Here is a 57,671-nt window from a genome sequence, read left to right on the forward strand (position 1 = left end):
GGCAGCAGCCAGTCTTCTAAATCACGCAGCAGCGCTTCATCGCTCACTTCAGGCCATTCTTGCTCCGGCAGCCATTTAGCGGCACAGGACAGACGCATTCTTAGCTGTAATGCCTGCGGCGACCAGCTCAGCAAGCCCAGCCCGCGCTCGCGAATACCGTTTAGCATCGCCTGATGAAGCTCTTCTTCGGATGGCTTCGCCAGCGGCTGAACCTTGACCACCAGTTTGCCAATTTGCGTTCGGCGGAACGCTTTTAACGTTCCCTGCCCTTCGTCCCATTCGACGGTATTACTTTGTGTAAGCAGCCCCGGAACGCTTGCAATCAACGCGTCAATATCCAGCGGCAGCGCCTGGAGCATACGCGCATCCGGCGTCTGGCTGCCCTGCAAAAGCAGCGGCGCTAACAGCCATTCATAGCGGGTTAACGCATCGTCCTGGTTCAGCATCGCTCCCATGCCGTTCGCCAACTGGTAGCGCCCTTCCTGTCCGCGTCTGCGGGCGATGCGATCGGCAAACGCCTTTGCGAGCAAGGGGCCAGCTAAATCGATATCCACCTGCCCGCCACGGCTGTTTAAGCGCTTAAGGAGCTGGTTTGCGCGCTGCTGCCAGTTTTCCTGTCGGCGGCTAAATGCATTACGTAAATCGCTATCCTGCCCGCGCGGCGGCTCTTCCAGAATCGCGACCAGACGCGCAGCCGTTGCCTGTTCGTGTGCATTTTTAGCGGAAACCAGCATGGCGGCAAAGCGCGGATCGTTGCCGAGCTGCGCCATTTTTTGCCCTGTCGGCGTCAGGCGATTTTGTTCATCCAGCGCGTTTAGCTGCCGCAGAAGCGTTTGCGCAGCGGCAAGATTCGTCTCTGGCGGCGCATCCAGCCAGGTCAGTTGATTCGGGTCCTGACAGCCCCACTGTAAAAGCTCCAGCCACAGGCCGGAAAGGTCGCTTTGCAGGATTTCCGGTTCGCTTTGCGCGGCTGCGCGTTCCGCCTGCTCAGCGCTGGTAAGATGCAGGCAAATGCCGGGTTCAAGACGCCCGGCACGTCCGGCGCGCTGGGTCATGGAAGCCTGGCTAACGCGCTGCGTGACCAGCCGCGTCAGCCCGGAGCGCACATCAAAACGCGCCACGCGCTCAAGCACGCAGTCAACGACCAGCCGAATGCCTTCAATCGTGAGGCTCGTCTCGGCAATGTTAGTCGCCAGCACCACCTTACGTGTACCGGGAACCGCCGGGAGAATCGCTTTACGCTGCTCGCTGAGCGATAAGGCGCCGTATAACGGACAAAGCTGCACATCCCTTGCGACACGCTCCACAAGCTGTTCCTGCACGCGCTGAATTTCGCCTACGCCCGGCAAAAACAGAAGCAGCGAGCCGGGTTCTTCGCGCAGCAGGTTCGCCACGGCAATGGCAACGGCTTCATCGAAGCGCTGATGGGCGGCAAGCGGTAAGTAGCGACGTTCAACCGGATAAGCGCGCCCTTCGGAGCTGATAACCGGCGCGTCAGGAAGGCTGCGCTGCAGGCGCTGATTATCAAGCGTTGCCGACATGATAAGCAGCTTAAGATCGTCGCGCAGGCCAAGCTGTACATCCAGCAACAGCGCCAGGGCCAGATCGGCCTGCAAGCTGCGTTCATGAAATTCATCGAGGATCACAAGCCCGGTGCCGGTAAGCTCCGGATCCTGCTGGATCATGCGGGTTAAGATCCCCTCCGTTACCACCTTAAGCCGCGTATTCGGTCCGACGCAGGTTTCGGCTCGCATCCGATAGCCAACCGTTTCTCCGGTCTTTTCACCCAGCAATTCTGCCAGCCTTTGGGCAACGTTACGCGCCGCAAGACGACGCGGTTCCAGCAGCAGTATGCGCCCGTTAATTACGCCGGATTTAAGAATTTGCAGCGGAAGCCAGGTGGATTTACCCGCCCCGGTAGGCGCGTTAAGCAGCACCTGCGGCGAGCGTTTAAGCGCGTTAAGAACATCAGGTAACACCGCAGCGACCGGTAATGACGACACAAACAGCTCCAAAGGGTTAACATACGCAGTCGCGCATTGTAGCATCCCGCAAAATCTTAACCGAGAGACAACTATGGCCGACACTCGCCGACTGTTCTTTGCCCTCGATATGCCCGCCGGAGTACAGCGGCAGATTGTCCAATGGCGCGCCGAAAATTTTCCTGCTGACGCAGGGCGGCCCGTTGCGGCGGCGAACCTGCATTTGACGCTCGCTTTTCTTGGCGACGTGAGCATCGAAAAGCAAAAAGCGCTGTGCCAGCTAGCCGGGCGTATCCGGCAGCCTGGTTTTACGTTAACGCTTGATGACGCCGGGCTTTGGGTTCGTTCACGCGTTGTCTGGCTTGGACCGCGCCACGCCTCGCTCGGCCTGATTCAACCTGCCAATATGTTGCGCGCTCAGGCGGCACGAAATGGCTGCTATCAGAGCCCACAGCCGTATCATCCGCATGTGACGCTGTATCGTAACGTGACCCAGTCCGTCGCCATCCCGCAGCCCAACTTTCGCTGGCAGTTTAAAGTTGAAGAATTTGTGCTTTATGAGTCCGTTTTTGCGCAAGGACGCACCCGCTATCAGCCGCTGGAACGCTGGAAACTAAGTAATAAGGAAGAGTAGATGGAATTTACCCCGGCGCTACAACCCGCCACGCTGATTAAACGCTACAAGCGCTTTCTGGCCGATGTCATCACCCCAGCGGGCGAATTATTGACGCTTCATTGTCCAAATACCGGAGCAATGACCGGTTGCGCAACGCCTGGCGATACCGTCTGGTATTCGACTTCGGCAAACTTAAAGCGTAAATATGCCCATACCTGGGAATTGACGCAGACGCAAACCGGCGATTTTATTTGTGTAAATACGCTGCAGGCAAATAACGTCGTTAAGGAAGCGCTAAGGGAAAATCTGCTGCCGGAATTAAGCGGTTACACAAAAATTCTGAGCGAAGTAAAGTACGGCGCAGAACGCAGCCGCATCGATTTTATGCTACAGGCGGATAACAAAGTTAACTGCTATATTGAAGTGAAATCAGTCACGTTATCCGAACAGGGAAGCGGCTTTTTTCCGGATGCCGTAAGCCTTCGTGGGCAGAAGCATCTGCGGGAATTGATGAGCGTGGTTATGCATGGAGAGCGCGCAGTGCTGCTGTTCGCGGTATTACATTCCGCCATCACTCGTGTCTCACCGGCACGCCACATCGACGCAAAATATGCGCAACTTTTGTGCGAGGCGCAGGAATGCGGGGTAGAAATAATCGCCTGGCGGGCAGAACTTTCTGCTAACGGGCTGACTCTAACTTCGCCGTTGCCTGTCTGTTTATAACGTTCCATTTATAAAGAGCAGTTAACGTATTGTATGTTTTGTGTTCGGGCCGCTCGCGTAAATACGCTTTTCTTCACAGGGTTGTCAAGAGAGGAATTTATATAATTGCCATCCTGAAAAGCATCTGCTATTTATAGCGGCCTGATTTTCCCCCAACAGGGGACCGATAGTGCGTGTTAAGGAGAAGCAACATGCAAGAAGGGCAAAAGCGTAAAACATCGTCCCTGAGTATCCTCGCCATCGCTGGGGTGGAGCCATACCAGGAGAAAGCGGGCGAAGAATACATGAACGAAGCCCAGCTGTCGCACTTCAGGCGTATACTTGAAGCCTGGCGTAACCAACTTATGGATGAAGTTGATCGTACCGTCACGCACATGCAGGATGAAGCTGCTAACTTCCCGGACCCGGTAGACCGTGCCGCTCAGGAAGAAGAGTTCAGCCTGGAACTGCGCAACCGCGATCGCGAACGTAAACTGATCAAGAAGATCGAGAAGACGCTCAAGAAAGTAGAAGACGAAGATTTCGGCTACTGCGAATCCTGCGGCGTTGAGATTGGTATTCGTCGTCTTGAAGCTCGTCCGACAGCTGATTTGTGTATCGACTGCAAAACGTTGGCTGAAATTCGCGAAAAACAAATGGCCGGCTAAACGGCCCGCAATTTCACAACATTCCAAAGGCGGGAGTCTCTCCCGCCTTAATTATTTGTAGACTCATGAAAGCTCCTCACTACATCGGGCGTTTTGCCCCCTCGCCTTCCGGCGAGCTCCATTTCGGCTCGCTGATTGCCGCCCTTGGCAGCTATTTGCAGGCACGTGCAAATCAGGGCCGGTGGCTGGTCCGCATTGAAGATATCGACCCTCCTCGCGAAGTGCCGGGCGCCGCCGAAACAATTTTGCGTCAGCTTGACCATTACGGCCTGCACTGGGATGGCGAAGTTCTGTGGCAATCTGAACGACATGAGGCCTACCGGGAAGCGCTGAACTGGCTTCGCCAGCAGGATTTAAGTTATTACTGCACCTGTACCCGCAGTCGCATTCAGCAGATCGGCGGTTTCTACGATGGGCACTGCCGGACGTTAAACCATGGGCCAGAAAATGCGGCGATGCGGCTGGCGCAGCAGCATCCGGTATTAAGTTTTGAAGACCGTCTGCGCGGCAAGCTGGTAGCCGATGAACAACTTGCGCGGGAAGACTTTATTATCCATCGTCGAGATGGCCTGTTTGCTTATAACCTGGCCGTAGTCGTTGATGATAATTACCAGGGCGTGACGGAGATCGTACGCGGCGCCGATTTAATCGAACCTACCGTGCGACAAATTTCGCTGTACCGGCAATTTGGCTGGCGGGTACCGCAATACGTTCATCTGCCTTTAGCGCTAAACGATCGGGGCAATAAATTATCCAAGCAAAACCATGCCCCCGCCCTGCCGCAGGGCGATCCACGTCCGGTTCTGGTTGCCGCTTTAACATTCTTAAACCAGCCGGTTATCGCCCACTGGCAGGACTTCACGCTTGAAGGTCTGCTAAGCGAAGCGGTGGAAAATTGGGCGCTGGCAGACATTCCGCTAAATGCAGCCATGAATACGGCATTCTCAAATGCCCCACACTGAGCTATGATTAGCCGCTGTTTTTTTTGTCCCTATGATTGACACTGCCGAGGTGGACCATTTTTACCCGAGTCGCTAATTTTTGCCGCAAGGTGCTTAACCGCGATGATGTCGTGGCTGAGGAGAATGAAGATCTCCCGCAAATCACGGTCATTCCGCGTGACCAGCACGCTATCTCCCGCAAAGATATCAGTGAAAATGCCCTCAAGGTGCTCTATCGTCTGAATAAAGCAGGCTACGAGGCATACCTTGTTGGCGGCGGCGTCCGTGACCTTCTGCTTGGCAAAAAACCGAAAGATTTTGACGTGACAACCAGCGCCACGCCGGATCAGGTGCGTAAACTCTTCCGCAACTGCCGCCTGGTAGGCCGTCGTTTCCGCCTGGCTCATGTCATGTTTGGGCCGGAAATCATCGAAGTCGCCACCTTCCGCGGTCACCACGAAGAGCAAAAAGCCGATCGTCAGACCTCGCAAACCGGTCAAAACGGCATGCTGCTGCGCGATAACATCTTCGGTTCCATCGAAGAAGACGCCCAGCGCCGCGACTTCACCATCAACAGCCTCTATTACAGCGTGGCGGATTTTTCGGTCCGCGATTACGTCGGCGGCCTGCGCGATTTGCGCAACGGCGTGATTCGTCTGATTGGCGATCCGGAAACGCGCTACCGTGAAGACCCGGTGCGTATGCTGCGGGCGGTCCGCTTTGCAGCCAAGCTGAATATGACTATCAGCCCGGAAACCGGCGACCCCATTCCGCGCCTCGCTACGCTGATTAACGACGTGCCGCCTGCGCGCCTGTTCGAAGAGTCCCTGAAGCTGCTTCAGGCGGGCCACGGCTACGCCACCTACGAACTGCTGCGCGAATATCAGCTATTCCAGCCGCTATTCCCGATTATCACCCGGTACTTTACCGAACAGGGCGACAGCCCGATGGAGCACATGATTGCTCAAGTGCTGAAGAACACCGATAACCGCATTCAGAATGATATGCGCGTTAATCCGGCGTTCCTGTTCTCCGCCATGTTCTGGTATCCACAGCTTGAGATGGCACAGAAACTCACCCAGGAAAGCGGCCTCGCTTATATGGACGCGTTCGCCCTGGCGATGAACGAAGTGCTGGATGAAGCCTGCCGTGCGCTGGCGATTCCGAAACGCATTACTACGCTTGTACGCGATATCTGGAGCCTGCAACTGCGTCTGTCGCGTCGTCAGGGAAAACGCGCCTGGAAGCTGATGGAGCACCCTAAATTCCGTGCCGCGTACGATCTGCTGGCCTTACGCGCCGAAGTGGAAAACAACCAGGAGCTGCTGCGCCTGACCAAATGGTGGGGCGAGTTCCAGGTAGCCGCGCCGCCGGCCCAGAAAGATATGCTCAATGATTTGGGTGATGAACCCGCAGCGCGTCGTCGCCACCGCCGTCCGCGCAAACGTGCGCCGCGCAGCGGAGGAGCTGCATGACGCTGGCGTATATCGCGCTGGGCAGCAATCAGGCGTCACCGCTGGAGCAGGTAGCCTCAGCGCTTAACGCCATAGCGGCCATTCCGCAAAGTCGGGTGGTCGCCACGTCTTCTTTTTATCGCACTCCCCCGCTCGGCCCGCAGGATCAGCCGGATTACCTGAATGCCGCAGTGGCGCTGGAAACAGACCTGTCCCCTGAAGCACTGCTTGACCATACTCAGCGCATTGAGCTTGAGCAAGGCCGCGTGCGCAAAGCAGAGCGTTGGGGGCCGCGCACGCTTGATCTCGACATCATGCTGTTTGGCGACTTAATTCTTTCCACTCCGCGCCTGACCGTGCCTCATTACGATATGAAAAACCGGGCATTTATGCTGGTGCCGCTGGTGGAAATCGCGCCCGAATGCGCCTTCCCGGATGGTCTGCGCGTCGCCGATGCGCTGGAAAAGCTTTCCCGCGCGGGCATTACTTACTGGTAACGCCGAACCCATTCCTTTGTTAAAGTAGCCATCAATTACACTCCCTCACTATTCCAATCCAGGGACTGCCATGAAACCAACCACAATGTCTCAGTTGCGCCAATGGAAACAGGCTCAACGTAAATTCGCCACCATCACCGCGTATGACTTCAGCTTCGCCAAACTGTTTGCCGAAGAAGGTGTCGGTGTGATGCTGGTCGGTGATTCATTAGGGATGACCGTTCAGGGGCATGACTCCACGCTGCCGGTAACCGTAGATGATATCGCTTACCACACGCGTGCGGTTCGCCGCGGCGCACCAAATTGCCTGCTGCTTGCAGACCTTCCGTTCATGGCGTATGCCACCCCCGATCAGGCTTTTGCCAACTCGGCAGAGGTGATGCGCGCCGGGGCGAATATGGTGAAAATCGAAGGCGGCCGCTGGCTGGTTGAAACCGTCAAAATGCTTACCGAGCGCGCCGTACCCGTTTGCGGCCACCTGGGTTTAACGCCGCAGTCCGTGAACATCTTCGGCGGCTACAAAGTTCAGGGGCGCGACGAAGCGGCCGCACAAACATTGTTTGACGATGCCGTAGCGCTCGAAGCCGCTGGTATTCAACTATTAGTGCTGGAGTGCGTGCCGGTTACGCTTGCTAAACGCATTACCGAGGCGCTGAGCATTCCGGTGATTGGCATCGGGGCGGGCAACGTAACTGACGGCCAGATTCTGGTGATGCACGATGCCTTCGGTATTACCGGCGGACATATCCCGAAATTTGCGAAAAACTTCCTGGCCCAGGCAGGCGACATGCGCGCTGCCGTGCGCCAGTACGCTGCTGAAGTTGAGTCCGGTGCCTATCCGGGCGAAGAACACAGTTTCCACTGACAGGAGAAAAGTTGTGTTGATTATCGAAACGTTACCGCAGCTCCGCCTGCAAATTCGCCGCTGGCGCCAGGAAGGTAAACGCATTGCCCTGGTGCCGACCATGGGCAATTTGCACGACGGGCATATGACGCTGGTCGAAGAAGCGAAAGCCGCGGCCGATGTCGTGGTGGTGAGCATTTTTGTCAACCCGATGCAGTTCGACCGCCCGGACGATCTGGCTCGTTATCCGCGCACTTTGCAGGAAGACTGCGAGAAACTGAATCGCCGTAAAGTCGATTTGGTGTTCGCTCCTGCCCCGTCCGATATCTACCCGAAAGGGCTGGATACGCAAACTTTTGTCGATGTACCGGGGATTTCTACCATCCTTGAAGGCGCGAGCCGTCCGGGACATTTCCGCGGCGTATCCACTATCGTCAGCAAGCTGTTTAATCTGGTTCAGCCCGATGTCGCCTGCTTTGGCGAGAAGGACTACCAGCAACTGGCGCTTATTCGCAAAATGGTTGCCGATATGGGCTACGACATTGAGATAATCGGCGTGCCGACGGTGCGTGCAAAAGATGGCCTGGCGCTGAGTTCCCGCAATGGTTATCTGGGCGCCGATCAGCGCAAAATCGCCCCGGGCCTGTCCAAAGTGATGAATTCGCTGGCCGATAAACTGCGCGCGGGTGAACGCGATACGGAAGAAATGCTGGCGCTTGCGGCAGCCGAGCTGAATGAAAAAGGCTTCCGCTCTGACGACCTGCAAATTCGTGATGCGGACACGCTTCTGGAGCTGAGCGCCCAAAGCAAACGCGCGGTGATTCTGATGGCCGCATGGCTTGGCCAGGCGCGTCTGATTGATAACATTCAGGTTGATTTAGCGCAGTAGACAGCCCCTTTAAAACGGGCAATACTGCGCCAATATATTCATGAGATCGATGAAACTCGATCCGGTTTAAACCCAGACACAAAGGTTTAATTTTATGATTCGCACCATGCTGCAAGGCAAGTTACACCGCGTGAAAGTGACCCAGGCGGACTTGCACTACGAAGGCTCCTGCGCCATCGATCAGGACTTCCTGGAGGCGGCAGGCATTCTGGAATATGAAGCCATCGACATTTACAACGTGACCAACGGCAAGCGTTTCTCAACTTACGCTATCGCCGGCGAGCGCGGTTCTAAAATTATCTCCGTCAACGGTGCGGCTGCGCACTGCGCCGACGTGGGCGACATTCTGATTATCGCCTCCTACGTGACGATGCCGGACGAGCAGGCCCGTAGCTGGCAGCCGAAAGTCGCCTATTTTGACGGCGATAATGAGATGAAGCGTCTGGCGAAAGCCGTGCCGGTTCAGGTGGCTTAATCAGCTAAATAAAAAATACCCGCAGATGCGGGTATTTTTTTACCTCAGGACTCCGGCTGGTTCGTTATCAGCCTCGACATCGTTTCCAACGAATCCGTACGTAAGATATAAAGCCGTTTTAGCAAAAACGGATTATCCCCCGGCTTCACCTTTCCTCTGACCGTTGTCACCGCCATATGGAATCCCGCGTCATTCGCCGCCTTTACCGCTTTGTCGTCATAGCCGCCGAATGGATATGACAGGTACAGCACGTGCGGATTAAACTGCGCCAGCGCACGCCTGGAATGTTCAAAATCGAACAGAACGTTGTGGTAGCTGCGGCTTAGCAAGATTGGGCGACGGTAGCCGTCAATGCGGTGCAGGAAGTGGGTATGGGACTGCACGTCAAATACATCCTGGCTGGCCTGCAGCTCCGAAAGGCTCATAAACTGCAATGCTTTCGGATTCCACTGCTGCGGATGGCGCTTAATGCGTGACGAGATAATAAACGAGGTGGCTTTAAAGCCATACTTTTTGAGAATCGGATAAGCGTAGCGATAAACCGATTTCAGGCCGTCATCAAACGTAATAACCACCGAACGCGCAGGCAGATTCATGCGATTGCGCACATAGCCTTCGAGCTGATACATAGACAGCGTGGTGTAACCCCTGTCGCGCAGCCAGGTCATCTGGTTGCTGAAGGCCACCACGGAAGTGGTTGTTGAGGTATGACGGAAACGCGTGTTTTCTTCATCCCGCAGGATGTGATGGTAAGTCAGCACCGGAATGCCGTTATCCTGCTGCGCATCCAGGCTGCTCACATAGCCCAGACGGTTGCCGATGCGGATCTGAAACCAGGTCTGGTTCAGGCGGTCTTTCAGGCGAGCAATAACGGGATAACGCAGGTTTTCTGCAAGCGTGCCAAAAGGCGCGCTGCCGCTGCTCGGGGCGTTATACACCTGCACATCGCGAAAGGTGACAAGGTTCTGATTGCTCAACGGCTTGTTTAAATCGCCCAGGCGGTCTTCGACACGCTGTTTACCCGCCACCGGGCCGAGATGCGCTTTGTCGATAAAACCGGTGCCAAAACCAAAACGAAATTCGTAGTAGTCCGCGGCCGTCGGCACCACGGCAAGGATTTGCCCTTCCTGCACCGTACCAACCGAAATGACTTTATCCCCCACCTGCGCCCAGATATCGGCATCCTCAGTGGTTTGCATATACTGCGCGGGGATTGCATGGCTGCTGAGCAGGCTGGCGCCAGCGTAACCTGCGCAACACAGCGCCAGCAGGCAGAAAATAAAGCGAGTTAACATAAAGGGTTTGTTTTTGCACAACGACGGGAAGGAAGCGCTTATTCTAGCAAAAAGCCGCCTGATACCAATCTTTCAAATCAATAATGATGCAGTAAAACAAAAGGCGGATTTTTCTGCTGCTGATGCCAGAGACTAGTAACGTCTTTTCCACCCTGCTCAACGATAAGCTGGCGGAAAGCATCGCTTGAGAGCGTCTCGCGGTGAGCACGCATAGCAAAAAGCAGCGGTAGCGTAACGCCGGAAATGACTTCGCAATGGGAGTGCTTATGGCTTAACTGCGCGGCTGTGCGGTAGGGAGCCGCGCCCGTTTTATCAGTCAGAAAGATGACGCCGTCTCCGGAATCACATTTGTAGAGCGCATCGCACAGCATGCGGCTGAGCATATTGGTGCTGAGCCCTTGCCAGAAATTGACGGCATAGCACTGCGGCTGGGGGCCAAAGCGTTCTTCAATCACCTCCAGCATATCCTGTGCAAAATAGTCATGACCTGCGATCACCCATCCCAACATATCGCGTCTCCTGTGAGCGAAACGCTAGTGTGACAGAATGGATTTCAGGCGGTGTGACGTCAGTCAATCTCCGTTCGGAAAACGCTTAAGCGGCTTCCCCCGCGGGGGAAGCCTGAACGGTTAGCTACGCAGACCGCGACCACGCTGAATCAGATACCAGCACAGCAGATAAAACGCAGCGATAAAGGCTACCAGCACCACCACGGTGAAAAGTAACGGAACATCGCTAATGCCAAGGAAACCAAAGCGGAAGCCGCTTATCATGTAGACAATGGGGTTCAGATGCGACAGCGCCCGCCAGAATGGGGGCAACAGAGTCAGCGAGTAAAACACGCCGCCCAGATAGGTCAACGGCGTCAGCACGAACGTTGGGATCAGGCTGATATCGTCAAACGTTTTGGCAAATACGGCGTTCAGTAATCCCGCAAGCGAGAATAAAACCGCGGTCAGGACCAGCGTTAATGCCACAAATAACCATGAGTGGACCTGGAACGGCACGAAGAACAGAGAAATCGCCGTCACCAGCACGCCAACGCACAGGCCGCGCGTCACGCCGCCGCCCACATAGCCGGCGATGATCACATGCGTAGGCACCGGGGCCACCAACAGCTCCTCGATGTTGCGCTGGAACTTCGCGCTGAAGAACGACGAGGCTACATTCGCATAAGCGTTAGTGATAACCGCCATCATGATGAGACCCGGCACGATAAATTGCATATAGGTAAAGCCATGCATTTCGCCGATGCGTGAGCCAATCAGGTTGCCGAAGATAATAAAATAGAGCGTCATGGTGATGACGGGCGGCACCAGCGTCTGAATCCAGATACGGGTGAAGCGGTGGATCTCTTTGGTCCAGATACTTTTTAACGCCACCCAGTAAAGATGCATCATGCGTGGTCTCCTTTTTTGTTTACCAGCGTGACGAACAGCTCTTCCAGACGGTTGGCTTTGTTACGCATACTTAATACCTGAATTCCCTGCGCGCTGAGCTGGCTGAAAACGCTGTTGATGCCCTGCTCGCGCAGCACTTCCACTTCAAGCGTTGAGGTATCGACCAGACGATATTGATAACCGTCGAGCTTCGGCAGCGGGCTTTTTGGCGCCAGATCGAGAATAAAGGTTTCAGACTTGAGCTTGGAAAGCAGCGATTTCATTGAGGTGTTTTCCACCAGTTCGCCGCTTTGAATAATGCCGATATTGCGGCAGAGCATTTCGGCTTCTTCCAGGTAGTGGGTGGTCAGAATAATGGTCGTGCCTTTGTCGTTCAGATCTTTTAAGAAGCCCCACATGGAACGACGAAGCTCAATATCGACGCCGGCGGTTGGCTCATCAAGAATCAACAGCTTAGGCTCATGCATCAACGCACGAGCGATCATCAAACGGCGCTTCATGCCGCCTGATAACATGCGCGCACGTTCGTTGCGTTTTTCCCAGAGATCGAGCTGTTTTAAGTACTTTTCGCTGCGAGCTATCGCTTCGCCGCGCTCAACGCCGTAATAGCCAGCCTGATGCACAACGATCTGTTGCACCGTCTCAAACGGGTTGAAGTTAAACTCCTGTGGTACCAGCCCAAGTTGACGTTTTGCATTCACCACGTCTTTTTGCAGGTCGTAACCAAACACGCGCACGCGGCCCGAGGTTTTATTTACCAGCGAGCTGATGATACCGATGGTGGTGGATTTGCCCGCGCCGTTCGGGCCAAGCAAGGCGTAAAAATCCCCCGCCTCAACGCGAAGATCTATGCCGCGCAGCGCCTGTACGCCGCCGGGATAGGTTTTCGTGAGCTTAGATAGTTCTAATGCAATGGTCATTGTTTGGGGTTACCTTTCACGATGCAAATTTGTTAAGCAGTTTTAAAATTTATCGAGTTGCCCTATATTACCTCAACGCACTTATTCGGTTACAGGTTGTTAACCTCCATGAAAGATATAGATACCCTCATCAGCAATAACCAGGTCTGGTCGAAACTGATGGAGGATGAAGACCCGGGCTTTTTTGAACGCCTGGCTTTGGCTCAGAAACCCCGTTTTCTGTGGATTGGCTGCTCAGATAGCCGCGTACCGGCTGAACGTCTGACCGGCCTTGAACCCGGCGAGCTGTTTGTTCACCGTAACGTGGCGAATCTGGTTATCCATACCGACTTAAACTGCCTTTCTGTCGTGCAATACGCGGTGGACGTCCTTGAAGTTGAACACATTATTATTTGTGGGCACTACGGATGCGGCGGCGTACAGGCGGCGGTTGAAAATCCGGATTTAGGACTTATCAACAACTGGCTGCTGCACATTCGCGATATCTGGTTCAAGCATAGCTCGCTGCTGGGAGAACTCCCGCAAGAACAACGCCTTGATACCTTATGTGAACTGAATGTTATGGAGCAGGTGTATAACCTGGGCCACTCAACGATTATGCAATCCGCCTGGAAACGCGGGCAGAAAGTCACTATTCACGGTTGGGCTTATGGTATCCACGATGGCCGCCTGCGCGATCTGGAAGTGACCGCAACCAGCCGCGAGTCGCTTGAGCAGGGTTACCGCAGCGGAATTTCAAACCTGAAGCTCTCTCACAGTAGCCATAAGAATAGATCGCCTTCCCAGTAAGGCAGATAGCAAAAAGGGCCTTAAAGGCCCTTTCGTTTATCTGCGTCGTAGTTGGCTCAACTATTCGTCCAGCAGCACCACTTTGCCGACGTACGGCAAATGGCGATAGCGCTGAGCATAATCAATACCGTAACCCACCACGAATTCGTCAGGGATGGAGAAGCCAACCCACTCAACGTTGACGTCTACTTCACGGCGTTCTGGTTTATCCAACAGCGTACAGATAGCCAGGGATTTTGGTTCGCGCAGGCGGAGGATTTCACGCACTTTGCTTAACGTGTTGCCGGAATCGATGATGTCTTCAACGATCAGCACGTCTTTGCCACGGATATCTTCGTCAAGATCCTTGAGGATTTTTACATCTCGGGTCGTGGACATGCCGCTGCCGTAGCTGGAGGCGGTCATGAAATCGACTTCATGGGGCACCTGTACTTCGCGGCACAGGTCTGCCATGAACATAAACGAGCCGCGCAGTAGCCCCACCAGCACCATATCGCTGCCGCTGTCACGATAATGTTCGCTTATCAGGCGGCCAAGTTCTGCGATACGGGCTTTGATTTCCGCTTCCGGGATCATCACTTCTACAGTATGTTTCATATCTATAACCATATGATTTAAAAACAAATCATTTAATGCTGGTTAACCTTTCGCCAGCACAAAATATTCAGGCCAGCAGTATAACAGCAAATCCCAATCGTATGCGCTTTCAGTAAAAAAGCCATTTATGTGATGTAAGTCACACATGTTAATACCTATAATTAATTGCTATCAAACTTTTAAGAGCGTGATAATTGTGAAAATAAATAACTCTGGATCGCGTGTCCTCGCGATCTTATCAGCCCTGTTTGCGGTGCTTACCGGGCTGTATTTACTTATTGGCGGGATATGGTTAGCGGCAATTGGCGGGTCCTGGTACTACCCAATTGCAGGGGTGGTGATGCTTGTCACCGCATGGTTACTTTGGCAACGCAAGGCATTGGCGCTGTGGATTTATGCCGCATTACTGCTTTGCACTCTGGCCTGGTCCGTCTGGGAGGTCGGTTTCGATTTTTGGGCACTTACACCACGTTTAGACGTTCTGTTCTTCTTTGGCGTGTGGCTGCTGTTGCCCTTTGTCTATCGTCAGTTCATCTTGCCTGCCGCGGGTGCCGCACCGGCCTTAGGCGCCGTTCTGGCCGTCACCGTTGTGGCGCTAATCTGGGCGGTATTTAACGATCCGCAGGAAATTAACGGCACGCTCAGCGCAGATGCAACCGCTTCTGCCGCGCCAGCTTCCACTATTCCTGATGCAGACTGGCCTGCTTATGGACGCAATCAGGAAGGCCAGCGCTACTCTCCTTTGAAGCAGATTAACGATAAAAACGTTGGCCAACTAAAAGAAGCCTGGTCGTTCCAGACTGGCGATGTGAAGCGCCCAACCGATCCGGGCGAAGTCACCAACGAAGTTACCCCGATTAAAATCCGCGACACGCTTTACCTGTGTACCGCACACCAGCAGCTTTTCGCGCTGGATGCCGCAACGGGTAAGCAGAAATGGAAATTTGATCCGCGTCTGGATACCAATCCTTCGTTCCAGCACGTAACCTGCCGTGGTGTTTCTTATCATGAAGCCACAGCGGATAACGCCAGCCCGGACGTTGTTTCAGACTGTCCGCGTCGCATCATCCTTCCGGTGAACGATGGCCGCCTGTTTGCAGTGAATGCTGATAACGGCCAGCTATGCGAAAGCTTTGCCAACAAAGGTATTCTGAACCTGCAAACTAATATGCCGGTAACGACGCCTGGCATGTATGAACCGACTTCACCGCCAGTCATCACTGATAAAGTGATTGTCATTGCGGGTGCGGTAACGGATAACTACTCCACTCGCGAGCCGTCTGGCGTGATTCGTGGATTTGACGTGAACAGCGGCAAACTGCTGTGGGCATTCGATCCGGGCGCTAAAGACCCGAATGCGATTCCGGGCGATGAACATCATTTCACCATCAACTCACCTAACTCCTGGGCGCCGGCAGCTTACGATGCCAAACTGGATCTGGTGTATCTGCCGATGGGCGTGACCACTCCGGATATCTGGGGCGGCAACCGCACGCCGGAGCAGGAGCGTTATGCCAGCAGCATTCTGGCGTTAAACGCAACAACCGGGAAACTGGCGTGGTCTTATCAAACCGTGCACCACGATCTGTGGGACATGGACATGCCATCTCAGCCAACGCTTGCGGATATCACCGATAAGAACGGCAATACCGTTCCGGTAATCTACGCACCGGCGAAAACCGGCAATATCTTTGTGCTGGATCGTCGTGACGGCAAGCTGGTTGTTCCAGCTCCGGAAAAACCGGTTCCACAGGGCGCGGCGAAAGGCGACTACGTTACGCCTACCCAACCGTTCTCCGATCTGAGCTTCCGTCCGAAGAAAGATTTGAGCGGTGCGGATATGTGGGGCGCGACGATCTACGATCAGATGGTCTGCCGCATTATCTTCCATAAGCTGCGTTATGAAGGCATTTTCACCCCGCCATCTGAGCAAGGCACGCTGGTATTCCCGGGCAACCTGGGGATGTTCGAATGGGGCGGCATTTCTGTCGATCCTAATCGCCAGGTTGCGATTGCTAACCCGATGGCGCTGCCGTTTGTCTCTAAACTGATGCCGCGTGGCCCAGGCAACCCGATGGAGCCGCCTGAAGCGGGACAAGGTACCGGTTCTGAGGTAGGTATTCAGCCGCAGTACGGCGTGCCGTATGGCGTAACGCTTAACCCGTTCCTCTCTCCGTTCGGCTTACCCTGTAAGCAACCGGCGTGGGGCTACATCTCTGCGGTGGATCTGAAAACCAACGAAGTGGTGTGGAAAAAACGTATCGGGACCGTGCGCGACAGCTCACCGCTTCCGCTGCCGTTCAAAATGGGGATGCCAATGCTGGGCGGCCCAATCTCTACAGCGGGCAACATCCTGTTCATTGGCGCGACCGCAGACAATTACCTGCGCGCGTATAACATGAGCAACGGTGAAAAACTGTGGGAAGCGCGTCTGCCAGCCGGTGGCCAGGCAACGCCGATGACTTATGAAGTAAACGGTAAACAGTACGTTGTGATTTCCGCGGGCGGCCACGGCTCCTTCGGTACAACCATGGGCGATTACATTGTCGCTTACGCTTTACCGGACGACGCTAAGTAAACCTTCATTGCCCTCTCCTGCGAGAGGGGAATGAATCGAAAATGCCCTCGCCTTATGGTGCGGGCATTTTTTTACGCCACGGTAAATCCAAGCATCATGCCGGTATCTTCGTGCTCAAGCAGATGACAGTGCGCCATATAGGCATGCTCTTTGGAAGCTGCGTTATTGAAACGCACCAACACCTCGCTGCGCCCGCCTTCAACATGTACGGTATCTTTCCAGCCCTGACGGTGTGCCGCGACCGGCTGGCCGTTTTCGCTCAGAATGCGGAACTGCGTGCCGTGAATGTGAAACGGATGCAGCATCATGTCGCCTTCGCCTGAGATCGTCCATTTCTCATATTTTCCCTTAACGGCTGCAAAAGCGGGCGCATTCATATCGAAAGCCTTGCCGTTTATCTTGTTGGCGTTGTGGAAGTCGAATCCGTGACCTCCCTGACCATGCCCCATCGCGCCGTGATTCATTCCGCCCATGTTGCCATGCCCGGCCATGCTCATGCCCGCCATGGCCTGCTCGCCGTATTTGTCCGCCAGCGCCTGCATGCCCATCATATCGAGCATCGGGTCCATCATTAGCTGCAACCAGCGCTCGGTCAGCCCTTCCAGAGGAGGTAATGGAGGCATTTCAACCAGCTTATCCGGTAGCGTTCCGGAAGCGGCGATACGCAGCGGCTGAATGCGTGTGACCGGCACCGGTTTATCAAACGGGGCGACGGTCATACCCATTTGTTTGACGGGCAGCGTGACGATATCAAAGGGTTTACCGTCCCGGGTATCCACCAGCACTTCAAAACGCTCGCCCATTAGCATCGGCAGTTCGGTAACTTTCACCGGCTCGGCCAGCAGGCCGCCGTCGCTGGCAATCACATACAAAGGACGATTGTCGCTGGCGGCGATGTTTAAGGTTCGGGCGTTACAGCCGTTCAGTAAACGCAGACGCAGCCAGCCGCGTGGATTAGCATGCTGCGGGTAGCGCGCGCCGTTGCACAACAGCGTGTCACCAAACCAGCCCACCGCGGCGCTCATTACATCCAGCTTGTAATCAATCTGGCCATCGGCGGAAAAACGTTTGTCCTGAATAATCAGCGGAACATCGTCGATGCCCCACTGCTTTGGCAACATTAGCTGACGGCTTTCGGTATCTTCAATCAACACCAGACCCGCAAGCCCCATCGCGACCTGATGTCCGGTTTTACCGTGCTGATGAGGATGGAACCAGCAGGTCGCCGCGCGTTGCTGCGGGGTGAAAGTTACGCTGCGCTTCTCCCCTGCAGCGATCACGCCCTGCGGGCCGCCGTCAACCTCGCCCGGGACTTCCAGGCCATGCCAGTGCACCGTAGTTTCTTCAGCCAGGCTATTATAAATATCTACGGTAACAGCTTCGCCCTGGGTCAGTTGCAAGGCTGGGCCAAGCAGATTGCCGTTGTATCCCCAGGTGGCGGTAGATTTTGCGCCAAAGGCGGTCTTGCCGGACTGGACGGTTAAGCGAATGCTATTTTTAGCATCCGGGGCGAGTAAATCAGGGACAGGTAAAACGGGGCGATCCGCCGCCAGTGCCGCACGGCTCCAGAGCGGCAATGCGCTAAACGCGCCAACAGCGGCGGAATATTTCAGGAAATCACGACGATGCATATTCAATTCCTTTAAGTCAGCAGGCGTGCCTGTGAGCATAAACCTTTCCCTAACGGGAAGGTCAAGTTTGCGGCAGATAATAAATCTCGTCGTGGTCCAATTAACTGTGATAACGTTTCGCATCTGATAAAAAGTGGTAGACGTGATGAAGATGGGAGTTAGGGCGTTAATGTTGGGTGTTTTGCTGGCCTTTTCCTCCAGCAGTCAAGCGCTTAGCGAATCCGAAGCAGAAGATATGGCCGATCTGACTGCGGTGTTTGTGTTTTTGAAAAATGATTGCGGCTACCAAAACCTCCCTAACGGACAGATTCGTCGCGCGCTGGTCTTTTTTGCTCAGCAAAACCAGTGGGATTTAAGCAACTACGATAGCTTCAACATGAAGGCATTGGGTGAGGACAGCTACCGCGATCTGAGCGGCATCGCCATCCCGACGGCAAATAAGTGTAAATCGTTGGCCCGTGACTCTTTAAGCCTGCTCGCCTACGTTAAGTAACCCGCCTTCCCCAAACCTCTGTTGAAACAATAGCCGTGCACAGACGGCTATTGTTGGCTATTATGTTGCGCCTATTTTTCAAGGGTGTTAACGAAGAGGTATAAGCCTATGACCGATAAAAAAGTGTGGCGCGAAACGCTGCATGAAAATTTTGGCCAGTACTTTACCATCGACAATGTGCTGTATCACGAGAAGACGGAACACCAGGATCTGGTTATCTTCGAAAACGCCGCTTTCGGGCGCGTGATGGCGTTAGATGGCGTAGTGCAAACCACCGAACGCGATGAATTTATTTATCATGAAATGATGACCCACGTTCCTCTGCTGGCGCATGGCCAGGCGAAACACGTGCTGATTATCGGCGGTGGCGATGGCGCGATGCTGCGTGAAGTCACACGTCACAAAAGCGTCGAAAGCATCACCATGGTGGAAATCGATGCGGGCGTCGTGTCGTTTTGTCGTCAGTACCTGCCGAACCACAATGCCGGCAGCTACGACGATCCGCGTTTTAATCTGGTGATTGACGACGGCGTCAACTTTGTTAACCAGACAGCGCAAACGTTTGACGTGATTATTTCCGACTGTACCGACCCAATCGGGCCGGGCGAAAGTCTGTTTACCTCCGCGTTTTACGAAGGCTGCAAACGCTGCCTGAATCCCGGCGGGATTTTTGTGGCGCAAAACGGCGTTTGCTTCCTGCAGCAGGATGAAGCCATCGACAGCCACCGCAAGCTGAGCCACTACTTTGCCGATGTGAGCTTTTACCAGGCGGCGATACCTACCTATTTCGGCGGCATCATGACCTTTGCGTGGGCGACGGATAATCCCGCGCTGCGCCACCTCAGTCCTGAGACCATCCAGGCTCGTTTCCACAAAGCCGGTATTAGCTGCCGCTATTACAACCCGGCAATCCACACGGCGGCGTTCGCTTTGCCGCAGTATTTGCAAGATGCGCTGGCCAGCCAGTCATCCTAAGGAGGTGATAAAAATTGAAAAAGCTGAAACTACACGGCTTTAACAACCTGACGAAAAGCCTGAGTTTTTGTATCTACGATATTTGCTATGCCAAAACCGCCGACGAGCGTGATGGTTATATTGCGTATATTGATGAGCTGTATAACGCGAACCGTCTGACGGAGATCCTCAGCGAGACCTGCTCCATTATTGGCGCGAATATTTTGAATATCGCCCGCCAGGACTACGAACCGCAGGGTGCGAGCGTGACTATTCTGGTCAGCGAAGAGCCTGTCGATCCGCAAAGCATCGACACTTCTGAACATCCAGGCCCGCTGCCGGACGCTATTGTCGCCCACCTTGATAAAAGCCATATTTGCGTACACACCTATCCGGAAAGCCACCCGGAGGGCGGACTGTGTACTTTCAGGGCCGACATAGAAGTATCAACCTGCGGCGTTATCTCACCGCTAAAAGCGCTGAATTACCTCATCCACCAACTGGAATCCGATATTGTCACCGTTGATTATCGCGTGCGCGGCTTTACCCGCGACGTGCACGGTATGAAACACTTTATCGACCATGAAATTAATTCGATTCAGAACTTTATGTCTGACGATATGAAAGCGCTGTATGACATGGTGGACGTCAACGTTTATCAGGAGAACATCTTCCATACCAAGATGTTACTTAAAGAGTTCGATCTTAAGCATTACATGTTCCACACCCGCCCGGAAGATTTGAGCGAAGAGGAACGCAGAACGATTACGGATTTGCTCTGGAAAGAGATGCGCGAGATTTATTACGGACGCAATATCCCACACATCTGATGCGATTGTGGCGGGTAGCGCTTTGCGCGCCCGCCCTACAAATAACCGCTAGCGGTGGTTCACAAACTCCCGGTAAGCATTTACCACCTGCAGAAAATCTTCCACGCCGCAAAATGACAGGCTTTCTTCGTCGTAGTAGCTCATTCCTTCTTCTATCTCATCACCGGAAATTTCCAGTTGATTGGCGCGGATAATCACCTCTTCACCGTCGAGCCAGAGAGTATATTCGTGCCCGGTGCGTTGCCACTGACGCTCGCTGCCCTTTACCGAGTGCGCCGCCTGCTCAACTTCATCGAGCAAGGCCAGATTATCTTTTACTTCTTCGTTAAACCAATGGCCCACGACTTCGTGCCCCATCGACATACGCACCAATACCCGTCCGGTGACATCGCGCAAAAATTCATATTCCATGGTGTTTTCCTCAGCACTGCGAGGGAAAACCAGCCCCCCTTCGCGTATAAAGTAATTATCGCAGCAAAGTGGGTTAAAAACAGCGTGGCGGAACACCTCAGGCAAATAAAAAGGGAGACCGAAGCCTCCCTTATCGCAGACTGCAGATAAATTACACTGCGGTCTGGAAAATAACGCCGTCGGCTTTTTCGGTGTACTGAGAAAGCTGATCAAAGTTCAGATAACGGTAGGTATCTACCGCGGTCTTATCAACCTGCGTCATAAAGGTCTGGTATTCGTCCGGCGTTGGCAGTTTGCCCAACAGCGAAGCTACGGCGGCAAGTTCCGCAGAAGCCAGGAAGACGTTAGCTCCGGTCCCCAGGCGGTTCGGGAAGTTACGGGTGGACGTTGAAACTACCGTCGCGCCGTCAGCTACACGCGCCTGGTTACCCATACACAGTGAACAGCCCGGAATTTCAATACGCGCTCCGCTCTTACCAAAGACGCTGTAATAGCCTTCTTCGGTGAGCTGTGCGGCATCCATTCGCGTTGGCGGCGCAACCCACAGGCGAGTCGGCAACTGGCCCTGGTGGCTATCCAGCAGCTTACCGGCGGCACGGAAGTGACCAATGTTGGTCATGCAGGAGCCGATAAACACTTCATCGATTTTCTCGCCCTGAACATCAGACAGCAGACGCGCATCGTCCGGATCGTTTGGCGCGCAAAGAATTGGCTCTTTGATATCGTTCAGATCGATGTCAATCACGGCCGCATATTCTGCGTCAGCATCAGCTTCCAGCAGTTGCGGATCGGCCAGCCATTTCTCCATGCCCTGGATACGGCGCTCAAGTGTACGACGATCGCCATAGCCTTCAGCAATCATCCACTTCAGCAGCACGATGTTGGAGTTCAGGTACTCTTCGATCGGCTCGCGATCCAGCTTGATGGTACAGCCTGCCGCAGAGCGTTCTGCGGACGCATCGGTCAGCTCAAACGCCTGCTCAACTTTCAGCGTCGGCAGACCTTCGATTTCCAGGATGCGGCCAGAGAAGATGTTTTTCTTCCCTTTCTTCTCAACGGTCAGCAAGCCTTGTTTGATGGCATACAGAGGAATGGCATGAACCAAATCGCGCAGAGTGATGCCCGGCTGCATTTTACCCTTGAAGCGCACCAGCACTGATTCAGGCATATCCAGCGGCATTACACCGGTTGCCGCCGCAAAAGCGACCAGACCGGAACCCGCCGGGAAGGAAATGCCGATGGGGAAACGAGTATGGGAGTCACCACCCGTACCTACGGTGTCCGGCAGCAGCATACGGTTCAGCCAGGAGTGAATAACGCCGTCGCCCGGACGCAGCGATACGCCGCCACGGTTCATGATGAAGTCCGGCAGCGTGTGGTGAGTGGTGACATCCACAGGCTTAGGATAAGCCGCCGTATGGCAGAAGGACTGCATCACCAGATCCGCGGAGAAGCCCAGGCATGCCAGGTCTTTCAGTTCATCGCGAGTCATTGGACCGGTAGTATCCTGAGAACCGACGGAAGTCATTTTGGGTTCGCAGTACTGGTTCGGGCGAATACCCTCAACGCCACAGGCACGGCCAACCATTTTCTGTGCCAGCGAGAAGCCACGGGTGCTTTCAGCCACATCTTTCGCCTGAACGAAGACTTCGCTGTGCGGCAGATTCAGGGCTTCACGCGCTTTGGTCGTCAGGCCACGACCGATGATCAGCGGAATACGGCCGCCGGCACGAACTTCGTCCAGCAGCACGTCAGTTTTCAGCTCGAAGCTTGCAATCAGCTCGTTAGTTTCGTGTTTACGCACTTCGCCTTTATACGGATAAATGTCGATAACATCGCCCATATTCAGGTTGTTCACGTCCACTTCGATTGGCAGCGCACCAGCATCTTCCATAGTGTTAAAGAAGATTGGCGCAATTTTACCGCCGAGCACCACACCGCCGCCGCGCTTATTCGGCACGTTAGGAATGTCGTCACCCATGAACCACAGCACGGAGTTAGTCGCGGATTTACGGGACGAACCGGTACCTACGACGTCACCGACGTAAGCCAGTGGGAAACCTTTTTTGTTCAGGGCTTCGATTTGTTTGATTGGGCCAACGCTTCCAGGCAGGTCCGGCTCAATGCCTTCGCGGGCGTTTTTCAGCATCGCCAGGGCGTGCAGAGGGATATCCGGGCGCGACCAGGCGTCCGGTGCTGGCGACAGGTCATCGGTGTTGGTTTCGCCGGTCACTTTAAAGACGGTAACGGTGATTTTTTCGGCCAATTTCGGACGAGACAGGAACCACTCGGCGTCGGCCCAGGATTTCAGAACCTTTTGCGCATGGATGTTGCCCGCTTTCGCTTTCTCTTCCACATCATAGAAGTTATCGAACATCAGCAGCGTATGGGACAGCGCTTTAGCAGCGATAGCGGCCAGCGTTTCGTTATCCAGCGCGTCAATCAGCGGATGAATATTATAGCCGCCCTGCATGGTGCCAAGCAGCTCAACCGCTTTTTCAGGGGAGATTAATGGGGAGATAGCGTCGCCTTTGGCGAGCGCTGCAAGAAAACCGGCTTTAACGTAGGCGGCTTCATCAACGCCTGGCGGAACACGATTGGTAATCAGATCTAACAGGAATTCTTCTTCGCCAGCAGGCGGATTCTTCAGCAGCTCAACCAGTGCGGCCATTTGGGTTGCATCTAATGGTTTTGCAACAATCCCCTCGGCGGCACGTTCAGCTACGTGCTTACGGTATTCTTCTAGCACGACGGTTCTCCTCGCTCTCATTGTCATATGGCGCCACCAGGCTAATCTCTTCACGCTCCTGTGAGACAGCAGTTTGTAGGGTAAATGCCCGATACCGCGTCGGGCAGCATAGCAGGATTTCCGGGGGGTGTTAATCCGTTTACAAAAAAGCAACATTATATTTTTGCTGAATCGTTAAAGGCGAAAGATTACTTTTCGATATGTCCTTTGAGAGCAAAAAAACCGCCTTTCGGCGGCGATTTGTTTTGCGCAAGCTTGTCCGACCTACAAAAAAACAAAAAACGGCCCCGCAGGGCCGTTTCGTCAAACTCGGAAAGTTACTTTTTCTTCGCTTTCGCGTTTGGCAGGTCGGTGATGCTGCCTTCGAAGATTTCTGCCGCCAGCCCCACAGATTCATGCAGAGTCGGGTGCGCGTGGATGGTGAGCGCGATATCTTCAGCGTCACAACCCATTTCGATAGCCAGACCGATTTCGCCCAGCAGCTCGCCGCCGTTGGTGCCGACAATCGCGCCGCCGATAACACGGTGAGTTTCTTTGTCGAAAATCAGTTTGGTCATACCGTCCGCGCAGTCGGAAGCGATAGCACGGCCAGAAGCAGCCCACGGGAAGGTGGCGGTTTCATAGCTGATGCCTTTTTCTTTCGCTTCTTTCTCGGTCAGACCAACCCATGCAACTTCTGGTTCGGTATAAGCGATGGATGGGATAACTTTCGGATCGAAGTAGTGCTTCATGCCGGCGATAACTTCCGCGGCAACGTGGCCTTCGTGGACACCTTTGTGAGCCAGCATCGGCTGACCAACGATGTCGCCGATAGCGTAGATGTGCGGCACATTGGTGCGCATCTGCTTATCGGTACGGATAAAGCCACGGTCATCAACTTCAACGCCCGCCGCGCCCGCATCCAGCAGTTTACCGTTAGGTACGCGGCCGATAGCCACCAGCACCGCGTCATAACGCTGTGGTTCTGCCGGCGCTTTTTTACCTTCCATCGTGACGTAGATGCCGTCTTCTTTGGCTTCAACAGCGGTCACTTTGGTTTCCAGCATCAGGTTGAACTGTTTGCTGATGCGCTTGGTGAAGACTTTCACCACGTCTTTGTCAGCGGCCGGGATAACCTGGTCGAACATTTCAACCACGTCAATCTCTGAACCCAGCGCATGGTACACGGTGCCCATTTCCAGACCGATAATACCGCCGCCCATAACCAGCATACGTTTTGGTACGGATTTCAGCTCCAGCGCGTCGGTGGAATCCCATACGCGTGGGTCTTCGTGCGGAATGAACGGCAACTGAATCGGACGGGAACCCGCCGCGATAATAGCGTTATCAAAGTTGATGGTAGTCGGGCCATTTTCGCCTTCAACAACCAGGGTGTTAGCGCCGGTAAATTTACCCAGACCGTTAACAACTTTGACTTTACGACCTTTCGCCATACCGGACAGGCCACCAGTCAACTGGTTGATAACCTTTTCTTTCCAGGTACGGATTTTGTCGATGTCGGTTTTCGGTTCGCCGAAAACGATGCCGTGCTCAGCCAAAGCTTTTGCTTCTTCGATAACTTTAGCAACGTGCAGCAGGGCTTTAGAAGGGATACAGCCAACGTTCAGGCAGACACCACCGAGGGTGCTGTAACGCTCAACAATTACGGTCTCCAGACCTAAATCAGCGCAACGGAAGGCAGCAGAGTAACCTGCCGGGCCTGCCCCAAGTACCACGACCTGAGTTTTGATTTCAGTACTCATCATGACCTCTTAATTTATTTCCGGCGGGTCTGACGTCATTTTTATGTCTTAACGCCCATCATCCACCGGGACGTTCTATCCGCCCGCAGTTTACAAAATTGTTAACAAATTTGAAACAACAAACGGCAAACGATTTATGTTATGCAGCCGCTAATCTCAAACAGCATCATGAGATTATCAGAAAAAAGCCGGCCGACCGGCCGGCTTTTTCGATTACATCACCAGACGGCGAATATCAGCCAGCATGTTGTTGATGATGGTGATGAAGCGAGCACCGTCAGCACCGTCAATCACGCGGTGGTCGAAGGAGAGCGACATTGGCATCATCAGGCGCGGCGTGAACTCTTTACCGTTCCAGACAGGTTCCATCGCAGACTTGGAAACGCCCAGGATAGCCACTTCAGGCGCGTTAACGATTGGCGCGAAGTGAGTCGTCCCGATACCGCCCAGGCTTGAGATGGTGAAGCAACCGCCCTGCATTTCGCCTGCGGTCAGCTTGCCGTCACGCGCTTTTTTGGAGATAGCCATCAGCTCGCGGGACAGTTCAGTGATGCTCTTCTTGTTCACATCCTTGAACACCGGAACGACCAGGCCGTTTGGCGTATCTACCGCAACACCGATATTGATGTATTTTTTCAGCGTCAGCTTCTGGCCGTCTTCGGACAGGGAGCTGTTGAAACGCGGCATCTGCTCGAGCGCTGCCGCAACGGCTTTCATGATGAACACCACTGGGGTGAACTTCACGTCCAGCTTGCGTTTAGCGGCTTCTTCGTTCTGCTGTTTGCGGAACGCTTCCAGATCGGTGATATCGGTTTTGTCGAAGTGCGTAACGTGCGGGATCATCACCCAGTTACGGCTCAGGTTGGCACCAGAGATTTTCTGAATGCGGCCCAGTTCAACTTCTTCGATTTCGCCGAACTTGCTGAAATCAACTTTCGGCCATGGCAGCATGCCCGGCAGACCGCCGCCCGCACTTGCAGTTGGAGCAGTTTCAGCACGCTTAACAGCGTCTTTCACATAAGCCTGAACGTCTTCGCGCAGGATACGGCCTTTACGGCCTGTTCCTTTTACTTTCGCCAGGTTCACACCGAACTCGCGCGCCAGGCGGCGAATCAGCGGAGTTGCATGGACGTATGCGTCGTTTTCAGCGAACTCAGTTTTGCCGGAAGCCGCAGCTGGCGCGCTTGCTGGTTTTTCAGCTTTCGCCGCAGGAGCCGGGGCCGCTGCTTCTTGCTTAGCTGCCGCCGGAGCAGGCGCTGCGCCTTCAACTTCGAAGACCATAATCAGAGAGCCGGTAGAGACTTTATCGCCGGTGCTGATTTTGATTTCTTTCACGGTGCCTGCGAACGGCGCCGGAACTTCCATAGAAGCTTTGTCGCCCTCAACGGTGATCAGCGACTGCTCAGCGGCAACTTTATCGCCGACTTTCACCATCACTTCCGTGACTTCTACTTCGTCACCGCCGATATCCGGCACGTTCACTTCTTTAGAGCCGGATGCAGCCGGTGCAGCAGCGGCTGGAGCGGCTTCAGCTTTAGTTTCAGAAGCAGCCGGCGCAGCACCCGCAACTTCGAAGACCATAATCAGAGAGCCGGTAGACACTTTGTCGCCGGTGCTGATTTTGATTTCTTTTACAACACCTGCGAACGGCGCAGGGACTTCCATAGAAGCTTTGTCACCTTCAACGGTGATCAGAGACTGCTCTGCTTCGACTTTGTCGCCCACTTTAACCATGATCTCGGTAACTTCAACTTCGTCACCGCCGATGTCCGGCACGTTCACTTCTTTCGCGCTCGCGGCGGCTGGAGCCGCGGCAGGTGCTGCTTCTTTCTTCTCTTCTGCCTGAGCAGGCGCAGCGGCGGCTGCACCTTCGGCGGAATCGAAAATCATAATCAGTTTGCCGGTCTCAGTTTTGTCGCCAACGGAGACTTTGATCTCTTTAACAACGCCAGCCTGAGGAGACGGAACTTCCATAGAGGCCTTGTCGCCTTCTACGGTGATCAGCGACTGTTCAGCTTCAACTTTGTCGCCCACTTTGACCAGGATCTCGGTGATTTCAACTTCATCAGCCCCGATGTCCGGTACATTGATTTCGATAGCCATTATTCTTTTACCTCTTACGCCAGACGCGGGTTGACTTTATCTGCATCGATATTGAATTTAGCGATGGCTTCAGCCACCACTTTCTTATCGATTTCACCACGTTTAGCCAGTTCGCCCAGCGCGGCCACTACCACATAGGAAGAGTCAACTTCGAAATGGTGACGCAGGTTTTCGCGGCTGTCTGAACGACCGAAGCCATCAGTACCCAGTACGCGGTAGTCGCTTGCCGGGATGAAGTTACGGATCTGCTCAGCGAACAGTTTCATATAATCAGTAGATGCCACAGCAGGTGCATCGCTCAGAACCTGAGCAACGTAAGGCACACGCGGTTCTTCAGTTGGGTGCAGCATGTTCCAGCGCTCACAGTCCTGGCCGTCACGAGCCAGCTCGGTGAAGGAAGTTACGCTGAATACGTCAGAGCCCACGCCATAGTCTTTCGCCAGGATCTGAGCCGCTTCACGCACGTGACGCAGGATAGAACCGGAGCCCATCAACTGAACTTTACCTTTGCTGCCTTCTACGGTTTCCAGCTTGTAGATACCTTTACGGATACCTTCTTCCGCACCCTGCGGCATCGCAGGCATGTGGTAGTTTTCGTTCAGCGTGGTGATGTAGTAGTAAATGTTCTCTTGCGCTTCACCGTACATACGCACCAGACCATCATGCATGATGACAGCCACTTCGTAAGCGTAAGCCGGGTCGTAAGAGATACAGTTAGGGATAGTCAGAGACTGAATATGGCTGTGGCCATCTTCGTGCTGCAAACCTTCGCCGTTCAGCGTAGTACGGCCGGAAGTCCCGCCTACCAGGAAGCCGCGTGCCTGCTGGTCACCTGCAGCCCAGCACAGATCGCCGATACGCTGGAAACCGAACATGGAATAGTAGATGTAGAACGGGATCATCGGCAGATTGTTGGTGCTATAAGAGGTAGCAGCCGCCAGCCATGATGAACCTGCGCCCAGTTCGTTGATGCCTTCCTGCAGGATCTGACCTTTCTCGTCTTCTTTGTAGTAAGCAACCTGCTCACGGTCCTGCGGGGTGTACTGCTGGCCGTTCGGGCTGTAAATACCAATCTGACGGAACAGACCTTCCATACCGAAGGTACGCGCTTCATCAGCGATGATTGGAACCAGACGGTCTTTAATAGACGGGTTCTTCAGCATCACGTTCAGAGCACGAACGAAAGCGATAGTAGTGGAGATTTCTTTGTTCTGCTCTTCGAGCAACTGGCTGAAATCTTCAAGCTTAGGCAGCTCAAGTTTCTCAGTAAACTTAGGCAGACGAGAAGGCAGGTAGCCGTTCAGCTTCTGACGCTGACCGTGCAGGTAGTTATACTCTTCGCTGCCTTCTTCGAACTTAACGTACGGCAGTTTTTCGAGGTCTGCATCAGCAACAGGCACGTTGAAACGGTCACGGACATAGCGCACGCCGTCCATGTTCATTTTCTTAACCTGGTGGGCGATGTTTTTACCTTCGGCGGTGTCACCCATGCCATAGCCTTTAACGGTATGAGCGAGGATTACGGTTGCTTTGCCTTTGGTTTCCTGCGCTTTTTTCAGTGCAGCGTAAACTTTCTTCGGATCGTGACCACCGCGGTTCAGGGCCCAAATCTGATCGTCAGACCAGTCGGCAACCAGGGCAGCAGTTTCCGGGTATTTACCGAAGAAGTGCTCACGCACGTATGCGCCGTTTTTGGATTTGAAGGTCTGATAGTCGCCGTCAACGGTTTCGTTCATCAACTGAATCAGTTTACCGCTGGTGTCTTTACGCAGCAGTTCATCCCAACGGGAACCCCACATCACTTTGATAACGTTCCAGCCAGCACCCGCGAAGATGCCTTCCAGTTCGTTAACGATTTTGCCGTTACCGGTTACCGGGCCATCCAGACGCTGCAGGTTGCAGTTGATGATGAAGCACAGGTTATCGAGTTTTTCACGGGTAGCGATGGTGATTGCGCCTTTAGATTCTGGCTCATCCATCTCGCCGTCGCCCAGGAACGCGTAAACGCGCTGAGCGGAGGTGTCTTTCAGACCACGGTGTTCCAGGTATTTCTGGAATTTAGCCTGATAAATCGCACCGATCGGACCCAGACCCATAGATACGGTTGGGAACTGCCAGAATTCAGGCATCAATTTCGGGTGCGGATAAGAAGAAAGTCCGTTGCCGTGAACTTCCTGACGGAAGTTATTCATCTGCTCTTCGGTCAGACGGCCTTCCAGGAAAGCACGCGCGTACACGCCAGGAGAGATGTGGCCCTGGAAGTAAACCAGATCGCCGCCATCTTTTTCAGTGCGAGCACGGAAGAAGTGGTTGAAGCACACATCATAAACGGTTGCAGAAGACTGGAAAGACGCCATGTGGCCGCCCAGCTCGAGGTCTTTTTTAGACGCACGCAGCACGGTCATGATGGCATTCCAGCGGATAGCAGAACGAATGCGGCGCTCCAGCTCCAGATTGCCCGGGTATTCCGGCTCATCTTCAACGGCAATAGTGTTTACGTAGTTGCCTGCACCTGTGCCAGCCGCCACTTTAACGCCGCCTTTGCGGGCTTCGGACAAGAGCTGGTCGATGAGATACTGAGCACGCTCAACACCTTCTTCACGGATGACCGATTCGATCGCCTGTTGCCAGTCGCGAGTTTCGATCGGATCCACGTCATTTGGGAAACGTTCTGACATGGGTGGTATTCCTTATCTGTGTCTAATACGTTGATTATCTGGAACCTGTCCCATTGTGCTTTCCTTGAAAAAACACAATAAGACAGGTTCTGCGTTTAGTTGCCGCGCTCTAAATTTGGCGCTTGCGAGCCCGAAATCTGGCTCTATTCCTTTCGTTGCTGTAAGCGCCGCAGAGAACGTTCACGACGGCTCTGTTCGCGACTGCGATCCAGCAATATTTCCTCAATAAATGCCAGGTGACGATGCGACGCTTCACGCGCCTGCTCCGGCTGGCGAGCCATAATCGCCGCAAAAATGCTGGCGCGATGGCTGCTCACTTGCGCCAGCATTTCGCGACGCGCGTAGAGCAATTCAAAATTCTGACGAACGTTTTGTTCGAGCATTGGTGACATGCAGCGCAACAAGTGTAGTAGCACAACGTTATGTGCGGCTTCAGTCACTGCAATTTGATACTGCATAACGGCATCGGATTCGGCATCCAGATCGCCGGACTCCTGTGCCCGCTCGATGGCAACATGGCAATCGCCAATGCGTTTGAGATCTTCGTCAGTACCGCGCAAGGCGGCGTAATAGGCGGCGATCCCTTCCAGTGCATGGCGGGTTTCAAGCAGGTCAAACTGGGATTCAGGATGGTCAGACAGCAGTTCTACAAGCGGGTCGCTCAAGCTCTGCCAGAGGCTGTTTTGGACAAAAGTGCCACCGCCCTGTCGACGAAGCAGTAATCCTTTCGCTTCGAGACGCTGTATGGCCTCGCGCAGGGAAGGACGAGAAACGTCAAACTGACGCGCCAGTTCGCGTTCGGGTGGGAGTTTTTCGCCGGGACGCAAAGTTCCCTCAAGGATAAGAAACTCCAACTGCTGCTCAATCACATCGGATAATTTAGGTTGGCGAATTTTGCTGTAGGCCATTCTTCCCTTTCTCTGCCATTAGCCCGGAGTCAATTGGTATGACCAATTTCACATTCGTGACGCTAAAGTAACAAAGTATTCACCTTCTGTCCATATTGGTTTTGATTGAAATCAGTAAAGCGGGCACTTTTTAACAACACTACAGAAACAACGTTTCAAACATGTAACTTTGCACAAATCTTATGTTTACCCTAAAAGTGGTAGTTTTAACTTTTATGAAACGGCCATGCTTGCCATTTCTTGCAATCTGAACCGATTCATCACTTTAAAATATGAATATAAATTCATGAAAGTCGCTTAACGTCGGAAAATAACTTTGCGGCAATAAGCAGGCCTTTATTTACGGTTGGTTTCTTTTTATCCAACTCGTCACGGCAATAAAAGAAAGCAGGTGCAAACACTGGCGCTTATCACTATTCTTGGCGCTGCGGTAGTCCACAACGCAAAATACTGGAATTAATAACCGTAAAAGAAAGACTACACCTTACGGAATCACAAAATTACACACGCCGTTACGAGCGTATAAAAACAACCACAACCACGAGGTTTACGATGGATGGTCAACAGCAAGGCGGCGACACGCTAAAGCGCGGCCTTAAAAACCGCCATATTCAGCTTATCGCGCTGGGTGGAGCTATCGGGACGGGCCTGTTTCTTGGCAGTGCCTCCGTTATCCAGTCCGCGGGCCCGGGAATTATTCTCGGTTATGCTATCGCAGGATTTATCGCGTTCTTAATTATGCGCCAGTTAGGCGAAATGGTCGTTGAAGAGCCCGTTGCCGGTTCATTCAGCCATTTTGCGTATAAATACTGGGGCGGGTTTGCCGGGTTTGCTTCTGGCTGGAATTACTGGGTTCTGTATGTTCTGGTTGCGATGGCTGAGCTGACCGCCGTCGGAAAATACGTTCAGTTCTGGTGGCCGGAGATCCCGACATGGGTTTCCGCAGCCGCTTTCTTTGTGCTTATCAACGCCATTAACCTTACCAACGTCAAAGTGTTCGGCGAAATGGAGTTCTGGTTTGCGATAATTAAAGTTGTCGCCGTTGTGGCAATGATCCTGTTCGGCGGCTGGCTGCTGTTTAGCGATACCGCAGGTCCGCAGGCGACGGTGCGCAACCTATGGGAGCAAGGCGGATTCCTGCCTCACGGCATGACGGGGCTGGTCATGATGATGGCAATCATCATGTTCTCGTTCGGCGGCCTTGAGCTGGTTGGTATTACCGCTGCAGAAGCAGATAACCCAGAGGTCAGCATACCTAAAGCCACCAATCAGGTTATCTACCGCATCCTGATTTTTTATGTGGGCTCCCTGGCGGTGCTGCTCTCGCTGATGCCATGGACTCGCGTTACCGCAGACACCAGCCCGTTCGTGCTTATCTTCCATGAACTGGGTGATTCACTGGTCGCAAACGCCCTGAATATCGTTATTCTGACGGCTGCGCTGTCGGTTTATAACAGTTGCGTATACTGCAACAGCCGCATGCTGTTCGGCCTTGCGCAGCAGGGCAATGCGCCAAAAGCCTTGCTGAAAGTGGACAGACGCGGCGTGCCGGTCACCACAATCCTGGTTTCCGCTATCGCCACCGCGCTGTGCGTATTACTTAACTATATGATGCCGGGTGAAGCTTTTGGCTTGCTGATGGCGCTGGTCGTTTCTGCACTGGTCATCAACTGGGCGATGATTAGCCTGGCGCACATTAAATTCCGTCGTAAGAAAGATCAGCAAGGCGTGAAGACTCGCTTCCCGGCCCTGTTCTATCCGCTGGGTAACTGGATCTGCCTGATCTTTATGGCAGGGATTCTGGTTATCATGGCCATTACGCCGGGTATGGCGATCTCCGTGTGGTTAATTCCAGTTTGGGTGCTGATTCTTGGTCTCGGCTACTGGATTAAAACTCAGCGAAGCGCTAAAGCCATTCATTTGTAGGGCGGATAAACGAAGCGCCATCCGCCGCGAAATATTGAGCCACTTTGGTGGATGATGCTTATCCACCCTGCAAAATGCATATGCACTCTTTATCATTTATTTAAAAGCGCCCCGCTCAGCCGGGGCGCTTTGTTATCTGCCTCACACTTTTCTACCTGTGACACGATTGTCCATCCCTTCAACGATTTCCTGCTGCGCATTTTCGACTCATCAGACCAATAATCTTGTCCATATCAAGTTCTGGAGTGTTGTCGATGGAAAACAATAAATTATCTGTTAAAGAGAAAATCGGCTACGGGATGGGGGACGCAGGTTGCAATATGATCGGCGGCGCCATCATGCTGTTTTTAAATTATTTTTATACCGATGTATTTGGCCTTGCTCCCGCACTGGTGGGCGTACTTCTCCTTTCTGTGCGCGTAATTGACGCCGTAACCGATCCGATAATGGGTGCGATTGCCGACCGTACCACTACCCGCTGGGGGAGATTTCGTCCCTATTTGTTGTGGGTCTGCGTCCCGTATGTCCTGTTTAGCGTGTTGATGTTTACCACGCCCGACTGGAGCTACAATAGCAAGGTTGTCTATGCCTTCGTGACTTATTTCCTGATGTCGCTGACCTATACGGCCATCAATATTCCTTATTGCTCACTTGGCGGCGTGATTACCGCCGACCCACATGAACGTGTCGCCTGCCAGTCCTACCGCTTCTTTATGGTTGGCATCGCGACGCTTATTCTCTCCTCAACGTTGTTACCTATGGCCGACTGGTTTGGCGGAGCAGATAAAGCCAAAGGCTATCAAATGTCGATGGGCGTAATGGCTATTATCGCGTTGTTCATGTTCCTGTTCTGCTTTAGCACGGTAAAAGAACGTATTAAGCCCGCCGTGCCATCAAAACATGCTCTGAAATCCGATCTGAGAGATATCTGGAAAAACGATCAATGGGTGCGTATTTTGCTGCTCACCTTCTGTAACGTTTGCCCAGGGTTTATTCGTATGGCGGCCACAATGTATTACGTCACCTGGGTAATGGAAAAATCCGCATCCTTCGCCAGTATGTTCATCAGCCTCGGGGTGGTGGGTATGATGATCGGTAGCGCGTTGGCCAAACCTCTCACCGACAAATACTGCAAACTTAAGGTATTTTTCTGGACCAACATTGCTCTCACCCTTTTCTCCTGCGGCTTCTATTTCCTCAATCCCCACGCCACCACGCTGATTTTGGTGGCCTACTTTGCGCTTAATATTCTGCATCAGCTTCCTTCCCCGCTTCACTGGTCACTAATGGCCGATGTCGATGACTACGGCGAATGGAAAACGGGCAAACGCATCACCGGCATCAGCTTCTCCGGCAATTTATTCTTCCTGAAGTGCGGCCTGGCAGTGGCCGGAGCGATGGTGGGCTTCCTGCTGTCATGGTACGGTTACGACGCCAGCGCCCAGCAGCAAAGCGCCACTGCCACGCAGGGAATTGTGTTGTTGTTTACCGTCATTCCTGGCATCGGCTACCTGATCACTGCAGGCGTGGTGCGCTTGCTGAAGGTCGATCGCAAAATGATGATACAAATCCAGGCCGATCTGGATAAACGCCGCACCAGTTACCAGGAACTACACGTTTCACAAGATCTGCAAGCCACCGACGCATTAAGGAAAGTGTAATGAATGACTGGCCGAACCCCTTTATCGAGCAGCGCGCCGACCCGTTTATCCTGCTGCATGAAGATGTTTATTACTTTATCGCCTCCGTACCGGAATATGACAGGCTGGAGCTGCGTTGCGCTGTAACGCTCGAAGCGCTGCCGCAAGCTGCGCCAGTAATCGTCTGGCGCAAACCTGAACATGGTCCAATGAGCAAACTCATCTGGGCGCCCGAGCTGCATCATATAAACGGGAAATGGTATATCTACTTCGCGGCAGCCCATACGCAGGCGCTCGATAAGCTCAATATGTTTCAGCATTGCATGTTTGCGCTGGAGTGTGCCGATGCGGATCCCCTGAACGGCAAGTGGGTCGAAAAAGGCCAGATTAAAACGCAGTTCGAATCTTTCTGCCTTGATGCCACGACCTTCTCGCATCAGGGCAAGCAATGGTATTTGTGGGCGCAAAAAGATCCGAACATTCCGGGCAACTCAAATATCTATCTCGCTGAAATGGATACGCCCTGGTCAATCAAAGGTGAGCCGCTCAGGTTAAGCAAACCGGAATTTGAGTGGGAATGCCGCGGTTTTATGGTGAATGAAGGGCCAGCGGTGATAACGCACGGCGAAAAGCTGTTTGTCAGCTATTCAGCAAGCGCCACGGATGAGAACTACTGCATAGGACTGCTGTGGATTAACCTCGCAGCCGATCCAACAAAAGCAGAAAACTGGCACAAATCGCCGCAGCCGGTTTTTACCACCAGCTATGAAAACAAGCAATACGGGCCAGGCCACAACAGTTTTACGCGGACAAAAGATGGTGAGGATGTGCTGGTTTATCACGCACGGAATTACACGGAAATTGAAGGCGATCCGCTTTACGATCCTAATCGCCATACTCGCCTGAAAACAATTGGCTGGGATAACGACGGAATGCCAGTATTTGGCACCCCGCCCGCCGACCATCCTTAACGGCGCACGGCGCCTGGTCTCAGACCAGAGTGCCGTAAATCGTCAGCAACGCCACCACAACAATAATCACCAGCGAAGTTTTCTTCGCCATGGAAACGGCCGCTTTGGGCGTTTTAACTTTATCGAGATGCGGTTCGCGCGCCAGTGAATACTGGGCCAGCCGAGTCAAAACCTGATACTGAGAAGTATGGCGATCTGCAAGCGTTGCAAACCAGGCGGGTAACGCTCTCTCGCCATGCCCCAGCAGGGCATAAGCCACGCCGACCAAACGAACCGGCACCCAGTCGAGCACGTGTAAAATAGCATCGATACCCGAGAGCAAACGCTGATGCGGGGTATGATGGCGAGCAAGCCAGGTCTGCCACGCGCGCAGGAATGCATAACCCGCAAGCGTCACCGGCCCCCACAATCCCCCGACAATGAACCAGAAAATCGGCGCCAGGTAGAAGCGGAAGTTAATCCACAACAGCGCATTTTGTAGCTCTTTAAGATATTCGCGCTCGTCGCAGTCAGGCGGCACGCCGTGGATAAGCGTCAGTTCGCCAGCCATCGCATCGCGCGCGTGAAGATCGTCGTGACTGGCGGCTTGTAAATAAGCGTGATAATGCAGACGAACCTGCCCTGCGCCGATACACAACACGCCAAGCGCAATCCAGAACACCAACAGCGGGATGTTAAAGAAAAGCCCCTGCAAAGCACGTACGCAAAGGAAAACGACCAGCATGCAGAGCGCCGTCATTAAAATCGTACGCAGCATAGAAAAATGTTTCACCCGCTGGAAGATAACCTCCAGGCGGTGATCTAACTGCCAGTGCTCGCCTACCTTAAACAGGCGTTCCCAGAGAGTGACCAGTAAGAGTGTAAAAAGCGTCATGTCATCTCCTTATTCGACATGGATTCCACCGACAGACGAAAACGGCCCCAGTCAAAAGAAGGTCCAGGATCGGTTTTACGCACAGGCGCGATATCGCAATGGCCCGTCATATTATCGGCAATTGAAGGATATTGCTTAATTAACAAGCAGGTAAGCGAGGATAGCTGCTGATATTGCTCGTCAGTGTAGGGCAAGGTATCGGTACCTTCCAGCTCGATGCCGATGGAAAAATCGTTGCAACGCTCTCTTCCCTGATAAACCGAGACGCCCGCATGCCAGGCACGTTTATCAAAAGGAACGTACTGGACAATTTCACCGTCGCGGCGGATCAAACAATGCGCGGAAACTCGCAACCGGGCGATGTCAGCAAAATAGGGATGCGCGTCAGGATCAAGCTTGCCGGTAAATAATGCGTCAATCCAGGGACCGCCAAATTCTCCCGGCGGCAGACTGATATTATGCACCACCAATAAAGAAGGGTTTTCGTCTTCCGGTCGGCAATCGAAATGTGGGGAAGGAACATGCTTCACGCCCACCAGCCAGCCGTCTAAAAGCCGCATGCGTGGTTCTCCTCAATAGTGGTACTCGACGTCGCATCAGAGTAGCATGTTTCGACCTTAACTTAGCCATTTCGGAGTTTTATCATGCCGCCCCGCCGTTATAACCCAGACCGCCGACGTGACGAGCTTCTCGAACGCATCAGCCTTGATATTCCGCAAGCCGTCTCCCTCGCCCTGCGTGAAGACCTCGGTGGTGAAGTCGACCCTGAAAAAGACATTACCGCTCAATTACTACCAGAAAACCATACTTCCCACGCGGTGGTTATTACCCGTGAAGATGGCGTTTTTTGCGGTAAACGCTGGGTTGAAGAGGTCTTTATTCAGCTAGGTGGAGATGTTCAGGTGAAATGGCATGTGGAAGATGGCCAGGCGGTAACCGCAAACCAGCCGCTCTTCGAGCTTGATGGCCCATCGCGCGTGCTGCTAACCGGTGAGCGTACCGCGTTAAATTTCGTGCAGACTCTTTCTGGCGTAGCAAGTGAAGTCCGTACCTATGTCGACCTGCTGGCGGGAACTCATACGCAACTTTTGGATACGCGTAAAACTCTGCCTGGCCTGCGTACGGCGCTGAAATACGCCGTTCTTTGCGGCGGCGGCAGCAACCACCGCTTAGGGTTATCAGATGCGTTTCTGATAAAAGAGAATCACATCATTTCCGCCGGCTCGATTCGCCAGGCGGTAGAAAAAGCTTTCTGGTTACATCCGGATGTGCCGGTAGAAGTAGAAGTTGAATCTCTGGATGAGCTGGAACAGGCGCTGAAAGCCGGTGCGGATATCATCATGCTCGATAACTTCGACGTAGAACAAATGCGCCGGGCCGTTTCGCTAACGGCAGGCAAAGCGCGTCTGGAAGTCTCCGGAAACGTTACGAAAGAAACTATCCGTGCGTTTGCCGAAACCGGCGTTGATTTTATTTCCGTAGGCGCCCTGACTAAGCATGTACGCGCCCTCGATCTCTCCATGCGTTTCCGCTAAATCCTTTTCTTCGGATGGGTCACATGGCCCATCTGTTCGCTATTTTTACGAACCACCTCGCACTCTTGCTGTCCGCTTTTGCAAATATATTAAAAACTCTGGAAAGCATCTTCCTGCCTCTCTTTTTGCTTATCGCAAGCCTTCATTCAGCCTGACAAAGTAACGCCACTTTACTAAGGAGTGGCCTATGAACAAGCATAAGCAAAAAGGATTTACCCTCATCGAACTCATGGTGGTGATTGGCATTATCGCCATTCTGAGCGCAATCGGCATTCCGGCCTACCAAAACTATCTGCGCAAAGCGGCGCTCACCGATATGCTGCAATCTTTTGTGCCCTATCGCACGGCAATTGAACTTTGCGCCATAGACAAGGGCGGGGTAACCGCATGCGACGCAGGAAGCAACAGTATTCCCTCGGCGAAAACGACGCGCTACATCAGCAGCATGAAAGTGGAAAAAGGGGTTGTAACCCTGGCCGGGCAGGAAACACTGAATGGATTAACCGTGACATTAACGCCTGCATGGAAAGACTCGGAAGGGGTTGAAGGCTGGAAACGCAACTGCAATGTCGCAGACGGCGGCTCCCTCAAACAGGCATGCGAAGAAGTCTTCCGCTTTGAGAACGAAGCCTCTGGCGAGACTGCGGGAGAATAACCATGTCCAGCCACCAGCAGCTTCTCGCTTTGTGTAACCAGTATCATGCTGTGCTGCTTGCGGAAGATGAACAGCGTTTACGCATTGCCGTAGCACCCAATCCGCCGGCACAACTATTTGAATCACTACGCTTCATCTGCGACAAACATGTCGAAGTTGAATTCTGGTCCGCTGAGCGCCTGGAAAAGGCCAGGCATCTCCCACCATCTACAGGGACTGAGGAAGTGCACGAAGGCGGCGCTTCAGTCGTGACGCTGCTGAACGAAACGCTGCAAAAAGCAATTCAGTTGCGGGCTTCAGATATCCATTTCGAACCTACGAAGGAAAGTTACAGGATCAGGTTACGTATCGATGGTGTATTGCAATTGCAACCTCTGCTTCCTGCAAGCCTTGCAGCCCCGCTAACAGCGCGTCTAAAAGTATTGGGCAACCTTGATATTGCAGAGCGTCGGCTACCTCAGGACGGGCAAATGGACGTAGATGCAGGGAGCGGGAAAGCCTCATTCAGAATATCTACCCTTCCCGTCCGGTACGGGGAGAAAGTAGTCCTGCGCTTGCTCCAGCAAACTGAACATCCGCTGGAACTGAGCGCTCTGGGGATGTCGGCTAAAGACAGCGCTCTTTTTCAGGCAGCATTGGTTCATCCGCAGGGCATGATCCTGGTTACCGGGCCAACGGGCAGTGGCAAAACGCTTACCTTATACAGCGCGTTAAATGCGCTGAATAAAACGGGGACCAACGTATGCAGCGTGGAAGACCCGGTTGAAATCCCGCTAATGGGCCTGAATCAAACTCAGGTGAATATCAAAGCGGGACTGACATTTCAGAACATCCTGCGCGCACTGTTGCGACAGGATCCCGATGTTGTCATGGTTGGCGAAATCAGAGATAGCGAAACTGCGGAAATTGCCATAAAAGCGGCGCAAACCGGGCATCTGGTGCTCTCTACTCTTCATACCAACTCCACAGTTGAGACAGTTATTCGACTTGAGCAAATGGGTATTGCCCGCTGGCTGCTCGCCTCTGCAATCCAGGTGGTGATAGCCCAGCGCCTGGTTCGCAAACTTTGCTCTCACTGCAAGGCGCTGAAGGCCGGGGAAATCACCTTGCCGCCTCAGCTCTGGTCGAACCCGCTACCGGACTGGCAGCCTGTCGGCTGCGAACGCTGCTACGGTGGCTTTTATGGCCGTACCGCGTTGTTTGAAATTCTCCCGGTTGAAAACACTTTGCGCACGGCTATCGCCAGGGGAGCCCACGCTGCTGATATTGAAGCCCTTGCCCGTGAACAAGGCCTGGTCACACTTTTTGAAAGCGGTTGTCAGGCGGTGTCACAGGGTCTGACTACGCTTGAAGAGGTTTATCGCGTGTTGGGTGTTCCGCATGGCTAACTTTACAGTCTGGGCCTGGAAAGCCATCGACCAACGAGGACAAGTCAGGCAGGGAGCAACGCTGGCCGACAATCGCGCAGCGATAGAGGAACAGCTTTTTGAACAACAGTTGCAGTTGCTTAGCGTGCGCAAGAGCGTCGGTACGCGGCGAGGATGCTGGCATATTCAGCAAAAAATACAGGTGTTCCGCCAACTGGCAACTTTGCTTCAGGCGGGGATCTCGCTTGCAGACGGATTGGCTCTTATGGCAAATCAGCACCCTTACCGGGAGTGGCGCGCACTGCTCCAGCATATTGAACAGCAGGTATCGCAAGGCATACCGTTCTCCGATGCGCTTCGTCAGTGGCCCCGCATCTTCCCGCCGCTATTTATTGCGCTGATTCATATAGGCGAGCTAACGGGAAAGCTTGATGAATGCAGTCGGCGGCTGGCAGACCAGCAGGAGCAGCTCTATCATCTTCATAAAAAGGTGATAAAAGCGCTGCGTTATCCCCTTTTTATCCTGTTTGTTGCTTTCGCCGTCACCGCTGGAATGCTGGGATTTGTGCTGCCCGAATTCGCCGCTATCTATCGATCCTTCAATGCATCCTTGCCGGCAATTACCCTGGCGGTTATGACCGTCTCCAGTTGGGTGACGTCACAAGGCGTTGCCTGGTTGCTGGGGGCTATTATAACGGCAGGCTGCTGGCTCGTTTTACGCCAGCGCAAGCCGTCCTGGAAGGAATACGAACAGAAGTTTTTGCTCAGAATTCCTCTGGCCGCTTCATTATGGCGAGGGCAAATCCTTAGCCAGATATATACCACCTTATCCCTGTCGCAGCAGGCGGGTATTCCATTGCTACAAGGGTTAGTTGCGGTCGAACAAACAATGAGGCCGCTGCTCTGGAAAAAGATACTTACTCAAATTGGCAGTCGAGTAGCTGAGGGCGTCCCCTTCTGGCAAACCATCGACAATACTGGATGCTTTACGCCCCTGTGCTCTCAGTTAATCCGTATTGGCGAAGAATCTGGGGCGCTGGATCTGATGCTGGAAAAGCTTGCCATCTGGCACCACGACCATACGCAAGAACTGGCGGATAATCTGGCCGCAGCGCTTGAGCCCATCATGATGATAGTGATTGGGGTGATTATCGGTACGCTGGTCATTGCCATGTATTTACCGATTTTTCAGTTGGGGGATGCGATGAGCGGAGGATAATGGCGCAGCAGGTGCTGCGCCACAAATAACTTACAGGCTGTTAAAGACGCGGTTTTCCTGCTCCGCTACGCGGATAAAGGTGGTGCGCTTGGTCAGCTCTTTCAAACGAGACGCGCCAACGTAAGTACAGGCAGAACGCAGACCGCCGAGAATATCTCGCGCAGTATTCTCAACCGGGCCGCGCAGCGGCAGCTTAACGGTTTTACCTTCCGCTGCACGGTACTGCGCAACGCCGCCGACGTGGCGAGTCATTGCTGATTCTGAGCTCATGCCGTAGAACAGCATGAATTTCTCGCCATTCTCTTCAACCACGGTACCGCCGCTTTCTTCGTGACCTGCCAGCATACCGCCTAACATGACAAAATCTGCGCCGCCGCCAAAAGCTTTAGCAACATCGCCCGGTACGGTACAACCGCCATCGCTGACAATCTGGCCGCCAAGACCGTGAGCGGCATCGGCACATTCAATCACAGCAGAAAGCTGCGGATAGCCAACGCCGGTTTTCACGCGAGTGGTGCATACGGAGCCAGGACCGATACCTACTTTAACGATATCAGCACCGGATAAAATCAGTTCTTCGCACATCTCGCCCGTCACAACGTTGCCGGCACAGATAGTTTTGCCAGGCCAGGTTTCTCGCGCTTTGCTGACAAACTGAGTGAAGTGTTCGGAATAGCCGTTTGCAACGTCGATACAAATGAAGTTCAGGCCAGGATGCAAAGCCAGAATCTGCTTTGTTTTAGTAAAATCGGCTTCAGAAGTACCGGTAGACACCATCACGTGGCGCAGCACATTTTCAGGAGCAGATTTAACGAATTCGCTCCACTGTTCAACTGAGTAGTGCTTATGAACCGCAGTGAGGATATCAAAAGAGGCCAGCGCCTGCGCCATACCGAAGGTACCGACTGTATCCATGTTCGCCGCGATGATCGGCACGCCAGACCATGCAATACCGGAATGTTTGAAAGTGAACTGGCGCTCAAGTTCTACATCGGAGCGGCTTTTCAGAGTGGAACGTTTCGGGCGGATAAGAACGTCTTTAAAACCTAACTTCAAATCTTCTTCAATACGCATGTTGCGGATTCCTGGTAAATGGCGATGGACGCGGGGACGTTATCGGCGGTACAACTGCCAACTCCAGTGACGCTATCATACGCACTAATAATGGCTCCGCAAGACTGCGAAACCACTCTTTTTTACGCTACAATCGTTTAAATTTATCTGAGAAACGTTGAAATCGGACCAGGGGATTTCTGTTTTCCTTTTTTGCCGTTTTCCTCCTTTGTAATCTCAGGGCAATCAACAAGGTATATTTGTTTTCAAACAATAAGTTAGGGTCTTGAGTTTATGGTTTATACGGTGGCATTGACGGGTGGAATTGGCAGTGGTAAAAGCACCGTCGCCAATAGTTTTTCCCGATTAGGCGTTACTGTCGTCGACGCCGATGTCATCGCCCGTCAGGTTGTTGAACCAGGACAACCTGCTCTCGACGCTATTTCTGCACATTTTGGCGAAGCGATCCTTCTTCCGGATGGTTCTCTCAATCGCCGGATACTACGCGAAAAGATCTTTTTCTCCGCTGCGGAAAAACAGTGGCTGAATAGCCTGTTGCACCCGCTTATTCATCAACGAACCCAGACTGAAATCAGCAATGCTCTTTCACCTTATGTGCTATGGGTGGTTCCGCTATTGGTTGAAAATCAACTGCATCGGAAAGCGAATCGCGTGCTGGTTGTTGATGTCTCGCCAGAAATACAGATCGCACGTACCATTGAGCGAGATAAGGTCAGCCGACAGCATGCGGAGCAGATCCTTGCTGCACAGGCAACCCGCGAAGAACGGTTGGCCGTTGCTGATGATGTAATTAATAACGACGGTTCGCCCGATGGGGTAGCCGTACATGTTGACCGCCTGCACCGCCAGTATCTGGAACTGGCAAGTCAGGCCGCACAACAGGACAAAGAATAATGAGCACTCAGATCCTTTTTGAGCACCCACTGAATGAAAAGATGCGCACCTGGCTGCGTATTGAGTTTCTAATCCAGCAACTGCAATCTTCTTTACCGATAAATGAGAGCGCTGACGCCCTGCATTTTTTCCGCAATATGGGCGACCTGCTGGATGTCTTTGAACGTGGAGAAATCCGCACGGATATTCTTAAAGAGCTTGAGCGCCAACAACGTAAACTGCTGACCTGGTCTGAAGTACCCGGTGTTGATATGCAACGCATTGATTCCCTGCGTAGCCAGCTTAAAGAGCGTGGCAGCGTATTGATGTCCGCACCACGTCTTGGCCAGACGTTGCGTGAAGATCGTTTAATTGCGCTTGTTCGCCAGCGTTTAAGTATCCCCGGCGGCTGCTGTAGTTTTGATCTGCCCACGCTGCATATCTGGCTGCATCTGCCACAGGCGCAACGTGATGAGCAGGTCAGCTTCTGGCTGGCAAGCCTGCAACCGTTGAAACAGTCTCTGGATCTACTGCTTGATATCATTCGTAATTCAGCCCCGTTCCGCAAACAAACCAGTCTGAATGGTTTTTACCAGGATAACGGGGATGATGCCGATTTACTGCGTCTGCAGTTAGACCTGGCCTGGCAGCTTTATCCGCAAATCTCCGGGCATAAAAGTCGGTTTGCGATCCGCTTCCTGCCGCTGGATAGCGAGCGCGGAATTATCCCTGAACGCCTCGATTTCGAACTGGCGTGTTGTTAAGGAGAAAAGATGTCTGAATCTACTGTCGTTAACTGCCCCGGCTGCGGTAAAGCCGTTATCTGGAATGAAACCAGCCCATACCGCCCGTTTTGCAGCAAGCGCTGCCAGCTTATTGATTTAGGCGAATGGGCTGCAGAAGAGAAACGTATTCCAAGCAGCAGCGATCTTTCTGATAGCGATGGCTGGAGTGAAGAACAGCAGCCTTAAGGCTGCTGTAGTTTTTTGATGACTGGCTCGTTGGCCGGCGGGAAGTCATCGGCTTTGAGGTCATGCTGAGCAATCCACTGCCCCGGCTGCCCTTCTTTGCCCCAGGGTTCACCTTTCCATCCTTCCACCAGGAAAAACCATAGCGTAATGTGTCTGTCAGGAAACTGATACGCCAGAGTTTCGAACCCTGAGTAACGCGTCGCGGTAATTCCCGTCTCTTCCTGTAATTCACGTACCAGCGCCTGCTCGGGCGTCTCGCCTGATTCGATTTTCCCGCCGGGAAATTCCAGCTTGTTCGCCATATGCGCATCAGCCGCTCGCCGGGTAATGAATATCTCGCCTTGTGGGTTGCGGATGATCCCGACGGCAATTTGCAGTTGTTTCATTTTTATTCAGATGCTCCGTAAAGAAAAGGCGCAGCAAGCTGCGCCTTTATCAATCACACCGTGCTTAGCTCAGACGGCCGTGGCACTGTTTGAATTTTTTACCAGAACCGCACGGACACGGATCGTTACGGCCTACTTTACGCTCGCCGGTTTCTGCCGCCAAAGCATTTGCCGCCTGAGTTTCGTCATCCACGTGGCTCAGTTGCTGCATTTGAGCCAGACGCTCGGCCTCTTCGCGACGCTGCTGCTCCATTGCTTCAACTTCTTCCGGCATACGCACCTGAACTTTGCTCAGGGTGCTGATTACTTCATATTTCAGTGATTCGAGCATGGCCGCAAACATAGCGAAGGATTCGCGTTTGTACTCCTGCTTCGGATCCTTTTGTGCGTAGCCGCGCAGGTGGATGCCCTGACGCAGGTAGTCCATCGCGGCCAGATGTTCTTTCCACAGGGAGTCGAGAGTTTGCAGCATGACGCCTTTCTCGAAGTGACGCATCATTTCAACGCCAACAACCTCTTCTTTGCGTTGATAAACTTCGATAGCGTTTTGCAAAATACGTTCACGTAATGTCTCTTCATGCAGCTCAGGCTCTTTGTCCAGCCACTCTTTGATTGGCATATCGAGGTCAAAGTCGTTTTTCAGACGATCGACAAGGCCCTGAACATCCCACATTTCTTCCAGCGACTGTGGCGGAATATGTGCGTCGATGGTGGTTTTGAACACATCTTCGCGAATGCTGTTGATGGTTTCGCTTACGTCGCTCACGTCCAGCAGCTCATTACGCTGGCTGTAGATTGCACGACGCTGATCGTTGGCAACGTCGTCATATTCCAGCAGTTGCTTACGAATATCGAAGTTGCGGCTTTCAACTTTACGCTGTGCGTTGGCAATCGCTTTGGTTACCCAAGGGTGCTCAATCGCCTCACCTGGTTTCATACCCAGTTTGCGCATCATGTTAGAAACGCGGTCTGAAGCGAAAATACGCATCAGGGCATCTTCCATAGACAGATAAAAGCGCGAAGAACCGGCATCGCCCTGGCGACCAGAACGGCCACGTAGCTGGTTATCGATACGACGCGATTCGTGACGCTCGGTGCCAATAATGTGTAAACCACCGGACGCCAGCACGGCTTCGTGACGAATCTGCCAGTCAGCTTTGATTTGTGCAATCTGTTCAGGCGTTGGGTCGACAAGCTCGGCCACTTCCGCCTGCCAGCTACCGCCCAGCACGATATCCGTACCACGACCTGCCATGTTGGTCGCGATGGTTACCGCAGCAGGATAACCCGCCTGCGCAACGATACCCGCTTCGTTAGCGTGGAATTTGGCGTTCAGAACGTTGTGCTTAATGCCCGCTTTGGTCAGTTCAGCAGAAACAACTTCGGATTTCTCGATAGAAATGGTCCCTACGAGCACCGGCTGGCCGTTCGCAGTACGCTCTTTAATATCTTCGATAATGGCGCCGATTTTGTCCATTTCGGTCATATAGACCAGATCCGGCATATCTTTACGGATCATTGGACGGTTGGTTGGCACCACGATGGTATCGAGTTTGTAGATGGAGCTGAATTCGAAGGCTTCGGTATCAGCAGTGCCGGTCATACCGGCCAGTTTTTCGTACAGGCGGAAATAGTTCTGGAAGGTAATGGAAGCCAGCGTCTGGTTCTCGTTCTGAATATCCACGCCTTCTTTTGCTTCTACAGCCTGGTGCAGGCCATCGGACCAGCGACGCCCCTGCATGGTACGGCCAGTGTGTTCATCAACGATGATGACTTCGCCATCTTTAACGATGTAGTCAACGTCACGAGTAAACAACACGTGCGCGCGCAGAGCTGCGGTAACGTGGTGCATCAGCATAATGTTAGTTGGGGAGTAAAGGGACTCGCCCTCATCCATCATCCCCGCATCCATCAGCAGTTCTTCGACCTTAACCAGGCCACGTTCGGTCAGGTTAACCTGACGGGATTTTTCATCCACGGAGAAGTGACCTTCACCCTGGAAAGTGTCGGAGTCTTCTTTTTCCTGACGGATCAGGTGTGGAATGATGGTGTTTACTTTTTTGTACAGCTCGGAGCTGTCTTCGGCCGGGCCGGAGATGATTAGCGGAGTACGAGCTTCATCAATCAGGATGGAATCCACCTCATCCACCAGCGCATAGTGCAGCTTACGCTGGACGCGTTCTTCAGGGCTGAACGCCATGTTGTCACGCAAGTAATCGAAGCCGTATTCGTTGTTGGTGCCGTAGGTGATATCGGCAGCATAAGCTTCACGCTTGGCTGGAGCTGGCATACCAGGCAGGTTGATACCTACGCTCAGACCAAGAAACTCAAACAGCGGACGATTATTTTCCGCATCACGCTGGGCCAGATAGTCGTTCACGGTGACTACGTGAACGCCTTTGCCACTCAGCGCATTAAGGTAAGCAGGCAGAGTTGCCGTCAGCGTTTTACCTTCACCAGTACGCATTTCTGCGATACAGCGATCGTTAAGCACCATACCGCCAAGCAACTGCACGTCAAAGTGACGCATACCGAATACACGCTTACTTGCTTCACGCACAACGGCGAAAGCTTCAGGTATTAGATTTTCCAGCACTTCGCCTTTTTCCAGACGGGCGCGGAATTCGTTAGTTTTGGCTTTCAGCTCTTCGTCAGAGAGCTTTTCCATTTGTGGTTCCATGCTGTTGATCATGGACACCACTTTACGCATGCGGCGTAAAGTACGATCGTTACGACTGCCAAAGACTTTAGTTAACAATTTGATTAGCATAATTAATTCTCAAACGCCTGCATCAGAGCAGATCTACAGATAAAGTTATAATTAAAGAGATTTTATTTAGCTGAGACGTTGGGGACCGGCGCGAATACCCTGCACCTGGCTTATCCATAATGCAGGAGTGAATATCGTAGCGGCGGGACGCTGCCAGACAGAAATATGGCGAACAATAACGGGAGGTTTGCTTTCCTGGGTCAACAACGCGTTGAGCGTATCTAGTAAAGCGAGATGCTGCGCCTGAAGCGGTATACTTTCTTGTGCTACCGGCAGCGCTTGCGGTGCCATAGCGAAAGAGAGGTGGCGGATTACGGTACGAATGGCGTGCTGATGCCAGTAATCCACATTAAATGACGGACGGCGGGTGCTTTCCTGCAATAATACCAGGCTATCGAAGCTAACCTGGTTAAGATAGTCCTGACTGCTGGCAGAGGTTTCCGCAGGTGCGGTATGGTCGGTGTTCCCGCTGAACGCAGGCATGCCAAAACTCGCCGCGACCATCCCCAATAAGAGATGCGGCCAGAAATAACGTCTGCCAAATTGTCGCCAACGATTTAGAATACCAATCACTTTTTCCGCCGGAGCTTATAGTATGCGTGATAGTCGCCCGCAATCTTTAGAGAATCTGTTCGACGATGCCGGTGCTCAGAGCGTGCTGCAAAACGTGCAACAACGCGCGGCTGCCTTATTGCGGCTTAACCGGGCAGTGAGAAGTATAATACCGGCTCAACTGCATCCCTGGTGCCGGGTCGCGAACTTCCGACAAGGGATCCTCGTACTTGAAACAGCGAATGCCAGTTGGCTTATGCGCTTACGCTATGAACAAGCCACGCTGCTGAGTGCATTGCGCGCACAAATACTACCATCATTGACGTCAATCGACATCAGGATTAATCCTTCGCTTGCCGCAATTGGCAGGGATTCCGTACAAGAAAACAGCATTCAGACGCGCAGCGGGCAATTTGAGGTCAATCGGGAGTTAAGCGAGCAAAGTGCAGAAGCATTACGAGAGGTGGCTAAACGTAGCCCGGAAAAACTTAGAGCGGCAATAGAACGACTGGCTTCGTTGGCCGGAGAGAGTACCAACAAAAACCAGTCGTAATCGAGAACTCAGGCGTTAAGCCAGCACCATAGTTGGTGCTTTGAATGCCAGAGGAAGTTCAGCTTCGTCTTCAAAGGTTGCCCATTCCCAGGCTTCCTGCTTCGCTAAAACTGCCTGCAACAGTTTATTGTTCAACGCGTGACCCGATTTATAGGCGGTAAACGCGCCGATAATATTGTGGCCGCACATGAACAAGTCACCGATAGCATCCAGCATTTTGTGACGAACGAATTCATCTTCAAAACGCAGGCCGTCTTCGTTCAGTACGCGATAATCGTCAACAACGATGGCACAATCGAAGCTGCCGCCCAAGCACAGGCCGCGGGACTGCAGATATTCGATATCACGCATAAAACCGAAAGTACGAGCGCGGCTGATCTGGCGCATAAACGCGTCCGCAGAGAAATTCATGCTGTAACGCTGGGTGCTTGCATCAATCGCCGGATGGTTAAAGTCGATGGTAAAGTCCAACGAAAAACCATTGTACGGCTTGAATTCAGCCCATTTATCGCCATCTTCAACACGAACCGTCTCTTTGACGCGCACAAATTTCTTCGCACAGTTCAGTTCGTCGATCCCGGCATCAAGCAGCAGGTAGACGAATGGCGCTGCGCTACCGTCCATGATCGGGATTTCTGGCGCATCAACTTCAACAATAATGTTGTCGATGCCCAGCCCTGCCAGGGCAGCGTTAAGGTGCTCAACGGTAGATATCCGCACATCGTGCTCGTTCACCAGGCAAGTACAGAGCATGGTATCACGCACAGATTTGGCATCTGCCGGAAAATCTACCGGAGGATTCAAGTCGGTGCGACGATAGATGACCCCGGTATTTGCCGGCGCAGGGCGCAACGTCAGTGTGACCTTTTTGCCGGTGTGTAAACCGACGCCAGTCGCCTGAACGATACGTTTAAGTGTCCTTTGTTTGATCATCGTATAATCTCGCCAAATTACCTATCCAACCGAAGTGTATATCACAATCGGCAGGCCAGTTTAGCACAAAGAGCGGAGATGCCCAACTTCCGGGTTATTCTTAATCAGCTTGCTTACGCAAAAACGCTGGAATATCCAGATAATCAGGTTCTTTCGCAGTTTGCGGCGTGTTGTCGTTAACAACTTTAGCTGCAGGCTTTTGCTCCTGGGACAGAGGCGCCATACCGTGCTGCTGGTAGCGATCCATAACAGGTTGCTGAGTCTGCTGTTTGTTAGTCACCAGGGTAATTTCAGGACGCTTGTCCATGCCAATACCGGTAGCAACAACGGTAACACGCAGTTCGTCATTCATCTCTGGATCCAGAGAGGTGCCGATAACCACGGTCGCGTTATCAGAAGCGAACGCACGGATGGTGTTACCCACGGTTTCAAATTCATCCAGACGCAGGTCGAAGCCAGCAGTGATGTTAACCAGCACGCCGCGTGCGCCAGACAGATCGATATCTTCCAGCAGCGGGCTGGAAATCGCCATTTCGGCCGCTTCTTCAGCACGGTCTTCGCCGCTTGCTACGCCGGAGCCCATCATGGCATAGCCCATTTCGGACATCACGGTACGCACGTCAGCAAAGTCGACGTTCATCAGACCCGGACGAGTAATCAGTTCAGCGATACCCTGAACAGCACCTTTCAGTACGTCGTTCGCCGCGCCAAACGCGTCGAGCAGGGAGATGCCGCGGCCAAGCACTTTCAGCAGCTTGTCGTTTGGAATAGTAATCAGGGAGTCAACGTGTTTTGACAGCTCGGAGATACCCTGCTCCGCAAATGCCATACGCTTTTTGCCTTCGAAATTGAAAGGCTTAGTCACCACGGCCACGGTCAGGATACCGAGGTCTTTGGCGACTTCTGCAACAACAGGTGCGGCACCCGTACCGGTACCACCGCCCATACCTGCGGCGATAAACACCATGTCTGCACCTTCAAGTGCGGCGCGCAGCGCATCGCGGTCTTCTTCCGCGGCGGTACGGCCTACTTCTGGATTTGCTCCAGCGCCCAGACCTTTGGTAATACCATTACCAATCTGGATCGTCTGGCCTACTGCAGTTTTACGTAACGCCTGAGCGTCGGTGTTCACTGCGAAGAATTCAACACCCTCGATGCGTTCGCGCACCATGTGTTCAACGGCATTGCCGCCGCCACCACCGACGCCGATGACTTTAATCACCGCGTCGTTGGTCAGTTCCATAGGTTCAAACATAGTTTCTCTCCGTTTTGTGCCTGTCGCCTGAGACCGCTAATTTTGTCCGGTCTCTTATAAAAATTAAAACTCTTTTCTCAGCCAGCTATTGATTCGCTTAAACCATGAGCCGACAGAGGTCCGTTTTTCCACTTCTGCTTCACCATTGAGATGAGACTCCTTCCCATAGTGCAGCAAGCCCACAGCAGTCGAATAGTACGACTCCTGGGCATAATCAGTCAGGCCAGTAATATTTAACGGCTGTCCGATACGCACCTGCGTATGAAACACGCGCTGAGCACAGGCCGCGAGGCCCTCAATTTGTGCTGCGCCGCCGGTTAACACAATCCCCGCAGCCAGGTGGTGCTTCACACCCTGCAGGCGGAGCTGCTCTTGTAACTGTAAAATCTCTTCATTGACCAGGTTGAGCAGCTCTGTGTAACGCGGCTCAATAACTTCAGCAAGCGTCTGGCGTTGCAGGCTACGAGGCGGACGCCCGCCCACGCTTGGCACTTCAACGTTTTCGTCTTTGCCGACAATCGAACCCAGCGCACAACCATGACGTACTTTAATGGCTTCTGCATCACTCGGCGGCGTGCCGAAGGCATAGGCGATATCGCTGGTCACTACGTTCCCTGCATAAGGGATCACTTTGGTATGGCGCAACGCGCCGCCGGTGTAAACCGCGATATCCATTGTACCACCACCGATATCGACCACGCAGACGCCCAGTTCACGTTCATCTTCGGTCAGAACGGCGTAGCTCGCAGCCAGCCCTGCAAAAATAAGTTGGTCAACTTTCAGACCACAACGTTCAACGGCTTTGACAATGTTTTTGGCCATATCGTTGTGGCAGGTAATCAAATGCACCTTGGCTTGCATACGCACGCCAGATAACCCTACCGGATTTTTGATCCCTTCCTGATAATCGATGGCATATTCTTGCGGGATAACGTGCAGAACGCGATGTTCGTCACGCACACGCACCGATTTTGCGGTATGGACGACGTTTTCCACGTCTTCCTGCGTCACCTCTTCTTCCGAGATGGGCACCATACCAATTTCGTTCTGGCAGCTAATATGCTTGCCGGACAGCGCCAGGTAGACCGAAGAAATCTGACAATCCGCCATAAGCTCGGCCTGGTCAATTGCCCGTTGAACGCATTTCACTACCGACTCAAGGTCGTTAACGCCACCTTTGTCCATCCCACGGGATGGGCAGCTACCCACACCGATAATATTGACCATACCGTCGGGCAGAACTTCCCCTACTAAAGCGGCGACCTTCGCGGTCCCGATCTCCAGTCCTACTACCAGTTTTCTGTCCGTCGCCTTGATCATTGTTGTTCTGCCTGTGCCTGATTCTGTTGCTGATTAGGATTAGGTTCCTGTACGGGAGCGGGCTGCCAGCCTACTGCCGCGCCAGAGTCATACCGCAAGTCGACATAGCTGACCACTTTGTTGTCGGCTTGCTCCTGCTGTTGCAGAACCGGGTACAGTTCCACAAAGCGACTCAGGCGTTTCATCGTATCGCCCCGGCCCAGGTTGAGCTTAATACCGTTATTCAGCGTCAACTGCCAGGAACGACGAGCGGTCATTGCCGCTTCTTTCAACGTGAATTTATCCTTTGCCAGCACTTCGCCCATCGCGCGATAACCCTGCAGCACTTCACCCTCACTCCCTTCCGGGCCCGATAACATCGGTAAAGTCTGCTTTCCTGTACGTTCTGCCGGAACGCTGAAGGAATTTCCTTCGGCGTCGATCATATGCTGATCATTCCAGCGCGCTATGGGCACATATTCAACCAGATGAATCTTCAATTCGTCCGGCCACTGCTTTCTTACGCTCGCCTGCTTGATCCAGGGCAAACGTTCAATCTGCTGCTGGATGATATTCACATCCTGCGTCATAAAGGTGCCCGGAGGCCCAAGCGCCAGGATGGACTGACGAATATCATCATTGCGCGTGTAATGCCGATCGCCGGTTACCACCAGCCTGGAAAGCGGCAGACGCTGAGCATCTTCCATCCAGCCGACCACAATCCAGCCGCCGATAAACACCGTAAACAGCACCGCGCTCAGGAAGATAATGCCTGCCAGGCGCCCGCCGTTACTACGACGAGTGCTGGTCGGTTCTTCCTGGCGATTACGCGCATTCAGGGCTGCTTGCGACATATCAGTCCGCCAACTCCAGAATACGTACGACCAGTTGGGAGAAAGTCATTCCCGCCTGACGCGCCGCCATAGGTACCAGGCTATGGCTGGTCATACCCGGCGACGTGTTCACTTCCAGCAGATAAAACTGCCCGTCGCAATCTTGCATGACATCCACACGACCCCAGCCGCTACAGCCCAAAATCTGCCAGGCTTGCAGCACTAACGCCTGCAATTCCTGCTCACGCTGTTCGATTAAACCGCTTGGGCAGAAATATTGAGTCTCATCAGAGAGATACTTCGCCTCATAATCATAGAAGGTTCCAGCTGGTTGGATACGAATAGACGGTAATATTTCCTCCCCGAGGATTGCTACCGTATATTCAGGCCCGCTGAGCCATTTTTCGATCAGCACTTCCTCATCGTGTTCGAATGCCAGCTCCAGCGCTGCCGGCAGTGCTGCAACGTCATCGACCTTCGACATTCCCACGCTTGAACCTTCGCGGCTCGGCTTAACGATAACCGGCAGGCCGAGCTGGGCGATGCGTTCTACCGTTGTCGCAGCGATGCCTGCGTCTACGTCACGGCGCGTTAACGCAACCCAGGGAGCGACCGGCAAATCCGCACCTTGCCAAAGCAGCTTGGTACGCAATTTATCCATCGTGATAGCCGAAGCCATTACACCGCTGCCGGTATAGGGAAGCGCAAGGAAATCTAACATCCCTTGCAGCGTACCATCTTCACCGCCGCGGCCGTGCAGCGCGATGAAAACTTTATCAAAACCCTTAAGCTTGAGTTCCGTCACGGAGGTTTCTTGCGGATCAACGCCATAAGCGTCGATACCCGCTTCTTTCAGACCCGCCAGCACGGCGCTTCCGGATTGCAGCGACACCTCGCGTTCAGCGGAGGTGCCACCCAGCAGGACAGCTATTTTCTCAGCCATGATGGTCTTCCTCTTTAGCCGGGGGCTGCAATTTAAGGTCGGCCAGGCTTCTCGCGATTTTGCCGATGTTTCCGGCGCCCTGAACAAGAATCAAGTCATTTCCCGTTAAAACCGGTGCAAGCATATCCGCAACCTGGCTTGCTTCCGGCACCAGAATAGGATCGACCTTGCCACGACCGCGAATGGTACGGCACAGCGAACGGCTATCCGCTCCCGGAATAGGCGTTTCACCGGCAGCATAAACATCCAGCATCAGCAGCGAATCTACCTGCGACAATACGTTAGCAAAGTCGTCGTACAGATCGCGGGTGCGCGTAAAGCGGTGCGGCTGGAAAATCATCACCAGATTTTTATCCGGCCAACCTGCACGAGCGGCTTTAATTGTCGCGTCTACTTCCGTCGGGTGATGGCCGTAATCATCCACCAGCATCGCGCTACCTGCTTTGCCATTTACCGGCGCCAGTGGATACTCGCCCAGGAAATCAAAGCGGCGGCCGGTTCCCTGGAAACTCTCCAGCGCGCGCAGGATAGCTTCATCTTCAATGCCTTCTTCTGTGGCGACAGCAACCGCTGCCGCAGCATTCAATGCGTTATGACGGCCAGGCGCATTCAACGTAACGCGCAGCTCCGGTTTATCCAGACGCGCGATGGTGAAATGCCCCTGTGGGCCTTCCTGCTGATAGTTTTCAATGCGCACATCCGCATCGTCGCTAAAACCGTAAGTGGTGGTTTGACGACCCACGCGCGGCAGCAGCTCGCGAATCACAGGATCGTCCACGCACATCACTGCTCGACCATAAAACGGCAAGTTGTGCAGGAAATTAATAAACGTCTGCTTTAAATTTTCGAAATCGCCCTGGTAGGTGTCCATATGGTCGGCTTCGATATTGGTCACGACTGAGACCATAGGTTGCAGATGGAGGAATGACGCGTCGCTCTCATCGGCTTCCGCAATTAAATAGCGGCTGTTGCCCAGGCGCGCATGGGTTCCCGCAGCCTTTACCAGCCCGCCGTTAACGAACGTAGGATCCAGACCCGCTTCCGCATAAATGCTGGATACCATCGCTGTCGTCGTTGTCTTGCCGTGCGTTCCCGCGATGGCAATGCCATGACGAAAACGCATCAATTCAGCCAGCATTTCAGCGCGGCGAATAACCGGAATGCGCGCTTCGTGTGCTGCGACAATCTCGGGGTTATCTGCGGAAATGGCAGTGGAAACCACCACCACGCTTGCGTCACGCACGTTTTCCGGACGGTGATTAAAATAAATAGTGGCACCCAGCGCCGACAACTGTTGCGTGACCCGGTTCGGCGCAAGGTCAGAACCGCTAATCTGGTAACCTTCGTTGGCTAAAACTTCGGCAATACCGCCCATACCGGCACCGCCGATGCCAACAAAGTGAATGTGCCGGACGCGACGCATCTCGGGCACGATAGAACGCAGTTTCGCCAGTTGTTGTGTATTCATTCTCTAACCTGCGGCGCTTTGCGCCATTACATCAAAAAATTCACGGGTGAATTCGCCACCCAAACCTTTAAAAAATTACGCCAGCGCCGCAGCGCTTACTTCTTTGGCTACCCGCTCGGTTGCATCAGGAATGGACGCAGCGCGCGCACGTTCGGCCATAGCCTGCAACGTTGCTCTGTCCCATCCGGCGAGCGTTTCGGTAACGGCAGCCACGGTAAACTGCGGCTGCTCCAGTATTTTGGCGGCTCCGGCCTTTTCCAGCGGCAGCGCATTCCAGTACTGCTGCCGATCTTTATGCTGGAAGGGAACGAACAGAGCAGGCAATCCCGCGGCGGCAATTTCACTCACGGTTAACGCACCAGAGCGGCATACCACGACATCCGCCCAGGCATATGCCGCAGCCATATCATCAATAAATTCAGTGACTTTATGCTGAGGTTGAGCGGCCTCCGCATAAGCCTGCTGAACGACCGCCTGGCCGCCTTTACCGCATTGATGCCAGATAGTTACGGCGGCGCCGAGACGCCCCGCTACCTGCGGCATGGTCTGATTCAGCACGCGAGCGCCCTGGGAACCACCGACCACCAGCACGCGAACCGGACCTTCACGGCCGGAAAAACGCTCCTGGGGCAAGGGGAGCGCTAACACATCCGTACGCACCGGATTGCCGACAACGTCCGCATGCGGAAATGCGCCGGGAAACGCCTGCATGACCTTTTTGGCAATTTTGGCGAGCCATTTATTAGTCAGACCCGCAATACCGTTTTGCTCGTGCAAAACAACGGGAATGCCAAGCGACCACGCGGCCAGGCCGCCCGGCCCGGAAACGTATCCGCCCATCCCCAGCACAACGTCCGGGCGATACGCTTTCATGATGGCCCTCGCCTGCCGCCAGGCGTTAAAGATACGCACCGGCGCCAGCAAAAGTGCTTTTAGCCCTTTGCCGCGCAGGCCAGAAATACGAATAAAGTCGATTTCAATGCCGTGCTTCGGAACAAGATCCGCTTCCATACGATCGGCGGTGCCGAGCCAGCGGACCTGCCAGCCTTCGGCCATTAGATGATGAGCTACCGCAAGTCCCGGGAAAACGTGTCCCCCGGTGCCGCCCGCCATCACCATTAACCGCCGGGATTGATTGCTCATCGCACACCCCGTGTAAACGCCTGGGCTTTTGCCAGACGCGTTTCATAATCAATACGCAGTAACATCATGATTGCCGTAGACATAATCAACAAACTGGAACCGCCGTAGCTGATAAGCGGCAGCGTCAGGCCCTTCGTCGGCAACATACCTGCCGCCGCGCCCACGTTAACCAACGCCTGGAAACTGAACCAGATGCCGATTGAACAAGCGAGGAAGCCCGCAAAACGTTGATCCATTTCAAGAGCGCGTTTGCCGATGGACATGGCGCGAAAAGCGACGAAGAATACCATCAATAAAGCCAGTACCACACCGATATATCCCAGTTCTTCGCCAATAATGGAGAAGATAAAGTCAGTGTGCGCTTCCGGCAGATACTCCAGTTTTTGCACCGAGTTTCCCAAGCCCTGGCCCCACAATTCGCCGCGACCGAACGCCATCAGCGACTGCGTTAGCTGATAGCCGCTACCGAAAGGATCTTCCCACGGATTCCAGAAAGACGTTACACGGCGGATACGATATGGCTCAGCAAGAATCAGCAGCACGACCGCCGAAATCCCCATGCCGATAATGGCGATGAACTGCCAGAGCTTCGCGCCTGCGAGGAACAGCATCGCAAGCGTTGTGACAAACAATACAACGACAGTACCGAGGTCAGGCTGAGCCAGCAGCAGTATCGCCATCACCAGAATCACGCCCATCGGTTTAAGGAAGCCGCGCAGGTTATTACGCACTTCATCAACCTTGCGCACAAGATAGTTGGCGAGATAGCAGAACAGCGACAGCTTGGTGAATTCGGCAGGCTGAATACGCAGCGGGCCGAAGGCAATCCAGCGCGATGCGCCGTTAACCGAACTACCCACCACCAGCACAATCAGCAGCATCGCAATAGAAAGCAGCAGCATTGCTGTGCTGTGCCGCTGCCAGAACTCCATAGGCAGACGGAGCGTTATCAACGACAGGACGAATGCCAGAACGATATACAGGCCATCACGTTTGGCAAACAGGAACGGATCGTTTGCCAGGCGCTGCCCAACCGGCATTGACGCCGAAGTCACCATGATAAAACCAATCGCGGCCAGACCAAACGTTAACCACAGCAAGGTGCGATCGTAGAGCACCATGCTGTTTGAGTCAGCTTCACGGGAGCCCATCACCCAGCCTTTTAGCGCGGATGACACCCATGCCAGGATACCGAATCCTGGAATACGGGGCATACGCAGACGAGGGAGTGATAAACGCATCAGCCCAGCTCCTTCGCAAGTCGGATAAAGAGATCGCCACGCTG

The 57,671-nt window shown here is 53.4% G+C and carries 53 protein-coding genes (2 of these 53 cut by a window edge); 25 read left to right on the top strand and 28 right to left on the bottom strand.

Features of this window, described 5'->3' with window-relative positions; all coding sequences use genetic code 11:
- On the bottom strand, positions 1-2,003 hold the 5' portion of the coding sequence (hrpB, locus tag MUA00_RS03735; protein WP_271121894.1) for an ATP-dependent helicase HrpB. It extends 430 nt beyond the left edge of the window; the window shows 2,003 of its 2,433 coding nt (coding positions 1-2,003); its start codon is at positions 2,001-2,003; its stop codon lies off the left edge, out of view.
- A 73-nt stretch (positions 2,004-2,076) separates the two neighbouring features.
- On the opposite strand from hrpB, the gene thpR reads away from it, so the two are divergent.
- From thpR to panD, 9 genes are all read left to right on the top strand, one after another.
- Positions 2,077-2,616: an RNA 2',3'-cyclic phosphodiesterase gene (thpR, locus tag MUA00_RS03740; RefSeq protein ID WP_271121893.1), complete on the top strand. Its 540-nt coding sequence runs from the start codon at positions 2,077-2,079 to the stop codon at positions 2,614-2,616.
- On the top strand, positions 2,617-3,321 hold the full coding sequence (sfsA, locus tag MUA00_RS03745) for a DNA/RNA nuclease SfsA (protein ID WP_271121892.1): 705 nt from the start codon (positions 2,617-2,619) through the stop codon (positions 3,319-3,321).
- Between the two features lie 191 nt (positions 3,322-3,512).
- Positions 3,513-3,968, top strand: a complete 456-nt coding sequence (dksA, locus tag MUA00_RS03750) for an RNA polymerase-binding protein DksA (protein WP_121266913.1) — start codon at positions 3,513-3,515, stop codon at positions 3,966-3,968.
- 65 nt (positions 3,969-4,033) lie between these two features.
- Positions 4,034-4,930, top strand: a complete 897-nt coding sequence (gene gluQRS, locus MUA00_RS03755) for a tRNA glutamyl-Q(34) synthetase GluQRS (RefSeq protein ID WP_271121891.1) — start codon at positions 4,034-4,036, stop codon at positions 4,928-4,930.
- Positions 4,931-4,986: 56 nt separating this feature from the next.
- Complete coding sequence (pcnB, locus tag MUA00_RS03760) at positions 4,987-6,384, top strand: polynucleotide adenylyltransferase PcnB (protein WP_271121942.1); 1,398 nt, start codon at positions 4,987-4,989, stop codon at positions 6,382-6,384.
- Positions 6,381-6,860, top strand: coding sequence for a 2-amino-4-hydroxy-6-hydroxymethyldihydropteridine diphosphokinase (folK, locus tag MUA00_RS03765; RefSeq protein WP_271121890.1), 480 nt, complete (start codon positions 6,381-6,383; stop codon positions 6,858-6,860). The genes pcnB and folK overlap by 4 nt, the downstream gene beginning before the upstream one ends.
- Positions 6,861-6,930: 70 nt before the next feature.
- Positions 6,931-7,725 carry a 3-methyl-2-oxobutanoate hydroxymethyltransferase gene (gene panB, locus MUA00_RS03770; protein WP_271121889.1) on the top strand — a complete coding sequence of 265 codons (795 nt, stop codon included), beginning with the start codon at positions 6,931-6,933 and terminating at the stop codon, positions 7,723-7,725.
- Between the two features lie 13 nt (positions 7,726-7,738).
- On the top strand, positions 7,739-8,593 hold the full coding sequence (gene panC / locus MUA00_RS03775) for a pantoate--beta-alanine ligase (protein ID WP_271121888.1): 855 nt from the start codon (positions 7,739-7,741) through the stop codon (positions 8,591-8,593).
- Positions 8,594-8,687: 94 nt separating this feature from the next.
- Positions 8,688-9,068, top strand: a complete 381-nt coding sequence (gene panD / locus MUA00_RS03780) for an aspartate 1-decarboxylase (RefSeq protein ID WP_004387652.1) — start codon at positions 8,688-8,690, stop codon at positions 9,066-9,068.
- 44 nt (positions 9,069-9,112) lie between these two features.
- Here panD and MUA00_RS03785 read toward each other — a convergent pair whose 3' ends face one another.
- The 4 genes from MUA00_RS03785 to MUA00_RS03800 form a co-directional block, all read right to left on the bottom strand.
- The gene (locus MUA00_RS03785; RefSeq protein WP_271121887.1) at positions 9,113-10,363 is read right to left on the bottom strand and encodes a polysaccharide deacetylase family protein; all 1,251 of its coding nucleotides are present in this window, start codon (positions 10,361-10,363) and stop codon (positions 9,113-9,115) included.
- Between the two features lie 77 nt (positions 10,364-10,440).
- Positions 10,441-10,872 (bottom strand): PTS sugar transporter subunit IIA, encoded by a 432-nt coding sequence (locus tag MUA00_RS03790; protein ID WP_271121886.1) that lies wholly within the window; start codon positions 10,870-10,872, stop codon positions 10,441-10,443.
- Positions 10,873-10,992: 120 nt separating this feature from the next.
- Entirely contained in the window at positions 10,993-11,763 is a 771-nt protein-coding gene (locus MUA00_RS03795; RefSeq protein ID WP_271121885.1) for an ABC transporter permease, read from the bottom strand.
- Positions 11,760-12,683, bottom strand: coding sequence for an ABC transporter ATP-binding protein (locus tag MUA00_RS03800; RefSeq protein ID WP_271121884.1), 924 nt, complete (start codon positions 12,681-12,683; stop codon positions 11,760-11,762). The genes MUA00_RS03795 and MUA00_RS03800 overlap by 4 nt, the downstream gene beginning before the upstream one ends.
- 108 nt (positions 12,684-12,791) lie before the next feature.
- Here MUA00_RS03800 and can point away from each other — a divergent pair, with 108 nt between their 5' ends.
- On the top strand, positions 12,792-13,472 hold the full coding sequence (gene can, locus MUA00_RS03805) for a carbonate dehydratase (RefSeq protein ID WP_271121883.1): 681 nt from the start codon (positions 12,792-12,794) through the stop codon (positions 13,470-13,472).
- Positions 13,473-13,532: 60 nt separating this feature from the next.
- On the opposite strand, the gene hpt is transcribed toward can, so the two are convergent.
- Positions 13,533-14,069 (bottom strand): hypoxanthine phosphoribosyltransferase, encoded by a 537-nt coding sequence (gene hpt, locus MUA00_RS03810; protein ID WP_271121882.1) that lies wholly within the window; start codon positions 14,067-14,069, stop codon positions 13,533-13,535.
- Positions 14,070-14,214: 145 nt separating this feature from the next.
- Between hpt and MUA00_RS03815 the strand changes: the two genes are divergently transcribed.
- A complete protein-coding gene (locus MUA00_RS03815) occupies positions 14,215-16,647 on the top strand; it encodes a glucose/quinate/shikimate family membrane-bound PQQ-dependent dehydrogenase (protein WP_271121881.1) in 2,433 nt (810 codons plus the stop codon).
- Positions 16,648-16,718: 71 nt separating this feature from the next.
- Here the strand turns inward: MUA00_RS03815 and cueO are convergent, their stop codons facing one another.
- A complete protein-coding gene (cueO, locus tag MUA00_RS03820) occupies positions 16,719-18,278 on the bottom strand; it encodes a multicopper oxidase CueO (RefSeq protein WP_271121880.1) in 1,560 nt (519 codons plus the stop codon).
- Between the two features lie 145 nt (positions 18,279-18,423).
- On the opposite strand from cueO, the gene MUA00_RS03825 reads away from it, so the two are divergent.
- From MUA00_RS03825 to speD, 3 genes are all read left to right on the top strand, one after another.
- Positions 18,424-18,771 carry a YacC family pilotin-like protein gene (locus MUA00_RS03825; RefSeq protein WP_271121879.1) on the top strand — a complete coding sequence of 116 codons (348 nt, stop codon included), beginning with the start codon at positions 18,424-18,426 and terminating at the stop codon, positions 18,769-18,771.
- Positions 18,772-18,879: 108 nt separating this feature from the next.
- Positions 18,880-19,746, top strand: a complete 867-nt coding sequence (speE, locus tag MUA00_RS03830) for a polyamine aminopropyltransferase (protein WP_271121878.1) — start codon at positions 18,880-18,882, stop codon at positions 19,744-19,746.
- A gap of 14 nt (positions 19,747-19,760) precedes the next feature.
- A complete protein-coding gene (gene speD, locus MUA00_RS03835; RefSeq protein WP_271121877.1) occupies positions 19,761-20,555 on the top strand; it encodes an adenosylmethionine decarboxylase in 795 nt (264 codons plus the stop codon).
- Between the two features lie 48 nt (positions 20,556-20,603).
- On the opposite strand, the gene yacL is transcribed toward speD, so the two are convergent.
- The 6 genes from yacL to pdhR all read right to left on the bottom strand — a co-directional run bounded on the left by yacL (position 20,604) and on the right by pdhR (position 31,146).
- A complete protein-coding gene (gene yacL, locus MUA00_RS03840; protein ID WP_271121876.1) occupies positions 20,604-20,966 on the bottom strand; it encodes a protein YacL in 363 nt (120 codons plus the stop codon).
- Positions 20,967-21,117: 151 nt separating this feature from the next.
- Positions 21,118-23,715 (bottom strand): bifunctional aconitate hydratase 2/2-methylisocitrate dehydratase, encoded by a 2,598-nt coding sequence (acnB, locus tag MUA00_RS03845; protein WP_271121875.1) that lies wholly within the window; start codon positions 23,713-23,715, stop codon positions 21,118-21,120.
- Positions 23,716-24,032: 317 nt separating this feature from the next.
- On the bottom strand, positions 24,033-25,457 hold the full coding sequence (gene lpdA / locus MUA00_RS03850) for a dihydrolipoyl dehydrogenase (protein ID WP_271121874.1): 1,425 nt from the start codon (positions 25,455-25,457) through the stop codon (positions 24,033-24,035).
- A 213-nt stretch (positions 25,458-25,670) separates the two neighbouring features.
- Positions 25,671-27,560, bottom strand: a complete 1,890-nt coding sequence (gene aceF, locus MUA00_RS03855; RefSeq protein WP_271121873.1) for a pyruvate dehydrogenase complex dihydrolipoyllysine-residue acetyltransferase — start codon at positions 27,558-27,560, stop codon at positions 25,671-25,673.
- Positions 27,561-27,574: 14 nt separating this feature from the next.
- The gene (gene aceE / locus MUA00_RS03860) at positions 27,575-30,238 is read right to left on the bottom strand and encodes a pyruvate dehydrogenase (acetyl-transferring), homodimeric type (RefSeq protein WP_271121872.1); all 2,664 of its coding nucleotides are present in this window, start codon (positions 30,236-30,238) and stop codon (positions 27,575-27,577) included.
- A 143-nt stretch (positions 30,239-30,381) separates the two neighbouring features.
- Positions 30,382-31,146, bottom strand: a complete 765-nt coding sequence (pdhR, locus tag MUA00_RS03865) for a pyruvate dehydrogenase complex transcriptional repressor PdhR (RefSeq protein ID WP_271121871.1) — start codon at positions 31,144-31,146, stop codon at positions 30,382-30,384.
- A 552-nt stretch (positions 31,147-31,698) separates the two neighbouring features.
- Here pdhR and aroP point away from each other — a divergent pair.
- From aroP to MUA00_RS03880, 3 genes are all read left to right on the top strand, one after another.
- Positions 31,699-33,072, top strand: coding sequence for an aromatic amino acid transporter AroP (gene aroP / locus MUA00_RS03870; protein WP_271121870.1), 1,374 nt, complete (start codon positions 31,699-31,701; stop codon positions 33,070-33,072).
- Positions 33,073-33,326: 254 nt separating this feature from the next.
- The gene (locus tag MUA00_RS03875) at positions 33,327-34,733 is read left to right on the top strand and encodes a glycoside-pentoside-hexuronide (GPH):cation symporter (RefSeq protein ID WP_271121869.1); all 1,407 of its coding nucleotides are present in this window, start codon (positions 33,327-33,329) and stop codon (positions 34,731-34,733) included.
- Positions 34,733-35,683 carry a glycoside hydrolase family 43 protein gene (locus MUA00_RS03880; RefSeq protein ID WP_271121868.1) on the top strand — a complete coding sequence of 317 codons (951 nt, stop codon included), beginning with the start codon at positions 34,733-34,735 and terminating at the stop codon, positions 35,681-35,683. The genes MUA00_RS03875 and MUA00_RS03880 overlap by 1 nt, the downstream gene beginning before the upstream one ends.
- 19 nt (positions 35,684-35,702) lie before the next feature.
- On the opposite strand, the gene ampE is transcribed toward MUA00_RS03880, so the two are convergent.
- Together ampE and ampD are read right to left on the bottom strand one after the other, a co-directional pair.
- Complete coding sequence (gene ampE, locus MUA00_RS03885; protein ID WP_271121867.1) at positions 35,703-36,557, bottom strand: beta-lactamase regulator AmpE; 855 nt, start codon at positions 36,555-36,557, stop codon at positions 35,703-35,705.
- Positions 36,554-37,117, bottom strand: a complete 564-nt coding sequence (gene ampD, locus MUA00_RS03890; RefSeq protein ID WP_271121866.1) for a 1,6-anhydro-N-acetylmuramyl-L-alanine amidase AmpD — start codon at positions 37,115-37,117, stop codon at positions 36,554-36,556. The genes ampE and ampD overlap by 4 nt, the downstream gene beginning before the upstream one ends.
- A gap of 84 nt (positions 37,118-37,201) precedes the next feature.
- On the opposite strand from ampD, the gene nadC reads away from it, so the two are divergent.
- The 4 genes from nadC (at position 37,202) to hofC (ending at position 41,333) form a co-directional block, all read left to right on the top strand.
- Complete coding sequence (gene nadC, locus MUA00_RS03895; protein WP_271121865.1) at positions 37,202-38,092, top strand: carboxylating nicotinate-nucleotide diphosphorylase; 891 nt, start codon at positions 37,202-37,204, stop codon at positions 38,090-38,092.
- A 187-nt stretch (positions 38,093-38,279) separates the two neighbouring features.
- Positions 38,280-38,747: a prepilin peptidase-dependent pilin gene (gene ppdD / locus MUA00_RS03900; protein WP_271121864.1), complete on the top strand. Its 468-nt coding sequence runs from the start codon at positions 38,280-38,282 to the stop codon at positions 38,745-38,747.
- Positions 38,748-38,749: 2 nt separating this feature from the next.
- Complete coding sequence (gene gspE, locus MUA00_RS03905) at positions 38,750-40,135, top strand: type II secretion system protein GspE (RefSeq protein ID WP_271121863.1); 1,386 nt, start codon at positions 38,750-38,752, stop codon at positions 40,133-40,135.
- Positions 40,128-41,333: a protein transport protein HofC gene (gene hofC / locus MUA00_RS03910; RefSeq protein WP_271121862.1), complete on the top strand. Its 1,206-nt coding sequence runs from the start codon at positions 40,128-40,130 to the stop codon at positions 41,331-41,333. The genes gspE and hofC overlap by 8 nt, the downstream gene beginning before the upstream one ends.
- 30 nt (positions 41,334-41,363) lie before the next feature.
- On the opposite strand, the gene MUA00_RS03915 is transcribed toward hofC, so the two are convergent.
- Positions 41,364-42,407, bottom strand: a complete 1,044-nt coding sequence (locus MUA00_RS03915) for a GMP reductase (RefSeq protein ID WP_271121861.1) — start codon at positions 42,405-42,407, stop codon at positions 41,364-41,366.
- Between the two features lie 273 nt (positions 42,408-42,680).
- Here MUA00_RS03915 and coaE point away from each other — a divergent pair, with 273 nt between their 5' ends.
- The 3 genes from coaE to yacG are packed head-to-tail and all read left to right on the top strand — an operon-like array spanning position 42,681 to position 44,251.
- Entirely contained in the window at positions 42,681-43,301 is a 621-nt protein-coding gene (gene coaE / locus MUA00_RS03920) for a dephospho-CoA kinase (RefSeq protein ID WP_271121860.1), read from the top strand.
- Positions 43,301-44,044: a cell division protein ZapD gene (gene zapD, locus MUA00_RS03925; RefSeq protein ID WP_271121859.1), complete on the top strand. Its 744-nt coding sequence runs from the start codon at positions 43,301-43,303 to the stop codon at positions 44,042-44,044. Before coaE ends, zapD begins: the two co-directional genes overlap by 1 nt.
- A gap of 9 nt (positions 44,045-44,053) precedes the next feature.
- Positions 44,054-44,251 carry a DNA gyrase inhibitor YacG gene (gene yacG / locus MUA00_RS03930; RefSeq protein ID WP_271121858.1) on the top strand — a complete coding sequence of 66 codons (198 nt, stop codon included), beginning with the start codon at positions 44,054-44,056 and terminating at the stop codon, positions 44,249-44,251.
- Here yacG and mutT read toward each other — a convergent pair.
- The 3 genes from mutT to secM form a co-directional block, all read right to left on the bottom strand.
- Positions 44,248-44,637, bottom strand: coding sequence for an 8-oxo-dGTP diphosphatase MutT (gene mutT / locus MUA00_RS03935; RefSeq protein ID WP_271121857.1), 390 nt, complete (start codon positions 44,635-44,637; stop codon positions 44,248-44,250). The genes yacG and mutT overlap by 4 nt on opposite strands.
- A 64-nt stretch (positions 44,638-44,701) precedes the next feature.
- On the bottom strand, positions 44,702-47,407 hold the full coding sequence (secA, locus tag MUA00_RS03940; protein ID WP_271121856.1) for a preprotein translocase subunit SecA: 2,706 nt from the start codon (positions 47,405-47,407) through the stop codon (positions 44,702-44,704).
- 66 nt (positions 47,408-47,473) lie between these two features.
- Positions 47,474-47,980 (bottom strand): secA translation cis-regulator SecM, encoded by a 507-nt coding sequence (gene secM / locus MUA00_RS03945; protein ID WP_271121855.1) that lies wholly within the window; start codon positions 47,978-47,980, stop codon positions 47,474-47,476.
- Between the two features lie 22 nt (positions 47,981-48,002).
- Here secM and MUA00_RS03950 point away from each other — a divergent pair, with 22 nt between their 5' ends.
- On the top strand, positions 48,003-48,512 hold the full coding sequence (locus MUA00_RS03950) for a DUF721 domain-containing protein (RefSeq protein WP_271121854.1): 510 nt from the start codon (positions 48,003-48,005) through the stop codon (positions 48,510-48,512).
- Between the two features lie 15 nt (positions 48,513-48,527).
- Here MUA00_RS03950 and lpxC read toward each other — a convergent pair whose 3' ends face one another.
- From lpxC to murD, 9 genes are all read right to left on the bottom strand, one after another.
- The gene (lpxC, locus tag MUA00_RS03955) at positions 48,528-49,445 is read right to left on the bottom strand and encodes a UDP-3-O-acyl-N-acetylglucosamine deacetylase (RefSeq protein ID WP_271121853.1); all 918 of its coding nucleotides are present in this window, start codon (positions 49,443-49,445) and stop codon (positions 48,528-48,530) included.
- Between the two features lie 100 nt (positions 49,446-49,545).
- On the bottom strand, positions 49,546-50,700 hold the full coding sequence (ftsZ, locus tag MUA00_RS03960) for a cell division protein FtsZ (RefSeq protein ID WP_271121852.1): 1,155 nt from the start codon (positions 50,698-50,700) through the stop codon (positions 49,546-49,548).
- 63 nt (positions 50,701-50,763) lie between these two features.
- The gene (gene ftsA, locus MUA00_RS03965) at positions 50,764-52,020 is read right to left on the bottom strand and encodes a cell division protein FtsA (protein WP_271121851.1); all 1,257 of its coding nucleotides are present in this window, start codon (positions 52,018-52,020) and stop codon (positions 50,764-50,766) included.
- The gene (gene ftsQ, locus MUA00_RS03970) at positions 52,017-52,853 is read right to left on the bottom strand and encodes a cell division protein FtsQ (protein WP_271121850.1); all 837 of its coding nucleotides are present in this window, start codon (positions 52,851-52,853) and stop codon (positions 52,017-52,019) included. The genes ftsA and ftsQ overlap by 4 nt, the downstream gene beginning before the upstream one ends.
- A gap of 1 nt (position 52,854) precedes the next feature.
- Positions 52,855-53,775 carry a D-alanine--D-alanine ligase gene (locus MUA00_RS03975; protein WP_271121849.1) on the bottom strand — a complete coding sequence of 307 codons (921 nt, stop codon included), beginning with the start codon at positions 53,773-53,775 and terminating at the stop codon, positions 52,855-52,857.
- Positions 53,768-55,243, bottom strand: a complete 1,476-nt coding sequence (gene murC / locus MUA00_RS03980) for a UDP-N-acetylmuramate--L-alanine ligase (RefSeq protein ID WP_271121848.1) — start codon at positions 55,241-55,243, stop codon at positions 53,768-53,770. The genes MUA00_RS03975 and murC overlap by 8 nt, the downstream gene beginning before the upstream one ends.
- Positions 55,244-55,318: 75 nt before the next feature.
- Positions 55,319-56,386, bottom strand: coding sequence for an undecaprenyldiphospho-muramoylpentapeptide beta-N-acetylglucosaminyltransferase (gene murG / locus MUA00_RS03985; protein ID WP_271121847.1), 1,068 nt, complete (start codon positions 56,384-56,386; stop codon positions 55,319-55,321).
- On the bottom strand, positions 56,383-57,627 hold the full coding sequence (ftsW, locus tag MUA00_RS03990; RefSeq protein WP_271121846.1) for a cell division protein FtsW: 1,245 nt from the start codon (positions 57,625-57,627) through the stop codon (positions 56,383-56,385). The genes murG and ftsW overlap by 4 nt, the downstream gene beginning before the upstream one ends.
- Positions 57,627-57,671: the 3' portion of a UDP-N-acetylmuramoyl-L-alanine--D-glutamate ligase gene (murD, locus tag MUA00_RS03995; RefSeq protein ID WP_271121845.1), read on the bottom strand. The gene runs 1,272 nt beyond the window's last position; only the last 45 of its 1,317 coding nucleotides appear in the window; the start codon falls outside the window, past its right edge — the gene reads right to left on this strand; the stop codon is at positions 57,627-57,629. The genes ftsW and murD overlap by 1 nt, the downstream gene beginning before the upstream one ends.

The organism is Dryocola boscaweniae (genome assembly GCF_025215095.1).
GTDB classification, from domain to species: domain Bacteria; phylum Pseudomonadota; class Gammaproteobacteria; order Enterobacterales; family Enterobacteriaceae; genus Dryocola; species Dryocola boscaweniae.

Coding starts and splice junctions, on each gene's coding strand:
- aroP (WP_271121870.1), top strand. CDS start 31,699: ATGGATGGTCAACAGCAAGGCGGCGACACGCTAAAGCGCGGCCTTAAA.
- sfsA (WP_271121892.1), top strand. CDS start 2,617: ATGGAATTTACCCCGGCGCTACAACCCGCCACGCTGATTAAACGCTAC.
- hofC (WP_271121862.1), top strand. CDS start 40,128: ATGGCTAACTTTACAGTCTGGGCCTGGAAAGCCATCGACCAACGAGGA.
- murG (WP_271121847.1), bottom strand. CDS start 56,386: ATGAGCAATCAATCCCGGCGGTTAATGGTGATGGCGGGCGGCACCGGG.
- MUA00_RS03785 (WP_271121887.1), bottom strand. CDS start 10,363: ATGTTAACTCGCTTTATTTTCTGCCTGCTGGCGCTGTGTTGCGCAGGT.
- zapD (WP_271121859.1), top strand. CDS start 43,301: ATGAGCACTCAGATCCTTTTTGAGCACCCACTGAATGAAAAGATGCGC.
- ampE (WP_271121867.1), bottom strand. CDS start 36,557: ATGACGCTTTTTACACTCTTACTGGTCACTCTCTGGGAACGCCTGTTT.
- MUA00_RS03825 (WP_271121879.1), top strand. CDS start 18,424: ATGAAGATGGGAGTTAGGGCGTTAATGTTGGGTGTTTTGCTGGCCTTT.
- panB (WP_271121889.1), top strand. CDS start 6,931: ATGAAACCAACCACAATGTCTCAGTTGCGCCAATGGAAACAGGCTCAA.
- ftsQ (WP_271121850.1), bottom strand. CDS start 52,853: ATGTCGCAAGCAGCCCTGAATGCGCGTAATCGCCAGGAAGAACCGACC.
- MUA00_RS03975 (WP_271121849.1), bottom strand. CDS start 53,775: ATGGCTGAGAAAATAGCTGTCCTGCTGGGTGGCACCTCCGCTGAACGC.
- panD (WP_004387652.1), top strand. CDS start 8,688: ATGATTCGCACCATGCTGCAAGGCAAGTTACACCGCGTGAAAGTGACC.
- nadC (WP_271121865.1), top strand. CDS start 37,202: ATGCCGCCCCGCCGTTATAACCCAGACCGCCGACGTGACGAGCTTCTC.
- aceF (WP_271121873.1), bottom strand. CDS start 27,560: ATGGCTATCGAAATCAATGTACCGGACATCGGGGCTGATGAAGTTGAA.
- MUA00_RS03875 (WP_271121869.1), top strand. CDS start 33,327: ATGGAAAACAATAAATTATCTGTTAAAGAGAAAATCGGCTACGGGATG.
- ftsA (WP_271121851.1), bottom strand. CDS start 52,020: ATGATCAAGGCGACGGACAGAAAACTGGTAGTAGGACTGGAGATCGGG.
- gluQRS (WP_271121891.1), top strand. CDS start 4,034: ATGAAAGCTCCTCACTACATCGGGCGTTTTGCCCCCTCGCCTTCCGGC.
- MUA00_RS03790 (WP_271121886.1), bottom strand. CDS start 10,872: ATGTTGGGATGGGTGATCGCAGGTCATGACTATTTTGCACAGGATATG.
- ppdD (WP_271121864.1), top strand. CDS start 38,280: ATGAACAAGCATAAGCAAAAAGGATTTACCCTCATCGAACTCATGGTG.
- aceE (WP_271121872.1), bottom strand. CDS start 30,238: ATGTCAGAACGTTTCCCAAATGACGTGGATCCGATCGAAACTCGCGAC.
- MUA00_RS03795 (WP_271121885.1), bottom strand. CDS start 11,763: ATGATGCATCTTTACTGGGTGGCGTTAAAAAGTATCTGGACCAAAGAG.
- MUA00_RS03815 (WP_271121881.1), top strand. CDS start 14,215: ATGTTAATACCTATAATTAATTGCTATCAAACTTTTAAGAGCGTGATA.
- MUA00_RS03915 (WP_271121861.1), bottom strand. CDS start 42,407: ATGCGTATTGAAGAAGATTTGAAGTTAGGTTTTAAAGACGTTCTTATC.
- mutT (WP_271121857.1), bottom strand. CDS start 44,637: ATGAAACAACTGCAAATTGCCGTCGGGATCATCCGCAACCCACAAGGC.
- ftsW (WP_271121846.1), bottom strand. CDS start 57,627: ATGCGTTTATCACTCCCTCGTCTGCGTATGCCCCGTATTCCAGGATTC.
- MUA00_RS03800 (WP_271121884.1), bottom strand. CDS start 12,683: ATGACCATTGCATTAGAACTATCTAAGCTCACGAAAACCTATCCCGGC.
- MUA00_RS03880 (WP_271121868.1), top strand. CDS start 34,733: ATGAATGACTGGCCGAACCCCTTTATCGAGCAGCGCGCCGACCCGTTT.
- MUA00_RS03950 (WP_271121854.1), top strand. CDS start 48,003: ATGCGTGATAGTCGCCCGCAATCTTTAGAGAATCTGTTCGACGATGCC.
- secA (WP_271121856.1), bottom strand. CDS start 47,407: ATGCTAATCAAATTGTTAACTAAAGTCTTTGGCAGTCGTAACGATCGT.
- lpdA (WP_271121874.1), bottom strand. CDS start 25,457: ATGAGTACTGAAATCAAAACTCAGGTCGTGGTACTTGGGGCAGGCCCG.
- murC (WP_271121848.1), bottom strand. CDS start 55,243: ATGAATACACAACAACTGGCGAAACTGCGTTCTATCGTGCCCGAGATG.
- cueO (WP_271121880.1), bottom strand. CDS start 18,278: ATGCATCGTCGTGATTTCCTGAAATATTCCGCCGCTGTTGGCGCGTTT.
- lpxC (WP_271121853.1), bottom strand. CDS start 49,445: ATGATCAAACAAAGGACACTTAAACGTATCGTTCAGGCGACTGGCGTC.
- folK (WP_271121890.1), top strand. CDS start 6,381: ATGACGCTGGCGTATATCGCGCTGGGCAGCAATCAGGCGTCACCGCTG.
- gspE (WP_271121863.1), top strand. CDS start 38,750: ATGTCCAGCCACCAGCAGCTTCTCGCTTTGTGTAACCAGTATCATGCT.
- dksA (WP_121266913.1), top strand. CDS start 3,513: ATGCAAGAAGGGCAAAAGCGTAAAACATCGTCCCTGAGTATCCTCGCC.
- yacG (WP_271121858.1), top strand. CDS start 44,054: ATGTCTGAATCTACTGTCGTTAACTGCCCCGGCTGCGGTAAAGCCGTT.
- hpt (WP_271121882.1), bottom strand. CDS start 14,069: ATGAAACATACTGTAGAAGTGATGATCCCGGAAGCGGAAATCAAAGCC.
- thpR (WP_271121893.1), top strand. CDS start 2,077: ATGGCCGACACTCGCCGACTGTTCTTTGCCCTCGATATGCCCGCCGGA.
- yacL (WP_271121876.1), bottom strand. CDS start 20,966: ATGGAATATGAATTTTTGCGCGATGTCACCGGACGGGTATTGGTGCGT.
- speE (WP_271121878.1), top strand. CDS start 18,880: ATGACCGATAAAAAAGTGTGGCGCGAAACGCTGCATGAAAATTTTGGC.
- pdhR (WP_271121871.1), bottom strand. CDS start 31,146: ATGGCCTACAGCAAAATTCGCCAACCTAAATTATCCGATGTGATTGAG.
- can (WP_271121883.1), top strand. CDS start 12,792: ATGAAAGATATAGATACCCTCATCAGCAATAACCAGGTCTGGTCGAAA.
- ampD (WP_271121866.1), bottom strand. CDS start 37,117: ATGCGGCTTTTAGACGGCTGGCTGGTGGGCGTGAAGCATGTTCCTTCC.
- coaE (WP_271121860.1), top strand. CDS start 42,681: ATGGTTTATACGGTGGCATTGACGGGTGGAATTGGCAGTGGTAAAAGC.
- ftsZ (WP_271121852.1), bottom strand. CDS start 50,700: ATGTTTGAACCTATGGAACTGACCAACGACGCGGTGATTAAAGTCATC.